Raw genomic sequence first — 57,424 nt, forward strand, 5'->3', positions numbered from 1 at the left:
CGGACCAGGTCGTGCACCTCGAGCGGCGTCCAGACCGAGCGCGTCACCCAGACCCGCGCCGCCGGAGCGGCCTGGGTGCGCAGTGTCGCCGAGACCAGCAGCGCGAGCGCGCCCTGCGAACCGCACAGCACCTGGTTGAGGCCCGGGCCGTCGGCGGCGCGCATCGACCAGCCGTCGGCATGATGCAGCCGGCCCTCGGCGTCGACGTAGCTCACGCCGATCACCTGCTCGCACGGCGTGCCGTAGCGATGGCGCAGCGGGCCGGCCTCGTCGGCCGCCAGGATGCCGCCGATGGTGGCGCCGGCCGAGCGTGGGTCGCAGGCCAGGCGGTGACCGCGCTGGCCAAGCGTGGCCTGGACCGCGCGGAGTGGGGTGCCGGCGCCGACCTCGACGGTGAGCTCGCCGGCGTCGCGGTGCCAGATGCCGGCCAGCCGGCCGGTGTCGACGAGCAGGTCGAGCCGGGCCGGCGGGGCGCCCCAGTCGAGCTTGGTCGCGGCGCCGCGCGGGATCACCGCGAGGTTGCCGGCCGCCGCCAGCGACAGGACGGCCGCGGCCGCCTCGACCGTGCCGGGCGCGGCGACCCAGCGGGCGGGCACGCCGGCGACCTCGTCGGCGGGGCCGGCTTCACGCGCGAACTCTGTGCCACAGATCGCCGCCAGGCGCCGCCCGACGTCGGAGCCGCCTGGCGTGGTCATGGCGTAATCGTACACATGTTCGAATGGCCTGCAACGACCGTCCACAGCCGGCCGGGTAGCGTGACTTCCGTGACCGACGAGTCAAAGCCCCCTGTCGCGAAGCGGGTCCAGCGCGAACGCACCCACCACGGCGACACCATCGTCGACGAGTACGCATGGCTCGCGGAAAAGGACGATCCCGACACCCTCGACTACCTCAAGGCCGAGAACAGCTACACCGAGGCCGTGACGGCACACCTCGCGCCGCTGCGGGAGAAGCTGTTCGGCGAGATCCGGGCACGCACCCAGGAGACCGACCTGTCGGTGCCCACCCGGATGGGGCAGTTCTGGTACTACACCCGCACCGTCGAAGGCCAGCAGTATCCGATCCACTGCCGGGTTCCGGCCGGCGACCCGGCCGAGACGACGCCGCCCACCACCGGCGACGGCGCACCGCTGCCGGGTGAGCAGATCCTGCTCGACGGCAACGCGCTCGCCGAGGGGCACGAGTTCTTCTCGCTGGGCGCGTTCGACGTCAGCCCCGACGGCAACCGCCTGGCCTACTCGACCGACTTCACCGGTGACGAGCGCTTCACCCTCAGGATCAAAGACCTGCGCAGTGGCGAGGTGCTGGCCGACGAGGTACCCGACACCTTCTACGGCACCGCCTGGTCGTACGACGGTGGCACGCTCTTCTATCTGACCGTCGACGACGCGTGGCGCCCGCACCGCGTCTGGCGGCACACCGTCGGCGCACCGACCGGCGACGACGTGATCGTCTACGAGGAGTTGGACGAGCGGTTCTGGGTCGGCGTCGACCTGACCCGCTCGCAGCGCTACATCCTGATCGAGGCCGGCAGCAAGATCACCAGCGAGGTCCGGGTGATCCCGGCCGACGACCCGACCGCCGAGCCGGCGTTGATCGCGCCGCGGCGGCAGGGCGTCGAATACTCCGTCGAGCACCACGGGCACCGCTTCCTGATCCTGCACAACGACGGCGCCGAAGACTTCGAGTTGGCCTACACCTCGGTCGATGATCCGTCCGGCTGGGTGACGATGGTGCCGCACGCGCCCGGCACCCGGCTCGAATCGGTCGACGCGTTCGCCGAGCACCTGGTCATCTCGCTGCGCCGCGACGGCCTCAGCGGCCTGCGGATCCTGCCGCTCGGTGAGACCGACGGCTATGACATGCGGTTCCCGGAGCCGATCTACAGCGTCAACATCGATTCAAACCCGGAATACCAGACCGCCAGCGTACGGCTGCGTTACACGTCACTGACCACGCCGGAGTCGGTGTACGACTACGACCTGGCCACCGGTGAGCTGATCCTGCGCAAGCGCAAGCCGGTGCTCCGCGGGCCCGACGGGCGCGAGTTCGACCCGGCCGACTACGAGCAGCACCGCGAGTGGGCGCTGGCCGACGACGGCACCCGGGTGCCGATCTCGCTGATCCGCCACAAGGGCACGCCACGCGACGGCTCGGCCCCTTGTGTCCTCTATGGATACGGATCGTACGAGGCGTCGATGGACCCGTGGTTCTCGGTGCCCCGCCTCTCGTTGCTCGACCGCGGCATGGTCTTCGCGGTGGCGCACGTGCGCGGCGGCGGCGAGATGGGCCGGCGGTGGTATGAGGACGGCAAGCTGCTGGCCAAGAAGAACACGTTCACCGACTTCGTCGCCTGCGCGCAGCACCTCGCCAAGGCCGGCTGGACCTCGCCCGACCGGCTCGTCGCCCGCGGCGGCTCGGCCGGTGGTCTGCTGATGGGTGCGGTGGCCAACCTGGCACCGCAGGCGTTCACCGCGATCGTGGCCGAGGTGCCCTTTGTGGACCCGCTGACGTCTATCTTGGACCCGTCGCTGCCGCTGACCGTGATGGAGTGGGAAGAGTGGGGCAACCCGCTCGCCGATCCCGAGGTCTACGCCTACATGAAGTCCTACTCGCCCTACGAGAACGTCTCCGATATGGACTATCCGGCGATCCTGGCCGCCAGCAGCCTCAACGACACCCGGGTGCTCTACCACGAGCCGACAAAGTGGATCGCCCGGCTGCGCGCCACCGCGGAGCGCGGGCACTACCTGCTCAAAACCGAGATGGGCGCCGGCCACGGCGGCCCGAGCGGCCGCTACGACGCCTGGAAGGACGAGGCCTTCATCGCGGCCTGGATCCTTGATCGCGTCGGCCTAGCCGACTAAACAACGGAGCGGCCTCGCCGACTAGACAACTCAGCGGCCAGCTCAGGCGGTGGCCGCCTCATTGACCAAGGGGCCTATCCGGTAACCGGATAGGCCCCCGCGTCATGTACGTCAGCTCGTCAACGCGGCGCCGATGATGATGCCGAGCACCGCGCCGACCACGCTGGCGCCGGCGGCGTACCAGCCGAGTGGCTTGTCGCCGAGCACGGCGGCGACGATGCCCAGGATCAGGCCGAGCAGGCCGAAGATCAGCGGCGAGATGAGCACCGCGAGCACGGCGAAGACGAAGGCGATGATGGTGCAGATGCGGGCGGCCGAGCTACGCGGCCGTGCGGGGCTGGTCGGGTAGGACATGCCGTCACTCCTCGGTTTGTCGGGACGGCGAAGTCATTACCCAATCGACCCTCGAGATATTCAGGCGGTTGCCGCCACCGACAGGACGGCGGGATCGACGTTGCCGCCCGAGATGACCGCGACCGTGCGGCCCTGCGGCATCTGGTCGCGGCGGAAGAGGAACGCGGCCGACGCCACCGCGCCGCTCGGCTCGACGACGAGCCGGGACCGCTGCACCAGGCGGGCGGTCGCGGCGGCGATCTGGGCCTCGGTGACGGTGATGATGCCGTCGAGCCGGGCCTTGAGGTGCGCGAAGGTCAACTCGCTCAACGGCACCCGCAGCCCGTCGGCGCTGGTGCGCACCAGGTCGGCCACGTCCCAGTTGACCAGCGTGCCGCGCTCCAGCGACTCGTGCGCGTCGCCGGCGAGTTCGGGCTCCACACCGAACACCTTGACCTCGGGCCGGCGGGCCTTGACCGCGGTCGCCACGCCGGAGGCGAGCCCGCCGCCGCCGACCGGGACCAGCACCACCTCGACGTCGGGGCAGTCGGCGAGGATCTCCAGGCCGACCGTGCCCTGCCCGGCGATGATGTCGCGGTGGTCGTAGGGCGGGATCAGCGTCAGCCCGCGCTCGTCGGCCAACCGCTGCGCCTCGGCCGCGCGCCGGCTCGGCGGGACCATCAGGATTTCGGCACCGATGTCGCGTACGGCGGCAATCTTGATCTTTGGTGCCGTGTCCGGAATGACCACCACGCACGGTGCGCCGTAGACCCGGGCCGCGTAGGCGAGAGCCTGGCCGTGGTTGCCGGACGAGTGCGTGACCACGCCGCGGGCGCGCTGCTCCGGAGTCAGCCGGGAAACCGCGTTGGTGGCGCCGCGGAGCTTGAACGAGCCGACGGGTTGCAGGCTTTCGGGCTTGAGGTGCAGGCCGGGGGCCCAGACGGCCGGCAGCACGGTGGTGCGCACCACGGAGCCGGCAATCGCCTGGGCCGCCGCTTCGACGTCGTCGACCGAGATGAGGTCGACGGTCACCCCTCGCTCTCCGGACGGGCAACGTAGACACCCTTGCCCTGGCGGCCGTCGAGCAGGCCCTCGGTCTTGAGGACCAACATGGCGGACTCGATCGTCTGGCTGCTCACGCCGTATTGCGCGCACATCTCGCGCTTGGTCGGCAGCTTGGCACCCGGCGCCAGTCGACCGTCCTTGATCTGCTCACGGAGGTCGTCGGCGACACGTCGGTAGTCCGGCTTGTAAGGGGACATCGGCTCACTTCCGAGTTGGCCTGTCCAGTAGATCACCCCGTTTGCAATCTTGCAACTACAAGACGACTAACCAAAGTTGCGAGGCAATGTAGACGTGCCAGAGTTGCCCTGACAGCATGTGTATCTGAAGGTGCTCGCTTTCCGAGTTGGCGCTTGAGAACGGGCTCCTTCACCCCCGGTTCGGGCACCGTGCCCGTTCCGAGCCGGGGCGGGCCCGGCGACCTGTCACCGACCCGCCCCGGCGACTCCAGAAGGCCATGCCCGATCCCGCGCACGCCCCAGCGTGATCCCCCGCGGGAACCCGGGCACCGGCCGGCGGCGGCAGCGGTCCGTGACCCGAGCTCCGGGCCGCTGTCTGCCACGGACCGCTCAAGGAGCCCGGCGATGTTCTTCAAGCGTCCCGATCCGGCCCAGGTGGAGGCGTGGAACCGCACCTACCTGGAGCACACCCGAGATCCTGACGACCCGACGCGGTGCGCTCTTCCCGAGTGCGCCGGCCGGTTCCCGTGCGCTCCGCGCGTCGAGGCCGCGGAACTACTGATCGTGGCCGGGATCGGCATACCGTACGACCCGCGCCAGTATCCGACCTAGTTGCACAGCGTCACGGACGGTGTGCGTGTCAGACCGCGTCGTTTTCCGTTGGCCGCGGGGCGGGTGTTCGGGTCAGCTGGGCCAGGCGGGTCACCGCGGCCATCACGATGGCCTCGGTTTCCGCGCTCAGCAGCGGTGGCGCCTTCTTGCGGCGGCGCACCGCCCAGGTGTGGTTGAGGTCGTCGACGAAGCGTTGGCGGTCGGTCAGGAACGCCAGTTCCGGGTCGGCGCGGGCCTGGTCCCACACCAGCTCTTCGGTCGTGGCGAGCAGCGCGCGCCCGAGGTTTGCCCAGGCGAGGGGCAGGTAGGCGGCGGACTCGACCCGCTCGGCCGCGCAGGAATAGAGGCAGGCGATCGCATAGAGGGTGCTCGAGTCGGAGGCGGCCTTGGGTGGCTGGTCGCGCAGCTCCTCGGCCGCCACCGCGGTTGCCGCGGGGTCGCCGGAGAGCAGGGCGCACTTGAGCCGGCGGACGCGTTGACGCTCGCGCTCGTCGGCCAGTTCCGTCGCCGTCGCCGAACCGGCGTTGTCACCGGGGTTGGTGACCAGCCGCTGCTCGGCCTCGCCCCAGCTCTCGCTGGCGTCGAGGAACGCGCGACGGGCCTTGGCCTCGACGTTTTCGACGCGGTAGGCGAAGCCCAGACGCTCCTGCACCGCGCCGCGAATCGACGCCGGGCGGTGGTAGGCCCGCAGCGCCGTGCCGACCTGTGAGAGGTCGTCCAGCGCCTCCGCGCCGAAGGCCAGCGAGTGGTCGGCGTATTCCTTCATCGCGTCGAGCGTCAGCGCCGCCGCCAGCATCCGCTGCAGCTCGAGCCGGGTGGCCAGGGTCTTTCGGCGGCTCAGCCACGGCACCCGCAGCGAACGCGCCGGGGTTGCCCGCAGCCGGCGGGCGACCAGCCGCAGCGCCACCCAGTGCGCGGCCGGCTCGATGAGCGTGACCAGCCGTTCCTGCCAGGACTGCCCGGCCGGGTCGATCCCGGGCGGCTCCCACAGCGTCGTCGCCGCGATCGGCGAGCCGTCGAGCTCGTGCAACTCGATCGCGAGGCCCAACCGCTGGTTGCCGCTCTCACCGCGCAGCAGCGGCGCGGTCTGGACGAGACAGCCACGCGGGTTGGGCAGCGCCGAGCTGAGCGCGCCGAGGATGCCGTCGGCCTGGCCGGGCGCGACCGCCCGCAGGCCGTTGGCCACTGTCGCCATCGTGTCTTTGGCCGCCGAGGTGATCGCCTCGGTGTCGTCGGTGATCGCGATCTCGGTCGGCAGCCGCTGCAACCGCACGTCGCGCTGGAAGACGTCGTCGACGATCCCGCGGGCCGCGGCGGCCTCGTCGGCCAGGGCCGCCTGCACCCGTTGCCGCAACCACGGCGACAGGGTCAACGCCTCGCCCTCGCTGCCCGCGATCGCCGCGGGCAGGGGCGCGGTGTCGCTGATGACCAGCTGTTGCCGCAACCGGTCGCGGATCGCCCGGGACAACCCGACCAGGATCACCACGACGGCGACGACCGCGGCGGCGGCCAGCGTCGCCTTGCTGATCGTGTCGGCGAGCGCGCCGACATCGTCGATGCTGAAAGCGAGCAGCGGCTGCGCCATTGCATCTCCAATCGTCCCGGCTCAATCTAGAGAAAGCGCCGCCGCCGGGCGACCCCTGTGGACAACCAGCCGAGGGAGGGAAGGTGCCGGATAGCTTCCTGCCGTCGCGACACGGGTTCACCTTCGACAACGTGTGGCCCGCCCAACCCGCCGTCGTCGTGCCGACCCCGTTCGGCGATGTGCCGTTCGGCAAGGCCAACGGTGGCCTGTGCGGTGGCATGGTGTTCGCCGCCCTCGACTACTGGAATGCCGGCAAGCCGCCGCCCGCCAACCGGCCGGCTTTGGGCACGCCGCTCTACGCGTTCATCGTGCGTCGCCTGCTGGAGTCGTGGCGACTACCCGGCGGCGTCGCGAAATACTACGAGTGGATGGGCATGCCCGACGCCGACGCACCCGGCTTTCAACTCTTCGGCCGCCCACTGCTGACCCGGCGCGGCATCGCCTACCGCACCGTCAGCGACGAGTGGCCGGCCATCCGGGGTGAACTCGACCGCGGCGCGCCGGTGCCACTCGGCGTGATCACCGTGGCGTCGCGGCAGCCCCGCGACCTGGCGCTCAACCATCAGGTGCTGGCCTACGGCTACGCCAACGCCGGCGACCAGATCACGGTCAAGGTCTACGACCCCAACCGCGGCCGCCGGGACGATATCGCGATCACCTTCACGACCGGTGCCGCCCCGACGACGTTCACCCACAACCTCGGCATCGGCGGGCGATCGGTCCGCGGCTTCTTCCGCACCGGCTACCGCGCGCAGCGGCTACCGTCCGGCGGCTGACATCGCCTTGGCCAACTCCGGCGCGGTCTCCTCGGGCCGGCTGGGGTTGACCAACAGGCCGGTGGCAAGTTCGAGACCGGCGAACGTCGTCGTACGCGGGAAGATCTCGACGTGCCATTGACACCAGCGTGAGCTGTCTACATCAGAAGGTCCAGCGTGGACGACCAAGTTGTAGGCCGGGTCGCCCAGCACCTCGGCCAGCCCGCGAAGCAGCGCCGGCAGGGCCTTGGCGACGGCCGCGAGCCCGTCGTCGGTGGCGTCCGCGAGCGAGCCACGGCCGTCATCGGGCACGAGCACGGTCTGCTGGGGCACGGAGGCCGCGTACGGCTGATAGACCAGCACTCCGTTGTCGGCGACGAGCCGCTCGCCCGCGGCCCGCTCGGCGGCCGCGAGGTCGTCGACCAACCGGCGCCCGGTGTCGGCGTAGTGTCCGCGGGCCAGTCGCCAGCGCGCGGCCAGACCGGGCGGCGCCTGGTCGAGCGCGACGAGTTGGCTGTGCGGGTGGCGCAGCGAGGCACCCGCGGCGGCGCCGTAGTTGCGGAACACCACGACCGCGGCCGGTCGCCGCACGGCCAGCGCCCGGGCCCGCTCGCGCAGCCCGAGCAGCACCTCGAGCGCCTTGTCGGTGCTGGCGAACCGCAGGTCCCAGTCGTGCTCCGGCGACTCGACGAGCACCTCGTGGTCGCCGGTCGCCGGGAATCGAGAGAACAGGCCGGTCGCCGTACTCCCCTCTGGTCCTCCTGGGCCCACGATCGGGAACTTGTTGGCGAACGCCCGCACCCGCCACGGACCGTCGCCGGCCGGCATGCGCATCCGCTCGGGCGGCGTCTGGTCCTCGTGACCCGCACAGAACGGACAGCCAGCCGGGGCCGGCCGCGCGTCGTCCGGCCGCTGCGCCCGCCGCGGCGCACTCAGCCGCCACTCACCGGTCTCCGGGTCGACCCTCGTCTCCGTGATCACGTTCACCAACCTAAGGGATCAAGGAAGGCGTTAGCACTCTTGTACGAAGGGGCGCTACGCTGCGGTTATGCACGGGATCGCACATCAGCCCTCGATGTTTGACCTGGTCGACGAGCCGACCCTCGGTCAACTGGAAGATCGCGTCCAGCGCACGACGCTCACCCGCGGGGCCTGGGTCGACCACCTCCCCGCCTGGGTCGACGGCTCCGAGTCGATCCTGGAAACGCTCCTCGGCGACATCGGCTGGCGGGCGGAGCGACGCGAGATGTACGAGCGCGAGGTCGACGTCCCGCGTCTGCTCCGCTGGTATGACGTCGGCGAGGAGTTGCCGCACCCGCTGCTGACCGAAGCCCGGGAGCGACTGACCGCCTACTACGCCGAGGAGTTGCGCGAGCCGTTCGTCACGACCGGCATGTGCCTCTACCGCGACGGCCGCGACAGCGTCGCCTGGCACGGCGACACCACGGGTCGCTCGTCGAGCCAGGACACGCTGGTCGCGATCGTCTCGTTCGGCTCACCCCGGCCGTTGATGCTGCGCCCACGCGGCGGTGGCGGCGACACCCTCAGGTTCCCGCTCGGCCACGGTGACCTGGTCGTCATGGGCGGCTCCTGCCAGCGCACCTGGGAGCACGCCATCCCGAAGACCGCCAAGAAGGTCGGCCCTCGGGTCAGCGTCCAGTTCCGCCCGGTTGGGGTCAGCTAGCGAAATAGTGGCCGACGGCCAGGTCCTCGATCAGGCCAGGATGTGTCGGCTCCCAGCCGAGCAGCCGGCGGGTCGCCTCGCTCGAGGCCGGGCCGTCGGTAGCGAAGAAGCGCCCGATCCAGCCGAAGTGCTCTGCGGCGTCGGCCGCCGGGATGGAGACCACCGGCACGTCGAGGCCGCGGCCGATGGCCTCGGCGATCGCCCGGCTGGGCACGCCCTCGTCGGCGACGGCGTGCAGGGCCGAGCCGGCCGGTGCGTCCGTGACGGCCAGGCGCACCAGCTTGGCGGCATCCAGCCGGTGCACCGCCGACCAGCGGTTGGTGCCCTCGTCGATGTAGGCGGAAACGCCCTTGTCGCGGGCGATCTCGATCAGCACGGCCAGGAAGCCGTAGTCCCCGGGCCCGTGCACCGTGGGCGCGAAGCGCACGGCCGACGACCGGACGCCCCGTGCGGCCAATGCCAGCGCCGCCCGGGCGCCAGCGATCCGCGGGTGGGCGCGTGGGTCCGGCTCGTCCGACTCGGTGGCGACCCGGCCGGACGCCAGCCCGAGTACGCCGGCGGCGACGACGAACGGCCGGTCGGTGCCCGCGAGTTCGGCGCCGATCGTGTCGATCACGGCCCGGTCGGTGCGCGCCGCGTCCGCCATCCGGGAGAAGTCGTGGTTGTAGCCCAGGTGGACCACCCCGTCGGAAGCGGCCGCGGCGGCCCGCAGGCCGTCGAGATCGTCGAGGTTACCGCGCTGGACGTCGGCGCCCAGGGCGGCGACCGACGCGGCAGCGGTGTCGGAGCGGGCGAGGCCGACGACCTTGTGCCCGGCGTCGAGCAGTTCGGGGATGACCGCGGAGCCGATCCACCCGCTCGCGCCGGTGACGAAGATGCGCATGAGATTCCTCCAGTGATGTCACTTGATGACATCACCACCGTACCAGGTGATGTCACCAAGTGACATGACTAGACTCATCGGCCATGGCGCGATGGGAGGCAGACGCGAGCGGCCGGCTCCGCGAGGCGGCGCTGGAGCTCTATGTCTCGCGCGGCTTCGAGCAGACCACGGTCGCCGAGATCGCCGCCCGGGCCGGGCTCACCGCCCGCACCTTCTTCCGGCATTTCGCCGACAAGCGCGAGGTCCTGTTCGCCGGCTCGGCCGAGTTGCAGGCCCGGCTCGTGGACGCGTTGGTCGCGGCGCCCGAAGCGGCCTCCCCCATGCAGGCCGTCGGCGCCGCCCTCGACGCGGCCGCCGCGCTGCTCGGACAGAACCACCAGCGCTCCCGGCAGCGCCAGTCCGTCATCAACAGCAACCCGGAACTGCGAGAACGCGAATTGATCAAGATGGCGTCGCTGTCCACCGCCCTGGCCGACGGCCTCCGCCGGCGCGGCGTCGCCGAGCCCGATGCGAGCCTGGCCGCCGAGGCGGGGATCGTCGTGTTCCGTGTCGCCTTCGAACGCTGGATCAGCGAGCCGGACGGCCCAGACCTGGCGCGGACAATGCGCGACGCCCTCGACCGCTTGAAAGCCGTCACCGGTTGACCCGCGACCGCCGTGGTGTCAGAGGTCGGCCAACGCCCGCGCCTCGGTCATGATCGCGGCGCCGCCCGGCACGTTGCCGTGGTGGGCCGCCCATAGGGCCGTCTCGACCCGGCGGGCCACCGACCACAGCACGATTCGTTCGGGAGACAAGGACAGCTCGTCTGCCAGCAACCGGACCCGGGCCCGCAGCACCGCCGCCGGGTCGGGGTGGGCGAACGGGTCGTCGATCTGTTCGAGCAGCGGCCACGGATCGTAGGCCGGGTCGCCGACCATCGGTTTGGGATCGATCGCGAGCCAGCCACCGTCGGGCCCGGACAGGATGTTGCCCGGGTTGAAATCGCCGTGCAGCAGGACCGTGCGCGGGGCCGACCCGGGAAGTTGCCGCAACAAGCGGACGCCTTCGGCCACCAGCCCCGGGTCGTAGCCCGGCCGGATCCGGGCCATCCGTTCCTCCGCCAGGTCGGCCCAGTCGGCGGTCACCGCAGCCAACCGCTCGATCGACTCGACGGCCCGCCCTTCCCACAGCAGCCGCAGCACCGCGCACCCGGCGCGCAACCGTTGCCTAGCCTCCGTCGGCGAATCGGCCAGTGGCAACCCGGGATCGCAACGCTCCAGCAGCAGCGCGTGCCGGACCGGATCATGAGCCAGCAGGCGTACGGCACCACGGCCGTCCCACGCACGCAGGGCGGCCGGCTCGCCGTACATCTCCCGGTGTGGCCAGCCGATTTTGACTATCGCCCCGGTGCCGTCGGGCAGTGCCGCCGGCGCCACCCAGCTGCAACTGCCCGCCGGCAACGGCGGTGACAACCGCAGGCCGAACGCCGTGCGGACCTGCTCGACGAGCGACGGCAGCTCGGCCAGCCACCGCCGCCCGTCATCGAGTTGACCGAGTTGCCGCACCACCGGCAGGGTCGGCGGCACCAGGTCGACGTCGCGCACACTGCCAGGCTAGGGCTGATAGTGGTTGACCACGACCCGGCCGTCGACCACGCGGGAGTCGACCAGCCGCAGGTCGCGACGCTGCCCAGGATCCGTGAAGAGCTGCCGGCCGCCGCCGAGCACGACCGGGTGCACCGCCACGTGATACTCGTCGATCAGGCCCAGCCCGGTCAGTGCCGCGGCCGCCGATGCACCGCCGGTCAGCAGGATGTCGCCGCCGGGCCGGTCCTTGAGCGCGGCGACCTGCTCGGCACCGATGACCTGGCTCGTCCAGTCGTCGCCCGGATAGCTGCGGGAGATGACGACCTTCGGCGTCGCCCGCCAGAAGGGCGCGAACGACGCGACGTGCGGATCGTCCGACATGGACTCGGCGGCGGGCCAGAAGCCGACCATCATCTGCCAGACCGCGCGGCCGAACAGCAGGGTGTCGACCCGCTTGTCCAGGCTCTCGGAATAGGCCGACAGCTCCGGACCCATCGCCGGCCAGTCGAACTCGCCGTTGGGGCCATCGATGAAACCGTCGACCGACGCGTGCACCCAGTAAATGATCTTCCGCATGACTGGCTCCTCGTGGTTGGCTACCGTGCTTTCACCCTGAGGTCGGAGCCGCCGCCCGCTCTTCGACATGCCGGAGGAATCGTTCGCCAACTTCTGCGACATCGGCGGCGGTCCAGTCGAGCGCCGGCGCGCTAACGGTGATCTCGGTCAGCGCCACACCCGGCACACCGGCCTCCTGCCAACCGGCGGCGAACCACACCTTCTCCTGCTCGGCGAGCGCCAGCGCGGCGTCGTTGAGCGCCTCCGCCGCATACGGCAGCCAGAGGCGGAAGCGCTGGGTGTGCGGCGGTTCCGGAAAGACGCGGGCACCGGGGAGCGCCGCCAGCGCCGCCGCGATGCCCGGCGCGTGCCGCACGTAGTCGGGAATCCGCGGCAACTCCCGGTCGAGCCCGGCGAGCGCACTCAGGGCCGCCGGCCACTGCTGATAGAGCATGCCGCCGTAACGATGCCGCCAGATCCGGGCATAGGCCACGAAATCCGCACTGCCCGCGAGCGCCGCACCGCTGAGACCGCCCACCGTCTTGTAGAACGAGACGTAGACGCTGTCGGCCAGACCAGCGATCTCGCGCAGGCCGTGCCCCAGGTACGGGACGGACTCCCAGATCCGGGCCCCGTCGAAATGCACCCGGGCGCCGAGGCCGCGGGCGGCGGCGGAGGCGGCGACGAGTTCGTCCCAGGTCGGCAGGACAAACCCGGCATCCCGCAACGGCAGTTCGAGGACGACGGCGCTGACCGGCTCCGCGATGGCGGCGATCTCGTCGGCGGTGGGATTGCGCGGCGAGGTCGTCGGCCAGGTGCTACGCAAGCCACTGAGCTGGGCGTACGCGTGCCGCTCATGCACCTCGAGGTGGCCGAGCGGATGCGTGGCGACGGTGTTGCGCCCGCTGCGGTCGGCCCCGTAACGCAGCGCCACCTGCTGCGCCATCGTGCCGGTCGGGAAGAAGACGGCGGCGTCGGTGCCCAGCAGCCCGGCCACCCGCTCTTCGAGGGTGGTCACCGGCCCGTCGCCGTAGAAGTCGGGCTGACCGTCGAGGTCGCCGCCGGCCTCGAAGTCGGCCAGCCGGTCCCGCATGCTCCGCGGCCGGTCGCCCGACAGGATCCGCTCGCACGCCCGCATCGCGGCAACGCGACGTTGCCTCATGTTGTCAGCCACCGCCTGATCCTCGCAGGCCTTGGTCAGCGGTGAGATGGGGCGTGATCGTGGGCGTGCCGCAGGTGCCGCGTCTCATCGACCAAGTCCCTCGTGCCGGTGGGCTGCCCCCGCCGATGATGGTGGGAGCAGCCCGGTCCTGTCGAAAACGTCAGTGGATGTCGCCGGCCGACGGCAGGCCGTCGTCTGTGAAACCGGCCGACAGCACCGCCGTGTAGCTGCTCCGGACCCCGTCGGTCCACCGCTCCTGCGCGAGCGCGGCCCCGCTGGCCGGGTCGATGATCAGTCGCACCTGCCCTCGCGCGCCCCCGTCGCCGCGGTGCTCGATAGCGACGGCGATGCCGCTGCGCCCGGCCGCGTCGGTGACCGGGCCGAGCACCGTGACTCCCGGCACGCCGGCCAGCATCCGGTAGGCGGCCGCGCGTACCTCCGGACGGGCCGGCAGGTTGAGCACCAGCGCGCTGGCGGCGTAGAACAGGAAATCCGACCGGTCGCCGGCGGCGTACCAGCTGAGCAGTTTCGCCTTGAGCTGGTCGGGCCCGGCCGGGAGCGCGGCGATCTCGCGCGCCGACCGGCCCTGCCCGCCGAGCAGGAAGTTGTTCGCGGCGCTGTGGCCTCGCAGATCGCGCCGGCTCCACCTCCCGGTCGCTGGGTCGCGCAGGTATGCCGCGCTGGGCTTGCGGTCCACTGTGGTCAGCCATTGCTCGATGACCATCCTGGGTCGGTCTTTCTCGGCTTCCTCGCTGCGGTAGACCCAGTAGGCGCCGGTGCGGTCGGGCGCCGTCGCGCTGGCGGTGGCCGCCACCAACAGCCAGTCGCCGGTGGTCGGCGGAGCCGCGGCGTCGGTGCGCACGGGTGGGCGCGCGCTGTCCGGCAGCACGACGGCCGTGACGCCGACGGCCGCGGCGGCGACGGCCGCGGCGGCGACGGCCGCGGCGGCGACCAGGGCGCCACCGGCGAGCACCAGGCGGCGGGTGGGCAGGCCGCGGGTCGCCTGCGGGTGGGCGGTGAAGGCGACCGGGTCGGCCGGCGGTGCGTCCGGGTCGAGCCGGGCCGGGCGGGCCTCGGCCAGTTCGCGCAGGGCGTCGCGGTGGGTGGTCATCGGCTGAACTCCTTGCTGGTGAAGGTGACGGGGCTGCGACGGCCGGCCGGTGCCGGTGCGGACAGGGCCTGCTGCAGGCGTTTGCGTGCGCGGTGCAGCCGGACGGAGTAGGTGGCGGTCGAGCAGCCGATCACCCGGGCCGCCTCGCGCGGGCTCAGCCCGTGCCAGGCCACCAGGGTGAGCAGTTCGCGGTCGTCGTCGCCGAGCGAGGCAAGCGCGGCGAGCATCGCCGCCTTCTCGGTCACGCCGTCGGCCACGTCATGCTCGGCGTCGTCGACCCAGGCCCGCATCTCCTTGGCGAGCGCGGTCTGCCGGGCCTCCGCGTGGTAGCGCCGGCGCACCACGTTGCGGGCAACGCCGAGCAACCACGGCAACGGCGCGGCCGGTGGAACCGAGGCCAGCTTGCGCCACGCGATGAGGAACGTTTCGCCGACGACATCGTCAGCGAAATCACGACCGGCCCGGTTCACCGCGTACGCGTACACCTGCGCATGATGTTCGTAGTAGATCGCGGTGAACCGGCGCCCGGCGTCGGCATGCGTCACTGGCTCTCCTTCGCTCGGTGGAAGTCGTCACCGAGTAGTCCGCGCCCGCCGCCGTTTCTTACCCGCCGTCTCGGCCGAAGCTCGCCGCGCGACGTGCGACACCTTTTGATTCCTGGTGCGGCTGGTCGCGCGGACCCGGCATCGGGGGGCGTTTCCGATCAGGCGTCGATTCGAGCCCGACGGGAGCCGACGCCGTTCAGGGCTTGCAGCGCGTGCGCAGCGTCGACGCGCCGGCGCCGGTCAGCTCGTCGCAGTAGACGCCCCGCCCGGCCAGCGCCATCGTGAGCGCGAGCGTCGTGCCGCTCACCAGCGGCCCGTCGCCGGTGGCGAACGGCCCGTCGGTCGCCTCCAATCGCAAGCCCTTCGCGTTGGTACGCCCGGCGACGGTGAAATCGCGGCTCGCGAAGAAGCGGGCAACCTCGGTGACGGCCTCGATCGCGGGCGTGCGCGGCAGGCCGAGCGGCCGCCGGATGTCCTGCCCGTGCACGACCACCTCGCCGAGCCAGGCCGCGGTGTGCCCGGTCGGCGCCGTGGTGCTGGGGATGATCTGCCGGAACCGGTCGAGGGTCTCGGCCGGCGTCGCGCCGCGTTGCTCGGCCAGCCGGCGCTGGTTGTGCAGGTCGGCGTCGAAGCGCGCGCCCGCCATGCTCTTCAGCCAACCGAACCTCGTCGTGCTCGCCGCCGCGGTGAGGTGGGCGACCACGTCTTCGACCACCCATTCGCCGCACAGCGAGCGCTGGGCCCACTGCTCGTCGGAAAGCCCGGCCAGGTCGTCGGCGAGGGCCGCCCGCTCCGCGTGGACGGCGCCCCAGAGAGCGTCGCGCGGCATGGCGTCTCCCTTGCTGGAAGGGTGGTGTGAGAGCAGCGCTCAGCCTAAACCAAGGAGTGCTGATGTCCAGGGCGCATTTGTACGACACCATCGGAACGACCTACACCCGTACGCGGCACACCGAGCCGAGGATCGCCGCGCAGATCTGGGCCGCGCTCGGCGACGCCCGCACCGTGCTGAACGTCGGCGCGGGCACCGGCTCCTACGAGCCCGCCGACCGTGCCGTCACCGCCGTGGAACCGTCGGCGGCCATGCGCGCACAGCGCACCGCGACCGCGGCGCCGTGCGTGGCCGCCACCGCGGCGAGCCTTCCGTTCGCGGACCAGTCGTTCGACGCCGCGATGGCTCTTGCCACCATCGACCACTGGCCGGACCCGATCGCGGGTCTGCACGAGATGCGGCGTGTGGCGCGCCGCGTGGTGGTCTTCACCCACGACGCGAGCGACCCCGACCGCTTCTGGCTGACGCGCGACTACCTACCGGAGCACCCGAGCCTCTGGGCCGGTCGGCCATCGTTGGCCGAGTTGGCCACCGCGATCGCCGCCCGCATCGAACCGGTCCGCATCCCGTGGGACTGCGCGGACGGCTTCTACGAGGCCTACTGGCGCCGCCCCGAGGCATACCTCGACGAAGACGTCCGCCGCGGAATGTCGGTCTGGGCCAGAGTCGGCCCGCAGGCCGAGCACCGAGCCGTGCGCGACCTGCGCGCGGATCTCGCGTCCGGCCGCTGGGCCGAACGCAACCGGGACATTCTCGATCTCGACGCCGCGGAACTCGACAGCCGCCTGCTCATCGCCTAGGCATGCCGGTGGCCGGAGGGGCCCGCCGCCGAAGCGGCGGGCCCGTCCCTTCAGGTCAGCCGGTCGTGGCCTGGCCGAAGATGTCCTGGTCGAGCCCGCCCGCGTTGGGACAGGTGTCCGGCCCCCAGGCCCCGGACGCGTCCTGGACGCGGCACTGCTTGACGTCGAAGCCCTCCCCGCCGGCGTAGCGCGGGTCGTCGCCGCCGACGACCTGACGGTTGTCGGTCCAGACGTTGAAGGCGAAGTGCCCGACCGACGACACGTAGTTGTAGTCGCCGTGGAACGGCACGCGGCGGTCGCCGAACATCTCGTAGTTCGGCATTTGACTGACCGTCGAGAGCCGGCTGATCGCCCAGGAGGAGCCTCCGTTGGTCGATGACGCGCCGAACGTGTCCAGGCCCGCGGTGGCCGAGGCGAAACCGGCGGCGTCGCGGTGGGCGCCGTCGTTGCCCGGCGGGTACTGGACGCTGTAGGCGGGGTCGAGACGGCTGTCGTGCCACACAGTGTGGAGTACGCCGCCGTCGGCGTTGATGTCCGGGAAGAACTGGTGGCCGCGCGGCGTGGGCGCGACCAGCCTCGGTGTCGCCCATCCGGCGGAGCCCAGTGAGGTGAAGTAGACGCCGCCCTGGCCCACGCGCAAGGTGTCGCCCACCGGGTCGGCGGTGTTGTAGGTCGTCTGCGAAGCCACCTCGGTGCCCGGGATCGTGGCGTCGTAGACGAGGTATACCCGCTGGTCGGCCGCTTTCGGGTCGGCGGTGATCCGGGGCTGGCTGTCATGGCGGAAGAAGACGAATCCGCTCTGGCAAGCGAACGGGCCCGATCCGCAGTCGCGGCTGTCGCCGACTGATTCCTCGCTGGCCTCGGACTCCGGGCCGTCGGCGTTCTCGTACGCCTGCTCGTGCGCCTCTTCGGCCGCCTCCGGGTCGCCGGCCGAGTCCGCCGCGTCGAACGGTTCGAAGCTGGCAGCCACGGCCGGCTCGGTGAAGGTGCGACCGCCGTCGTGCGAGACGACGTACGCGATCTCGCTTTCCTGGTGGCCGCGGTTGGACTCGAACTGCCGGTAAGCGATGTAGACGGTGCCGTTGCTGGTCACCGCGATGTCCGCGAACTGTACGTTCTTCGAACCCGTGGAAATCTTCGCCATCTGGCTGAAGATGTTCCCATGGTCGGTGGACCGGGTGAAGTAGATCGAGTTGTTGCCGCCGACACCCTGGAAGACGCTCCACGCCGCGTACACGTTGCCCTGATAGGGGCTGTTCACGCCGCGGTCGACCTCGATCGCGGTCTTGTCGTTGAAGCGCCCGTTGAGGGCGGGCGTACCACGGCCGACGATCCGCGTACGCACGTAGCGGGCGCCGTCGTTGTCGTAGGTCGCCACCCAGACCGAGGCGTTCTGCGGCGCGACCCGGTTGAACGCGTTACCCATGTAGAACAGCCGGCCCTGGTTGTCCCAGGCCTGCACCGGGTCGCCGGCGTTGGTGATGCCGCGCTGGTGCAGCGGGCTGGCCAGACCCTCCGGCGAGGTGTCGGTCGGGTATCCCGGCAGCAGGCTGTCGACCCAGCTCGCACCGCTGTTGCTGCTGCGGTAGTAGCCGGCCCATGTGCCGCCCGCGACCTCGACCGTGCAGTAGTCGTTGGACCCGGCCACGATGATCGTCGCGTTGCGCGGGTCGACGGCGGCGGACGGCTCGTTCTGCTGCCGCCGGTTCGTGCCACAGGTCGCGATGGCGTCCCCCTGTGCCACAGGACTGTTGTTCGCCTTGACGTAGGCCGCGTCAACCGTGACGGCGACGTTCCCGCCGACCGGTGTGGCAGCCGCCGCCGGCTGCATGGACACCGCGGTGAGCCCGGCCACCGCAGCGGCGATCCACGCGCTTCGGATGCTGATATGGCGCATCCCGTACTCCTTCCGGTGCGACTGATCGCACGAGGCACCGGCCTCCATGGCCGGGCGCGACGGGCCTGGCCAAACGCCGGCCCGCAACGTCGAGCCCTATCAACGTTCCCGAATCGCTGCAACGGCGGCCGTGGCATCCCCCGTGGCACGTGAAAAGGAGCAAAAACCTGTGACACTTTTGGACTGACCACAATGCGCGGATTCGCGTACGTAATTCCGAAGAGGGATGGGTTGCCATGTTTCATGCCCGAGCGGTCGACGCCCGGGTGCCGTCCGCCGTCCGGTGGATGTCCCCTGGTTGTGGACGCGTGCGAATATGCCCGGACTGTTGATCAGCGGGGAGTGTCGATGTCCAGTTCGCGAGGCGCCGGCCGGCGCGCGTTCCTCAAGCGTGGCGGAGCCGTGGCCGCTGGTGCCGTGGCGGGTGCGGTTGTCGCCGGTCCGGCCCAGGCAGCGCCGGGTGATGCGATGATCCTCGGGGCGGCCACGTCGGCTGGCGATGCGACCACGTCGCTGGAGGCGGCCGACAGTGTCGAGCTGGCGCTGCTGCTGGAGAACGCGAACGGGCCGGCGCTGCGGCTCACGCCTACCGCTGAGGCCGCGTTCCCGCAGATGTACTCGAGTGAGCCCGGAACTGTCCTGGTCGATGAGGCTGGCCAGGTGTGGAATCGCTCCGAAAACGGCGTCAAGTTCGGTTACGTGTGGTCGACGGATTGGGCCCAGACGTCGGTTTCGATCGATCCGGTGCGGGTCCTGGACACCCGCAACGCCGCGGGACGCGCGGCGATCGTGTCGAACCGGTCGGCGCTGGACTCGGCTGGCAGGTTGCGGGGCGGTCAGTCGATCGTGGTCAGCCTCGACTCCTTCGTGACCGAGGGCCAAGCGGTCAAGGCCAACCTAGCGGCCGTCGACACGACCGCTGGCGGCTACCTGACCATCTGGGGCAGCGGATCCCGGCCGACGGCGTCCTCGCTGAACTGGTGGGCCAAAGGCCAGGTCCTCTCCGCGTTCGTGTTCGTCAGACTTGGCGCCAGCGGCTCGTTCCGCAGCGTGGTCACGATCTTCGCCAACACCGCCACCCATGTGCTGCTCGACGTCACGAGCTTTGTCGTTGCACACCCGAGCCAGGTCAAGGTCGGCGACCAACCGGCCCCACTGCCCGGCCTGGCCCCGCGTCGGCCGGACGCCGCGCCCGAGATCAGCTGAGGCACGAAGATGAGCAACGGTGATCCGCTCCTGGCTGGACAGGTCAACACCAGCCCCACCACCACGATCCGCAGCGCCAGCACCGAGCCGACACTGACGCTAGCCAACGAAAATGGGCCGGCATTGCGCCTGGTCACCGGCAACGATTACACCATCGTTGCCGAGCCCGGCACCGTGGCCCCTAACCACATCGGCCTGCGCGTCAGCTTCGCCGAATGGGAGGTCCCGTGGGAGACGACGACCAACATCCTCAATAACGGCAACGCTCTGATGCCGGTGGCGGTGCCGCCCACCCGTGTGCTGGACACCCGCAACGCCGCCGGCCGCGATCGTCTGATCGACGGCCGCAGTGACATCGACGCGCAGGGGCGGGCTGTGGGGGGTGCTTTCCTTGTCGTCGACGTCGGCGGGCTCGTCTCTGAGGCGCAGGGTCTGTTCGCGACGGTGACTGTCACGAAGACCGCCAGCAGCGGGTACGCCACGGTGTGGGGCACCGGGCAGTGGCCCCGTACCTCGACGATCAACTGGTGGGACAAGGGCCAGGTGCTCTCCAACGGCGTGCTCAGCCAGTGCGGTTGGTACGACGTGAACGGCAAGCAGTACAACACCGTTGTCGCGGTGTACGTGTCCGCGGCTGCCGCGATCGTCCTGGACGTGACCGGCTTCCTCGTCGGTGACCCGCAGTTGGTCGCTAGCGAGCAGGTTCCGTCCACGTCGAGGGCGTCTGCCGGCGCGCGGACGACCATCGGCCGCCGGCCGGAGCGCGGGCTCGTGCGCCGATGAGCGGGATCAACGAGGGGAGAGCGGTAGAGGTGTCCACGGAGACGAACCGACGCCGGCTGCTGCGAGCCGGAGCGGCAGCCAGCGTCGGCGCGGCCGCCGCAGCTGTTTTTGCGGGCGACCCCGCGCACGCGGCACCAGGCGAGCCGGTGCTGCTCGGCCGTGACAACGACGCCGGCACCGCCGGCACCGTTCTCAACGGCGGCGACGCTCTCAACGCGACGCTCACCGTGACGAGCGAGGTGCGGATCGTGCCCACCCCGGTCGACCGGATCCCGCTCGACGCGCCAGTCGGCACGGTCGCAACCACCGACGCTGGAGATGTCATGGTCGCCGGGCCCGACGGCCCGACGTGGTTGCACAACGATCGCTGGTCCAACATGACAGAAGCGATACGACCGGTTCGGGTCCTGGACACCCGCCAGAAGTTCGGTCGGATCCTGTCCGGTGCCGAGTTCATCGACGCCAACGGCCGGGTCGCGGGCGGCAAGACCATCGTCGTCATGCTCGACGCCTACCTTCCGGACCTCTACCGTCGCCGGACGGTCTCGGTCTACGTCAATGTCACGGTGACCCGCACCGTGCAACGCGGCTACCTCACGACCCACAACCCGGTCCGGCCCCGCCCGGCCACCTCCTCGCTGAACTACTCAGGCCCGAACCAGACCATCGCCAACCTCGTCGAGGTAAGCACGTTGATTCCGGGCGAGACCCACAGCGCGTTCGCCATCTTCGTGAGCAGCCCAGCCGCCGTCATCGCAGACGTCTGCGGCATCACCAACCGCTGGCCGATCGGCTTCTAAGCCCCACCGCTCGCAAATCGTTCTGAGATCCGGTAGTGCGCCAGGAGCGGCATGACCGTGACCACACACTGCGGACAGCCGCTACCTCCCCGACGAATATGGCATCGGCTTCGCCGCCGACGCCCGAGGCCACGGCTTGCAGGCCCAACTCCAAGCCGTAGAGGTATGGGTGTGGGACGACGCATGGCTGCCTGACTTCATCGCTCGACTGGCCGCCGACTGCGAAGGCTGGACCCACGAGCGGACCTGCCAGACCAACCACCTATCGGTGCGCGCCAGCATCCATGGCGGCGGCCACGTCGCACTCACCTCGAACGCCCACTCCTGGCTGACAGTCGCTCGATTAGCGCCGCACCGGGCGGGCGAGGACGAGGCCCGGCTAGACCTGGTCGACTTCTCCAACACCGCCTTGTCAAGGACCAAGGCGATGAGCAGATGGCGGATCTTGGCAACGGTCAACGCGATCGATTCGCCGCGGCGTGGGGTGAGGCGCTCGGCGCTCCCCTGAGCTCAGGTGGTCGTCGCGACGACGGCGTACCCGCTCCCGCGGTAGCCGGCGACCACCGCCGCGCCGATGCCAACCCGTGGCGTGGTGACGACAGCAACCTTCTGCAAGGAGTCCCTTCGCCACATGCGGTGCCCCTGCCGCGCACACGTCGTGGTGTGTGTCGCCGGACGCGTGTGGAAGGATCGGCGGCCATGATCGTTGGTGGCACATCGGAGACGGCAGACGGCGGCAAGGGCTGGTTCGTCGGGCCGTGGAAGTCGGTCGTTCCCGTCGCGGTCGGCTGGGCCGACCGGGGCATCGACGAACCGCACCGACACGACCAGATGTTCGAGATCTACCTGGTGGCCCGCGGCGAGAGCGTCGCGCTCATCGCCGGTGAGCGGGTCCACCTCGACGCCGGCGACATGCTGGTGGTCGAGCCTGGCGAGTCACACACCTTCGTCTACAGCTCCGCCGACTATCTGCACTTCGTCGTGCAAGCCCCGTTCGTCGCCGGCGACAAGGTCGACCTCGACGCCTGACAGGCCGCGATCCAGGACGGCTTCGGCCCGTGAGAGCCATGCCCGCCGGCGCGCAGGCGAGGAACCACGTCGCCATGATGCTTTCGCCATTGTCCGATCCTGCTGCTCCAATGGCGGGACGGTCTACACCTGTGCCAGGTCGTCGACCATGGCCCCTGGGATTGGCCCAGCCCCACCTGCGGCAGCAGACGCGGCCGAAACCATCGGCTCGGCCCGTAGTCGGCGCAGGAAGTCGGTGAGGATCTGCGGGATCCAGTCAGGCACTGCCGGGGCAACGGTCGGTGTCAGCGGCTCCCACGGTTCACGCGTCGAACACAGACACGCAGGCCACTGGCCCGCCATGCTCGCAGCATGCATCGATGATCAGCTGTCGCGTGGGGCGCAGGTCGTCGTCAATCTCAAGGAAGTCATCGTCTGCGATTCCGAGAGGGCGCCACACAGGCGTCTTGGAAATCCCCGACTCAGGTGCGCCCTCAGACTTCGGATTCGTCGCACCTCGTACAGCGAGCTGACGACGCGGCTTGCGCGGGCGCGTCCGCCGGCAATTGCAACGGTAGCGTGCATACGACCGGGGCAGTCAACGCCTCGGTCGCGGGAAGGTGCTTGATTGGCGCGACGACCGCGCCAACCGAATGCGGTTCAACATCGATAGCGCTAAGAACCATGCAAACGAGGCGTTTAGCCAACGAAGCGACTCGGGACAGGAAATCGCGCTCTCGCGGTTTCGCCCCCAATTGTCGCGGGCCGCGACCTGAGAAAAAGTTGCTACAAGAGCGAGCAGGACTGCCCCGCTTGGTGGGATTGTGGGCCGCCAGGGACTCGAACCCTGAACCTATGGATTAAAAGTCCACTGCTCTGCCGGTTGAGCTAGCAGCCCGCGCCGCTTAGGGTACCTGACCTGCGGCGAAAGGTGGAGCCGGTTCCCGTGTTGGGGCCGGATGTCCGCATCGGCGTGACTCTTGAGCATCCGAGCGAGCCGTGATGCCGCAGCTCAGGGCCCTGCTTGCGCAGGAGTTGCGGAGCCCCGGCGGACGCGTTCGGCGGGGTGTGTGCCAGGCCACGTCATCGAGGTGGACGGGCTGGGTGGGTCAGCGGCCGGCTTTGGCGTGGTACTGATCGACGATGTCTTGGGGGATGCGGCCGCGGTCGGAGATGTCCTTTCTTTCGTTCTTGGCCCAGGCCCGGATGGCCTTGTTCTGCTCGCGGTCGATGCCGGGCGCGCCCTGGCTTCGGGTGGAGCGGCCGGAGCTGGTGGGGATGACGCCGCCTCGTCCGATCTTTGCGCCGGCCACGAGGCAAGGCGCAATTGCGTTCCGCATTTTGTCAGCGTTTTTCTTGGAGAGGTCGCGGCCCAGTGTTCCGCGCTCTTAGGTCTCGAGGGAGTCCCGCAGGTAGACGTCGAACCGCGGCGCAGCCGCAGTCGGCCCGCCCTCAACCGCCCCGACCCGGCGCCAGCCCCACCCTTCGTAGATCGCCTTGGTATCCACAGCAGTTGGTTGCACTGTCGACGTCGCACGCTCTTCACGCCTGCTGCCGAGCAGGCTGTCATGCAAGGAATGCCCGAGTCCGCGACCACGCGAGGCCAGGTCGACTGCGAAGTCAAAGAGTAGAAACGTGCGGCCTGGCCACTCCTGTGCATCTTCCGGCTCCAGCTGTGGCATGAAGGCCTTCCACCGCGTCGTGTCGGCAGCGACCGTGTACCCATGCGCGAAGTCTTCTCCCTGCCATGTAAGCCTCACGCCGAAGCTGTCGTCGTCCAGCAGTCACGTCGCCAGAGCCCTCGGCTGCGCACACCGGTGATGATTGGCCACTCCGTGGCGCCCGGATCTAGCGATGTGCGTGCACCCGATCAGGGCAGAGATTCTCGTTATTGATCTGCCAGCTTGATACGTGATCGGTAAATCTCGTAGGCGGGCTTGGGGAGGTAGTCACCGGTGCAGAGGCCGAAGGTGCCGAGCGGGGAATCCGCGGCGGAGTCGGCGTCGGAAAGGGCGAAGAGCTCGAACTGCGTTGCGCCGGCGGCGGTGGACGCGTCGATCAGCGCGGTCAGGGAGGACATCTGACCGGCGGGTGTGCGGTGCGCGCCGCTGGGGCTGCCGGCCTCGGCGATGTGGATCGGGATGCCGGGCGGGAAGTGCGCTTCGGCGAGGCGGCCGCGGAGGTGGTTCACGGCGTGCAGAGTGGCACCGTGGACGTCGTCGTGGGGGGAGAAGCCGTCCGGATAGAGGCCGAGTCCCACGTAGTTCACGTGGGCGGCGAACGCCGGGTACGGAACTGACGCGAGCTCTTTCCAGAACTGGTCGTCCCCGCCGAGCCATTCGGCGGGTTCGGCGAGGGAGAAGCCGACCTGGACGCCGTCGCGGACCTTTGTGCGCGCGTGCGGCAGGCCTTGAGTGAGTGCGGTGATGACGCCGGGCGAGCTGCCGTCGATGCGCGGGATCGGAAAGTTCGCCTCGAGGGTGACCTGTAGGTATCTGACGAGGTGCCCGTATCGGTCGAGGGCACGGTCGATGAAGTCGAGCCAGCCGTCGAGGTCGGCGACCGGTGGTAGGTAACTCAGCACGAGGTCCAGCTCGCGCCCGCCGGTGACGTACCAATCGTCGGGCATGGTCAGGTGGTCGAGGTCGCCGGAGGCGTCGATCTCCTCGTCCAGGGCGGTGTTGCCGCCGCACCAGCGGACGTATTCGCGGATCACGAAGGGCCGGCCGCCGGATAGTTCGTCGACCAGTGGGCCGATGCGACGTGGATCGGCAGGCCCGGCGCACATGGCACCGGCACGGCTGCCGACGTAGATTCCGAATTTCATACGACTACCTCCAGGTCGCCGCCGGCGAGCCGGTCAGCGGTCTCGGTCAACCAGGTGATCTCGGTGGCCAGCACGCGCAGCCAGTAGTGGACCTCGATCATCTGGATTTCGGGCAGGCCGGGCGGGATCACCGGTGTTTCGCGCCGCAGACGCTCGGCGCGAGCGCGCAGCACGGCGATCGCCTCAACGGCGGGCAGGATTCCCAGGTACGCCACGGCGGTAAGGAAGTCGGCCGAGGCGGGCGCGGTCTCGGTCAGCGCTTCGCGGACGCGTGAACGGAACAACCCGATCCCGGCATCGGTGGGCTGGTAGGTGGTTCTCGCAGGGCGGTTGGCGACGCTTTCCGGGGCGCTGGGAAGGAGAAGACCGCCATCGGCCAGCGACTTCAGGAGCGTGACCACGCTGCTGCGCCGAATTTTGAGATGGGGGTAGCGGCTTTCAAGGCGTGCGGTGACCTCGTAGGCATGGGCGGGTTGCTCGACGAGTAAGCCAAGGATCGGGAGCACGAGGCTGTTGCGGGTGGCGTCCAGCGGCATGCCAACCACCATATAGGCGTATACGACTATTGGCTAGCTCTGCTGCGAGCCCGCCGGTGACCGACACCCGCGGCGCCGGCGCCGGTCCACGGTCCGGCCGCCTACGTCCCACTGGGCCGTGGCGGTTGTTCGGCATGCCGCCCGGCCAGGATGCGGCCCGTCTCGCCCAGGTCGATCCCGCGCGCCTCGCCGACGTGTGAGTCCACCAGCCGCGTCACTCACATGGCGCCGGCGGGTCGAGCACATCGGCGATGCACTCGGCCTGACGATCCGCTTCGAGGTGTCTCTGCGGACGAAGCGCGAGCCGAACTGAGCAAGACGATCCCGGCGATCGGCGTGGAGACCTTCCTACGTCAGTGGGCGGCCCACAACGGCACCCCCGCCCAGGTCTCCACGACCGTCGAGGACGTCACCGGCCGCCCGGCGCGGACCTTCGCACAGTGGGCCGTGGACCACGCCGACGATTTCCGCTGACGGACTGCACAGTGCACACCCATCGGCATTAAGTGCCCCCGGGGAGAGTCCGATTGCCGCGCTGCTTTGCCCGCTTGGCGCCACCCCAGAGTGAGCCAGGGTTGGCGCGCCGCGGGTACCGTTCGAGCATTGCGCCGTACAACTCCTCGGCGGCGCCGGTGGTGGCGTCGAGGGCGTTGAAGTCTCGCAGGTACGCCGCGGTCTCGGCGAGGATGGCCGGGTCGTCCGGCCGGTCCGGGTTCGTGTGGCCGGCGACCACCGCGGCGGGGTTCAGTCCGCGCAGCCCTTCGGCGGTCGCCGCCCACTCGGCCCGGGTCGCCGTGGTGGTCTCCGCCATGTATTGGTGGGTGTCGTTGTAGGCGACGTCGCCGGCGACCAGTAACCGCAGGTCGGGCACCCAGAGGACGGCGGACCCGGCGGTGTCGGTGAATCCGGTCTCGATCGCCCGCAGTTCGTGTCCCTCCAGTTCGATGGTGGTGCCATCCAGCGGTTCGGGAGTCGGCAGCGGCTGCGGGATCTGGCCGGGGAACAACCGCTCCCAGAACGATTCAACCGACTCCGGTCCGGCCTGGGCCACCGATCCGGCGGCGGTTTCCTTGGTGGCCACCGCCCGTACGCCGGGGAAGGCCTCGAGGACCCGCCCAACGCCGAACTGGTGGTCGCCGTGCGGGTGGGTGATGAAGACGTGCGTGAGCCGGCGCTCAAACGACCGCACCCAGTCGACCAATGCCCGGTTCTGGTCCACTGTGGCGTAGGTGTCGACGAGCACGGCGTCGTGTTCGCCGTAGATTATGGTGGCCGTGTTGACGACCCAGAACAGATCCTCGGGGCCGAAAGGCAGGTCCCGGGTCAGGCCTGGCCTGCGCATGTGGTGCACGGCGTACTGCATGGTCTTCTCCCTTATCGGGTGTCAGTAGCGAACGTTGCCGGCGCCGCGAGGCAGCGGCACGGTGGTACGCCGACCGTCGACTGTCGCGCCGGCGAAGGCGAGGGCCGGCGCGAGGTCGCGGTTGTTGACGGCCGGGAAGTTCAGGGCCGGCTCGGAGACCTCACCGAGCCGTTCCGTCAGCCCGGCCGGCAGCTCTACGTCGACCGCGTCCAGATTGGCCTTGAGCTGGTCCAGGCGCCGCGCCCCGATCAGCACGGAGGTCACGCCGGGGCGGGCCGCGACCCAGGCGAGCGCCGCGGCGGCGGGAGTCACCGCCGCCTCTGCGGCGACCTCGTGCAGTACGTCGATGACCCGCCAGTCCTGCTCCCCGGGACCACCGATCAGGCCGCCGCGCAGCGTGTCGACGGTGTCGGTGCCGCGGGCGAACTTCCCGGAGAGCCAGCCGCTCTTGAGCGGACTCCACGGCAGCACTCCCAACCCGTGCTCGGCCGCCATTGGGATCAGTTCGCCCTCGCTGGTGCGTTCCAGCAGCGAGTACTCGAGCTGCATCCCGATCGCCGGCGTCCACCCACGAAAGTGCGCGACGACCTGCGCCTCTGCCGCCTTCCAAGCGGGCAGGTCGGACAACCCCACGTATCGGATCTTGCCGGCCGTGACCAGGTCGTCCAGAGCGCGCAGCGTCTCGTCGATCGGGACCCCACGATCCCAGTTGTGCAACCAGTAGATGTCCAGGTAGTCGGTGCCCAGCCGGCGCAGCGACTCCTCGGCCTGGGCGACCACGGCCTTGCGCCCGGCGCCGCCGCCGTTCGGGTCGCCGGGGAACAGGTTGCCGAAGAACTTCGAGCCGAGAACGATCCGCTCCCGCAGCCCGGGCCGAGCGGCCAGGAAGTCACCGATGATCTTCTCGGAGTGTCCGTTGGTATAGATGTTGGCGGTGGCGATCGAATTGCCGCCACGTTCCAGGTACTCGGAGATCATCGCCTCGGACTCGGCGACCGGGGCTCCCCAGCCGTGGTCCTCGCCGAAGGTCATTGCACCCAGCGTGTAGGGGCTGATTCGCAGGCCGGAGCGGCCCAGCGTGACGAAACTGTCGAGTGGCATGTGCCGAGTCCACCCCTCCCGCCCCGGCACCGGGTAGGTCGATGCTGCCAGCGCGTTGCCCGATCCTGCCAAAGTCGGCAGGGTGGCGGCATGTACGCGCTGGCCCAGATCCGGGACCTGGTGCTGCGCCACGCCGGACGCCTGACACCGGCCGGCCTCGTGCTACACCGCAGCGACCACCCCACCGAGTCGATGCCGACCCAGTCCACACCGGTCTTCGCCCTCGTCGCGCAGGGCGCGAAACACGCCGCAGTCGGCGCGGCGAACTCGTCGGCGCGCCCGCCGAGCGCCACTGGCAGGTGATCGACGTGCTGCAGGAGGTCGCGGCCGAGGCCGGGGTGACACCGGAAGCCACGGCGCTGGCGTGGGTCGGCGCCCGCCCGGCGTGTCGTCGGTGCTGATCGGAGGCCATGCAGGGCGTTCGGGTCGAGGTGGGACTTGTCATGTTCGAGGCTCATCCGCAGTCGACCGAAAACCCATGGTCGGCCATGACGGTGGCCACGCCGTCGCCTGGTGGTCAACCCGGGTGAAGCCGGGCCCGCGTGCCACGGGACCGGGGCTGGGGTGGTCCCGAAGTCATCCAGGGGCTACTTCGCCGCCGACGCGGCGACCATTCCCCCGTCCAGCGGGGCGTCCCGCAGCTCCCGGCGCGACCCGATGGCGAGCTTCGCGAAGATCTTGCGCAGGTGCCACTCGACCGTTCGGGGACTGATGAACAGCTCGGCGCCGATCTCCTGGTTGGTGCGCCCGTCGCGGGCCAGCGACGCGATCAGCGACTCCTGTGGCGTGAGATCCAGCATGGTGTCGGAGGTGCGCCGGCGCACGTTCTCGCCGGTCGCCTGCAGCTCGTTGCGGGCCCGTTCGTCGAAAGCCTCGGCGCCCATGTGGGACAGCATGTCGTGCGCGCGGCGCAGCTGGCCCCTGGCCTCGGCGCGCCGGTTGCAGCGGCGCAGCCACTCGCCGTAGACCAGATGGGCCCGGGCGAGGTGGGCGTTCATGTGGCATTCCTCGAGCCGGTCGATCGCCGTGCGGTAGAGGTCCTCGGCGTCCGGGCCGTGACTCAGCAACGCCCGCGCGTAGGCCTCGGTGCCCAGCGCCCACGGCGTCCCGCTGGCCCGGGTCCGCTCGGTCAGCTCCCGCAGCGCCGCCTCGCCGACGTCCCATCGATCGAGCCGCGCGGCCGCCTCCACCAGCTCGGGCAACGCCCATGACTTGGCCACCAGCTGGTCGCCGGTGGTCGCCCGCTGGGCCGCCGCCAGCGCCGTCGCGTACCGGCCGAGACCGTTGTTGAGCACCGCGGCCGCGTACTCCGTCAGCACGAGGGCGCTGCCCTGCCCGCGAGGGAACGCGTCCTGGATGCTGGCCTCGATGACCCTCCCCGCGCCGGACTGGTCGCCGCGCCAGGCCGCCAACATGATCGGGGTGTACGGCGGCGGCATGACGTGCAGGGCTGAATTGAGCGCGGCCGCCTCCTCGGTCGTGGCCGTCGCGGCGACGAAGTCACCGGCATGGATATGGAAGCTGCCGAGGTAGTCGAGGGCCAGCGGCAGCAGGTTGAGCGTGCCGGTCTCACGGGCGCCGCGCACGTTGCGGCCCAGCAGGTCGAGCCAGGCCGGCCCATCCCACAGCTCCGCCGCGACGAGTGTGGCCGTCAGGCAGACCAGCGTGAGACCGTCGCTGGACCGGATAGCCTCGACCGCCCGCCGCAACGTCGGCGCCCCGGCCGCGTACCCCTGGATGAACTGGGCCGACAGCCCGTCGAGCAGGAGGTCCACCGGATGGCGCGAGCCGGGGATGGCCGGCGCGGCGCGAGCCGCCTCGGCGACGGAACGGATGCCCCGGTCGGGCTCGAGCCGCCCCGCGCCGGCGAAGACCGCCGCGAGCAGCGCCTCGAGATAGGTCTCCCGGGCCAGCGGCACGTCCAGCGGGGTCAACCGGCGGGCCGCGTCGAGCAGGAGGACGGGCGCCTCCGCCTCCCGGCTGCGGGCGAACACGACCTTGGCGCGCAGTCGTTCGAGGCGGGCCGTCTGCAGGCTGTCGAGGCCGGCCAGCTCGGCCGCGGCGAACAGCTCGTCGGCGGCGTCGACAGCGCCGGCCGCCAACGCCGCCTGGGCCGCGTCCAGCGCGCGCCGGCCACGCAGGCCGGGATCCGGCGTCAGCTCGGTGGCCCGCCGCAGGAAAGCGGCCGCGGCTGCGGCCCCGCCCCGGGCCCGCGCCCGGTTGGCGGACTGCTCGAGCTCGCCCGCCAACGCCTCGTCCGGCGCGGTCGCCGCGGCCGCGAGGTGCCACGCCCGCCGGTCCGGATCGGTCCGCGGGTCGGTCGCGTCGGCCAGCGCTCGGTGGGCCCGCTGGATGTCCGGACGGTCGGCAGACCGGTGCACGGCGGACCGCACCAGCGGGTGGGCGAACCGGACCCGGGTCGCCAGGGTGATCAGCCCAGCGGCCTCGGCGGGCGCCGCGACCTCTTCGCCGAGACCCAGCGCCTCGGCGGCCCGCCACAACACGGTCGGGTCGCCGACGGGTTCGACGGCGGCCAGCAGCAGGAACTGCTGGGTCGGTGCGGGCAGCGCCCGCACGCGCCGCACGTACGCCCGCTCGATCCGGATGGTCCGGCTCTCGGTCTGCCAGGTCTTCGACGAGCCGTACCAGCCACCGAGCTCCGTGGCGGACAGCTCGGCGGGCAGTTCGAGCAGGGCCAGCGGGTTGCCCCGGGCCTCGGCGAGGATGCGGTTGCGCAGTCGCTCGTCGCGCAACGCCGGCGCCACGGAGGCGAGCAGGTCGCGGGCGTACTGGTCGTCGAGACCGGTCACGACCAGTTCCGGCAGCCCCTCCAGCTCATGGTCGTCGCTGGGCTCGAGCTGCGCGAACACGAGAGCGATCGGGTCGGCGCCCAGCCGCCGCGCTACGAACGCCAGAGCCTGCACCGAGGCGCGGTCGAGCCACTGGACGTCGTCGATCAGGCAGATCAGCGGGCGGCTGCCGGCGGTCTCGGAAAGCAGGGTGAGCACCGCGAGCCCGACCAGGAACCGGTCGGGCGCGGGCCCGTCGACGAGCCCGAACGCGACCCGCAGCGCGTCGCGCTGCGGCGCCGGTAGCGCGTCGACCTGGTCGAGCATGGTGACGCAGACCTGTTGCAGACCGGCGTAGGCAAGCTCCATTTCGGACTGTACGCCGGTGACCCGGATGATCCGCGCGTCCGCCCCCTTGTCGCCCAGATAGTCGAGAAGCGCGGTTTTGCCCTCACCGGACTCGCCGCGCAACACCAGCACCATGTGCTGGCCGGCGCGTACTTCGCCGAGGAGCTGGTCGAGCACCCCACACTCGGCGCGCCGACCGTGAAGCCCATGTCCTGGATTCATCCGGACATCTCCCGTGGAGCGGGTTCGCAGGTGGTTCGAGCCTAATCCGCCGGACTGCCAGCGGGGGCGGTAAGCCCTCGGGTCACGACGTCGACGGCCGTGCGGGTGGCGACGACCAGGAGTTCGGCGGTGACGTCCGTCGGGGAGTTCGCCTTGGGTGAGCGGAGCGCCAGCGCTTCGATGCTGATCGGCACGTCGCGGTCGAGGCGGCTCAGACGTATCGTCCGATCACGTCACGGATCACACCGTCGCGGATCAGGTAGGCGTAGGTGAAGTTCTCCGTGCCGCCCGACCCGGTGTCGTACCGGTAGGTCACCACCAGTCGGTCGCCCTCCCACCGCTGCTCACCCGGCTCGTAGCGACCGCCGGCGTCGAGCACCTCCGGGATCAGGAACCGTTCCATGATCGCGTCCCGGTCCGGGTAGATCCGCCCCACGCTGTCGAACCGCGCGTCGGGCGCGAACAACGCGGCAACGGCGGCCTGGTCGCCGGCATTGGCGGCGACGGCGAACCGTCGTGCCACGTCCGTCGCGGCGTTCCGCTCCGTCTCGGACAGATCAAGATCCGGCGAAGGCACAGGGGCCGCCACGCCGGCGTTCGGATTCTCGGCCCGCGGTTCCGGGTCGGCACCGCATGCCACGGAGCCGAAAAAGATGACCACGAGAGCGGCGGCGTGGAGTGTCGTTGTGCGCGGAGTCATTCGCATGTGGACGATCCTGGGGCCGGGGCGGCGGCCCGGTCCAAGACCCGTGGCAATAACCGTTGGCTATGACGGGATGCTGTGCTCGACCCAGCCGGCCACGGCGGCTCGGAGCGCCGTCACCAGTGGACGGTCGTCGTCGCGCCGCCAGGCCAGCACCAGCCGGGCCGGTGGCAGGCCCATGACCGGCACCAGGGCGGTCTCGGCACGGGCCAGCAGTGGGGCATTGCCGGCGGCCACCAGCACGACGCCCACCCCAGAGGCGACCGCCTCCGCGGTCTCCTCCGCCGTGGAGACCTCGCCGCCGACGATCGGCGCTCGGCCGCCCCGGCCGTCGACGGCCAGCCAGAAGTCGCGCAGTTCGCCGCTCTCCGGCGGAAGGGCGAGGAACGGCTCGTCGAGGAGGGCGTCGAACGGGATCGTGTCGAGCCCGGCGAGCCGGTGTGCGGCGGGGAGCGCGACCACCCGCTCCTCGGTGGCGACCTCGATCCACTCGAAGCGGTCTGGGCCAGGGAGCGGCAACCAGACGAATGCGGCGTCGGCCTCGCGCGTCCCCGACTGACGCGGACTCGCCGCGGGTCGACCGGCGGGCGCGGCGAGCCCGCCGGTAGGGTCGTCCCAGGCCACCTGCCGCATGATCAAGTCGGCTCCGGGCGCCAGCCGGGCGAACCGAGCCCGCAGCGCGGGTAGCAGGGACCGGCCGAGCCCGGTGCTCATGCCGACCACGATCTCCCGCCGGGACGCGACTGAGGCGAGCCCCGCCTCGGCGTCCGCCCAGGCGGCGAGCACGGCCTTCGCGGCGGGCAGCAGCGCGGCGCCGGCCGGGGTGAGCCGCACGACCCGGCGGTCCCGGTCAAAGAGGGGCGCGCGAAGTTGGCTCTCCAGTGCGTGGATTTGCTTGGACAGCGCCGGCTGGCTCACGTAGAGGTCCTCGGCGGCCCGGGTGAAGTGGAGCCGTTCGGCCACCGCCACGAAGTAGCGCAGATCGCGCAGGTGAACGTCCATTCCTCTTGGCTATCACAGCGGGTCTTGGACGGCGGCGGGGCCGCGCGGGACTGTTGGCTCTATGACCGATACGGACAGAGTGTGGTTGGTGACCGGCGCCACGAGCGGGCTCGGCCGAGCGATCGCAGCGGCGGCGGCCGCGGCCGGGGACGTGGTGGTGGCGACCGGCCGGCGTCCAGAGCGCATGAAGGAACTCGTGGCTGCGAACCCGGACCGGGTGGAGGCGCTCGCGCTTGACGTCACCGACCCGGCGGCGATCGCGGCGCGCGTCGCCGACGTGGAGCGCCGCTACGGGCGGATCGACGTGCTGGTAAACAACGCGGGTCGCGGGCACGTCGGGGCCGCGGAGGAGGACTCCGACGAGAGCCTGCGTGCCCTGTTCGAGGTGCACGTGTTCGGGCCGGCCGCGCTGGCCCGCAGCGTGCTGCCCGGCATGCGCGCGCGTGGCGAGGGCGCGATCGTGCAGCTGTCGTCCTACGGCGGAATGGTCGGCAACGCCGGCTTCTCGGCCTACTGCGCGACCAAGTTCGCCCTCGAGGGCTATTCGGAGTCCCTCGCGGCCGAGGTCGAGCCGCTCGGCATCCGCGTGCTGGTCGTCGAGCCCGGCAACTTCCGCACCGGGCTGCTCGGGCCGACGATGACACGCAGCACGCCACTGCCGGCGTACGCGGCGACGGTCGGCGCTACCCAGTCCTTCCTCGACCGTTCGCACGGCGCCCAGGAAGGCGACCCGGCGAAAGCGGCCGCTGCGATCCTGACCGCGCTGGCCGCCCGATCGACCCCCCGTCGGCTGCCCCTGGGCGCCGACGCGGTCGACGGGATCCTGGCCCACCTGGAGACGGTCTCGGCCGGCATCCGCGAGTGGGCGCCCATCTCTCGCGCGACCGCCTTCGACGGCGCGCACGACCCCTCCGGTGCCCTGCCCCGCCCGTGACTATGTACACCGGACACCCAACGCCGTTCGCACAAACCGATGTGCGGACCGGACATGATCGCCAAATGCCATGGCGGGCTCATAGACGCCGAACGGCGCCCCCCGACCAGCGAAGCTGACCCCACACCCGATGCGTCCGGCGGAGAGGGTCAAGCTCACACCCGCATAATGTCCACTATGGTGCGAGGCGGGTAGCGACTTGCACTGACAGCGATGTGCGCCTATCGAACGGAGACAAGCCGTTCACCGCGGTGGGCCGCAGCAGCCGGTCGAGTCCACGCTTGAGAAGGCTTGTGCGACTGGTCTCAACTCGAGCAGGAAGATGATCGCCGACTGTCCCTGACAGGAGATGAGGCCTTGGGTCGCATGGTGGCAGCGGGATTTACGACAGACCGTTGCGGCATTCGATGTCCAAGTTCGCGTCTCGCAGCCTCAGGTAATCCCGCGACGTGGGAGGGCGGTACGTCCCTGGCTGGTCCACAGCTTGCGCAGACCCGAGACCGCGACCGCCACTACCGCAGTTCCGGCACCCAGCCCGACGAGCAACAGCAACGCTCCGACGGCGTATAAACCGGTGTCGTCGTCGCGAGCCGCCTGCACGGTCCAACTCGCCGTGAACGCGACAGTCAACGTGACTGAGGCCGGCACCGGCCGCACGCCGGCCACCAGCGCGGTCCCCAACACCATCAGTAGCGACAATGCGCAGCCAGCCACTTGCCACGTCTCGAACGGCCCACTCTGCAGACCAGTGACCGGATCGACCTGGTACTCGTGATCCCACCCCATCCAGGCGAACCATGACAGGGCAGACAGGACCGCAACCACCGTCAGACCAATCGCCTGCAGCACATGGCTGTTCCAGGATCGGATCCGGTTCGAAGGCATGACTGAACCGTACGGTGGTCAGTGCAGCCGGCCTTGAGTACAGCTACTCAACAGACTGGCCGAGAACCGGCGACATGAGTTCGGCGCTGGTCGAGGTCTACTCCGGAGGCTTCCAACGCCGCGACGACGGCCACGGCCTGCTCGCTCAGCCGCACCGCATTGTCGTAACGTCCTGCATGTAAGAGCCTCACGGCCTCATCGACCGAGTCGCCAACCCGCTGCAACGACCCGTCGTCTGCACGCCGCCGTCCCAACCAAGACGTGAACGCCACGCCGCGAGAATAGAGCCAAATATCAATCCGCGGAGTGCCCACGAGGCCGACCACGCGACTCGTGCCCCCGGCCCATCACCTAGCCGCTGTCAGAGCCGTCCCGTCTGCTCTCCCTCCAGCAATGCGCCGTGGCGCAGCAATGCCGTCCAGCTGTGCGACTTGTAACGCCAGACCGGGTCCGCGTCCTCGGCAGCCGCCAGCCACCCGCACACGCGATGAAGCCCGCCTCCGGTGGTGAGGGCTTCCGCTCGGCGCGCGCAACGGCGTAGAGCGTTAAGACGCCGGGAACGTTCGGGTGTTCCTTGTCGCAGGTCAGTCCAGCGACCTGATGGCCGCGTTCCGACGACTCGGTGCCGCGTCCCGGTGACGTGGCGGTTCAGGCGCCGTCGCGGGTGAACGTCACATGGGTGACTCCGCTGGACGAGGAGGTGGCCTCGACCCGGTAGTCCTTCTCGATGCCCTCCAGCCCGTCCCAGAGGCGCACGCCCCGGCCGAGCAGGATCGGGACCACCACGACGTGCATATGGTCGACCAGCCCGGCAACGACGAACTCGCGAATCATCGTGGCGCCTCCGCCGAGGCGGATGTCCCGGTCGCCGGCGGCCTCGCGGGCCCTCTTGAGCGCCTCGGCCGGCGACGCGTCGACGAAGTGGAACGTCGTGCCGCCTTCCATCTCGATCGGTGGGCGGGTGTGGTGGGTCAGGACGAAGACCGGCGTGTGGAACGGCGGGTTGGGACCCCACGCCCCCTTCCAATCCGGGTCCTCGTGCCATCCGGGGTGGCCGAACTTCCCAGCACCCATGATCTCGGCACCGATCCCGGACTCGAACTGTTGCACGAAGAGGTCGTCGACGCCTCCGCTACCGCCCTGCTCCCAGGACCGGGTGGCGAACATCCACTCGTGCAGCCTGTCTCCGGCGTGACCGAAATGTGCGTCGCGGCTCTGACCCTCGCCGGTGCCGAAGCCGTCGAGTGAGATGGAGAAGTTCTGCACGCGAACGAGTGACATGGCTGGTGCTCCTTCGGTCGCCGGCGGTCATTTCGCGGTCATCAGCGATGTTTCCAGCCTCATTGTCATGACGTCTAATGCCAAGTTCGCCGATATCTCATAGATAAACTTGATGCATGTTGAACCTGACTCAGCTCACGGTGCTCGAGTCGGTCTCCCGCCACGGCTCGGTGACCGCGGCCGCGAAGGAACTGCGTTACTCGCAGCCATCGGTCAGCCATCACCTGGCGCGTCTGGAAGCCGCCACCGGAGCCAAGCTGATCCAACGCGTGGGCCGCGGTATCCGGCTGACCCCCGAAGGAGAGCTGCTGGCGCGACGAGCGGCGGAGATCCTGGGGCGACTCGACGCTGCGTCGGTCGAGCTCGCCGCCCGCGTAGGGCTTCGTGCCGGACGGGTACGGCTTGCCGGTTTCCAAACGGTCCTCAGCACCCTCGTGCCGAAGGCAGCCGCCGCGCTCTCCCGGTCGTACCCGGGCATCGAGTTGAACCTGATCGACGCCCATCCGGTCGACAGCCTGCGGATGCTGCGATCGGGAACCGTCGACAGCGCCTTGATCTTCCGCAACGCCGACACTCCCCCGGACGAGGCGGAGGGATTCCGGCTCACCCACCTGCTGGACGACCCCCTCTACCTGGTTAGCGACCACCCCGATCAGCGCCTCGAGGACCACCGCGAGTCCGCCTGGGTCGGCGGCTGCGAACGCTGTCGGGCCGCCACCATCACCGCATGCGAACGCGCCGGCTTCGCTCCACGCTTCGCTTACTTCTGCGACGACACCGTCATCACCCAGGCCCTGGTGGCCGCCGGAATGGGTCTCGCGATCGTCAACGGACTCGCGCTGCGGGCGCACCAGGCGCCGGGCGTCCATGCCACACCGTTCACCGACACCCCTCGCCGGATCTACGCCGCGACATACGGAGACCCGCCGGACCCGCCAGCCACCACCGCGCTGCTCGAGATCCTGACCTCACTGCCGTGACGCACCCCGGCGCCAGAGCAGCGCTGCGGTCTCGGCCCCGGCGTCCAGACCACGTCCTTCGCCGAGGGCGATGCCGTTGAGATCGAGGTCGGCCAGCACGCCGTAGGGGTCGGAGGGTGCGGCGTCCGCGGTCGCGGTGAGGACGACCCGGCAGGGGCATACGACCACCCGCGACGGCCAGCGCACCGGCGCCGCCACGAAGACGTAGTCGATGCGGCGGTGGTGCCGGCTGGACCAGCACCGCGGCCGCGAACAGTGCGACGGGTGACGGCGGAGCCAGACCTCCGTGGTCCGGACGAGCCACGGACGGCACCGTCCTGACCGCCGCCACCGTCCTGACCGCCGCCACCGCCATCAGTGGCCCGCTGCGGGTGCTCCCCGACGGCCCCGCCGACCCCGTGCCATTCGGCCCGTGGAACCACCGCGTCGACGCGGGACGCACGCTGCTCGGCGGAGCGATCAACGAAAGGCACCATCCCATCGCGGGTTAGGTGGACCTGGCACCTGATTCCGGATCACCGCCCGGGTTGCCGCTCCTTGATCTCCTGCAGGAGCCACCCGTTGCCTCCGGGTCCGTGAACGAGGCGAACGAGGCATAGCTGCGACCGTCAGGCGCGGGTCCGACCACCCGTTTCTGCTCGCCGCTGTCGTACACGTTGTGGTAGATCCCGCTGACCTCCGCGCCCCGGCTGATCAGGTCGGCGCGGGCCTGTTCGAGGTCGGAGACCACGAGGTAGGTCCCCTGAGCACTGCCTGGTGCCGCCGGGGTGACTCCGCGGCCGAGCTGGATCGAGCAGGCCGACCCCGGTGGGGTCATCTGCACGATCCGGAATCTCGGGCCGGGCTCGTAGTCCGCGTCGAGTCGCCATCCCAGTCCCTCGTAGAAGCCCAGGGCACGGTCGACGTCCGCCACCGGGATGGCGATGACCTCGAGGGTGGTCGGCTCCTGGACGGCGCTCGCTGCGCCGCCGTGCTCTTGCTGCCGGGTGCTCATCTTGACCTCCTGCGCCGCCCCGGGTTGCCTGACCACGCCGACCCGGGGCTCCTGCCTCTCTATCGCAGCGATCGGAACGTGTCGCGGAGGTCTTCCGAGAGCAGCTGCGGCTGCTCCCACGCGGCAAAGTGGCCGCCCCTGTCGTGCTGCACGTAGTGGACGAGGTTGGAGTACGCCCGCTCCGCCCAGCTGCGCGGAACCCGGTAGATCTCATCGGCGAAGACGCTCACGCCGACCGGTACCCGCACGCCCTTGGCGGCGAAGAACGGCAGCTTGCTCTCCCAGTACAGCCGCGCCGAGGAAACCCCGGTGTTGGTCAGCCAGAAGAGCGTGATGTTATCGAGGATGTCGTCGCGCGTCAGGTCGCTCGGCCTCTCCAGGCGGTCCTCGAGGACCTGCTGAACCAGGCCCGGCTGGCCGGTCCCGTCCCCGTGGTCGAGCATGAAAGCGGCCAGGTCGATCGGCGAGTCCGCCAGACCGTAGAGCGTCTGCGGACGCGTCCCCATGATGAGCCCGTACGCGACGTGCGGACCGAAGAAGCCGAGTAGCTGGTCGTACGTGGTCCGTTCCTCGGCGGAGAGGCCGTCCGGCGCGGGAGTGCCCGCGAACGACGCGGCGAACAGGTCCGGCGGAACCGCGCCGGGCATGTTGGTGTGGATGCCCATCAGCTCCGGCGGCGGCGGCTCGGCGGCCAACGGGTCGGCGCGGCCGCCAGCCATCGCATCGACGACGATCGCGCCCCAGTCACCGCCCTGCGCCGCGAACTGCGTGTAGCCGAGCCGCTTCATCAGCTCGACGTAGGCCGCTCCGATGTGGACGGGGTCCCAGCCGGTCCCGCTCGGCTTGCCGGAGAACCCGTACCCGGGCATGGAAGGGATCACGACGTGGAAGGCATCTGAGGCGGTTCCGCCGTATGCCGTCGGATCCGTGAGTGGGCCGATGAGCTTCAACTGCTCGATGACCGATCCGGGCCAGCCGTGGCAGACGACCAGCGGGACCGCGTCCTCGTGCTTCGATCGGACGTGGACGAAATGGATGTCCAGCCCGTCGATCTCCGTGGTGAAGTTCGGCAAGGCATTCAGTCGCGCTTCGCACTTGCGCCAGTCATGGTCGTTCGCCCAGTAACGTGCGAGGTTCTGCATGAGCGAGAGCGGCACGCCCTGCGAGTCGTCGTCGACGGTCTCCTTCTCGGGCCAACGCGTGGCGTTGATGCGGGCGCGCAGATCCTCGAGGTCCGCGTCGGCGAACTCGATCTCGAATGGCCGGATTTCAGCTGTGCGCGGTTGCGTTTTGGTCTTGACAGCCACAAGGTTCTCCTAATCTGCCTATGCACTCCTTCGAGATCGAGCGGATGGGCTCTGACCTCGTACCGCGGACGCTCGGCGCTCCCGGGCTCGTACCTCGCGAGGAGCATCTTCGGTGAAGGCGCGGCGCGAATCTTGTGGCAGATCGGCAGGGCGCCAAGTCCACGTGGTCCGAGGGTAAAACGGCTTTCTCCGGGTCGAGGCCATACGGGCAATCCCGCGGCGACGCGACCGCAGGGGCAATACGAAAGGCAACCAGACGGTGATGCTCGTTGATATCGTGCCGTGCTGGCGTGACGCCGGCGGGCAGCGGGCAATCCCTCGCTGCCGTCGGTGGTCGTGACGTAGCAGACGGTCTCCCGGGCGTGTGGAGAGTGAACCGCGACCCGTGGGTGAGTCGTTCGGCACGCACGCGGCGCCCGTTTCGCGACAGCCAGGCGGGGACGGTGGTAGCGGCGCGGGCGGCGAGGTGCCGCAGCGTGGTCGGGCGCCTGCCGCCATCGGCCGCGCGGGCGATCAGCCAGAGCAACGCGGTTTCGATCGGGTCGGGCAGCTCGAACGAGAACCCCGTCGCCGGGTCGGTGGCGGGGCTGGGTGGCGGTGTCGGCGGCCATGAGTCGGCGCGTGGCCCTTCAGCACCGCTAACTTGCGACGACCCAACCTGCCTGCCTGGCGCCCTAGCCCGCATAACAGTCCTAATGGTGTTGCCCAGACGTGATCGGATTCGCGGGAAGGCCCAAGGCGGGCATGATCTTGCCGGCGGCATCGAACCTCAGCCGTGGCTGACGTAAATCTCCCGCACGCGAGTACCAACGTCTCGGAGCACCCGGTCCAAACCCTCGGTGTACATATCCCACCGCGACGAAGCCTGGTCCCAGCCGTCGGCGGTGAGGACTGCGTGATTCAGCAGCAACATCGGCTCGACGCCCTCCCGAAGCCGATCGTCAAGGACAAGCTCGACGAGTCCTTTCACGTCCGCCTCCGCGGTGCGGGCCTCGGCCGCGACCGCAGGCTTTCATCGCTCTGAATTCGTAGATCTCGCCGAGTTCTGCTGCATCTTGATCGTCCCACCATCTGCGTTGCTGCGCATGCCCGAACCGTCGCAGGGCGGCGAGGAGACGCGTCAGGACGTCGAGTTCGAAAGCCTCCTGACGGTCGTCGCGGGCCTGCCGCCGAGTGGCGTTCAGGGCGTCGAGCGCCCCCTTCCGCTGCCGATTGTCGCGGCTAGCATCCGCGAAGTAGCCAATTCCGCCGCCGATAAGGAGGGAGGCGACAGGCAGGATGGTATCGAGCACCGCTACACGCTACGACGCCCGCACAACGTTCCCGTGTCTTCAGTCTTTCGCTCAGCTCGGCAACCGTGTTGCTGACTGGAGGCGGTCACCGCCTCCGTCTGTGCCCGTTTCGGGCGGCCGACTCTGCCAGCCCGCGCGCGATCTTTGGACAAGTCGTGTTGCCACCGAGCAAGTGGGTCACGGCGCTCCCCACATGGCTCGTTCGCTAGCTCGCGCAGGGGCGAAGCGGGGGCAAAGGCTCGGCCATTGCGTGGTGTCCATTATGGTGTCCTGGTGCCGCGTGGAGGTCGGTCGCCGCGGCCGGTCCACCAGTTGATTTTGACCCGCGCCGACGAGGACGGTCTGCGGCAGAAGAGGCGCTTCCCAGTTGCCGTCGGCGCACCTCCGCTGCGTGCGGGACCGGCCGCGTAGCGCACGTGCTGTGCTGCCGCGTGTCGCTTGCTCACCGCGGTGGCGGAGCGGGTCCGGTCGAGGAACTGGACCTCGAGCGGGCGTGGAGGCCGACGGGCGATTGTGCGAATCGCGCCAGCCAGTCAGGCGTGAGGGAGAGGCGGGCGGCGGCAGGAGTCGTGCCTAATTTTTGACGAAGGCCTTTCCCGCGGGGGCACCATCGATACACCGTCTGCCACGGTGGATTCGCCGCGCGAACGTCGCGCCGCCGTGACCTGATCCCCTCACCGGCTACCGGACCCCCGGGGCGATACGGAGTCTCATCGTGTCCATCTGCGCGGCTACGACCCGTTTCCGCAGGTAGCAACGGCTGCATCGCCGCCCACCGCACGTCGGTCACGTCGTGGGCTCTTCGCTGCCGCCACCCTCGGCACGAGGTCTCCGGTGTTCAGGTTTGTGGCGGCTGCACCACACCCCGAAGCCTCTTCAGCTTCGAGATCACCGCCACGGCGACATCGACGCCCTCCGAAAGGGTCTAACCGCGGGCGATCCGGCGGCCGATCAGTTTGCCGGCGGTCGACGTCGAGCGGTCGTAGCGGTAGGACTCGTGCACGACCTTGGTCAAGTTGACCAGCGAGTCGCGGCCGGGCCGGTACCACCAGACGTCAGCGAACCGGCGAACCACGTCGCTGGTGTCGCACACCGGGTCGTCACTGCTACAGACGCTCACCGCGCTGTCCCGAAACGGCGGGGCCACGTCGGCCAGCGAGTCCGTGCCGGCGCAATGCACCACCAGGCTGAGCACATCGCACACACCGTACGAGCTGTACGGAGCATCCGACATCTCCAGCACCGCAGAGCGTTTCATCCGCTCGGGATCGGCGAGCAGGACAGCGCCGATCACGGCCTTCTTGCCGGCGGTGTCCCGGGTCGCGGCCAACTGGTTCAGGAACTCGTGGACAACCATTGCGCCCTGGGAATAGCCGACCACCACGATCTTTGTCGGCGCCGGGCAGCCGAACCGCACGGCCGTGTATTGACCCCACAGCGCGGCCACGCCCTGCTTCTCGCCGGCCAGGTAACTGTCGATGTTCGCGGCAAGCCGGTTGCGGGCCTGGATCAGGTAGTCGGCACGGTTACGGGCCTTTATCGTGTTCAGGCCGGCGAACAGCGCATCGACCGAAGTGGCCGGATAGTTGAGCACCCGCGGCACGAGTGTCTTGCCGCCTGCGGTCGACTTCATAGCGGTGACCAACGTGGCGAGCTGCGGCGAGACGGACAGGTCGTGATCAGACTTGTAGTGCTGCCCGGAACCGGTCGCCGCGATCACGACCACGTTGGCGCACGGCCCGGACGAGGGTGGCATGCTGCCGCCGCCAACGGTCGTGCCTGGCTTGACACAAGATGGGTCGTTTGTGCCGGTCCAGCTGAGCTTGACGACCACCTGCCCGACCGGCGCATTCGGGTTGGTAAGGGTGATGAGGAACTGGGGCAGGCCAGTGGCGGTAGAGAGGTTCCGGCCGACCAGGCTGACCATGCCCGTGGCGTCCAGGGATCCGTCGCCGAGCCCGGGGATCGGGGCGGCGTCGCCGTCCTGGAACTCGACCGTGCCGGTGTCGTAGGTCGTCCGCGCGGGCTGGGTCACCTGCAGCGACGTGTACGTCGCCGGGCGGCAAAGCGCCGTCGGCACCACCATGCTGGAAGCCAGCACCCGGACCGGTCCGGCTCCGCAGGCGCCGCCGGTGTAGGCGTCGAAGTTCTGGATCTGGCTGGCACCGCCGTCCGCGTTCACCCAAATGCAGGTCGGCCGCTGCGGGTCGGCGTTAACCGTGTACAAGAGATTCAGGTCGGCCATCGCCTTGGGGAATCCGGGACAGCCCGCACCGGTCGCGTAGTCGAAGCAATCGACGGCGTTGCGGATGCCGTCCGGCACGAACACTCGCGGTCCGACTGTGACCGCTCCACCGTTCCACCCGGAGGTTTCCCCGACGGCCGCCGGCAGACCGGCGGGGGTGACGACGGACGCTCCGGACAGGTCGTAGCACGGGTCGGTCCCGGTCGGCAGACAGAATCCGGTGCTGCCGCCTGTCGCGTCAAGCAGCGGGAACGCGGCACCGTTCTGGGACACGTAGGAGCCGCCGAGCGTGATCGGCCAAGCGCCGGAACACGTGGCCGACCGGGTGGCGTCGAAGCATGCCAGTTGGTCGGTGCCATCGATCGCGGCCGGCACGAGCACCCGGGTACCGATCGCGGTCACCGCCGGCGGCGGGTAGCTCGTGGTGGTGACGGCGCCGCCGCCGAATCCGACGGCGTACGGCTGCGAGGGGCACGCCGTACCGGCGGTGAGGTCGAAGCAGAGCAACTTGTTCCGGGCTCCGCCCGAGGCGTCGGCAACGTAGTTGAACGCCCACCACTTCCCGCCGGCTGCAGCCGGGTCCGAAATGGCGCTGATTCCGTTGCTCAGCGGGGAGTCCACGGGCGCTGTCAGCGCCGTGAAACCGCAGAAGGACAGCGTGGCCGTGTCGACGCAGACCACCCCGCCGGTCTCGTCGGTGGTCCGGGTCGCGTAGACGTACAGCTTTCCGGACGCCTGGTCCAGCCAAAGACCGGGCTGCCCCGATGTGGCGAATCCGGCGCCGGCCGTATCCGTGACGGTTGCCGGGGACCCGCACTCCGAGGCGTCCGACTGCAGGTGGCAGGCCACGGTGAGGGTGGACGCATGGTGAAAGACGTTGTACACCTTGCCGGATCCGACGGCTACCGCCCAGCCGTCCCCCCCGCCGCTTCCTGCGTAAGCGGACGAGGGCGGCACAGGGATCGTCTGCGTGGCCGTGTAGCTCACCACGTCGGCGGCGGAGGCCAGCGGAATGACCGCCAGGGCGGCTCCCGCGGTGACCACGGCGACGATGCCAGCGAGCGCCGTTCTCCGTCGAAGCACAAAACGCTTTCTCGCTGCACCCACGGACTTCTCCTCATGCTGGCTAGCAACGCAAGGACTGTCCGACGGCGACACTCGCCAGTCAACGCCATCGGCCCGAATATGGAAGCTGGGGGTTCAACCGCATCCGACCGAACGACCCCGAACGGGTCGAGCCGCCCGACGGCGTTCTAACGACGCCGGCCAAAGTGATCGCTGAACGGATTGGCTGGGATCGGTCGTTACAGTGCACAAGGACCCGGTTCGGCAAGCGCTCGCCGGAACAGCAGAGGCGGCATAAGGCTTCTTAATCGTGGCTCCCATTTTGCAGGGTCCTGCTCGGCCGGTTGTACCCACTCCTCCGCTCACAACCGCAGTGGTGTGGCTGTTTCGGGGGAAGGCTCCGGCCTTGGCGGCGTAGGGGCCGTGTATAGCCCACGTCCCGAAGATCAGCTTCGTGCTCGGATCGTGCACAGACCACCGGATCATTAGGCCCTTACCGCTGCGGCATAACGATCCTTATGGTGCAACCAAGACGCTAGACGCCCCTCCCGCTGCCGGCCATCCCTAGATGGCGGGCCGGCCGCACTGCCTCGAAGGCTTCGGGCCGACAGTCGATGTCGTCGAATGGCAGCGGTTGCCTTCGCGTTGACCGAATAACGGCTGCAGAAGCGATGAGCGGGTGGAGTCGCGTTGTCAGCAAAGTATCTTGCCGGCGGCCGCAGCCGCTTCCGTTGTTCGGAGATAGCGCGTAGCGTCGTGCGCCCAGAACGCGTGGGATTCGAGGCGTTTGCTGCGGACCCGCACTCCGCTGCCGTTGACACCGAAATCGCTTTCAAGGATACCTCTAGCCGAGATTACATCGTCGCCGTCCCAGAAGTTTCGCCACTTCTGGACGCACTCCGGAGTTGCTAGAGGAGGGGAAGTAGGCGGGGCGCGCCGGGTCAACGCAGTGCATACTTCGACAGAACACGAACACATGAGACGCTTCGGAGCAACTCAGGTCCACATTGGATACCCCCGACCGACGAATCGGCAGGTCACCGCGCTCGGCTTCTGAATAGCCGGTGGATTAAAAGTCCACTGCTCTGCCGATTGAGCTAGCAGCCCGCGGGGCGCAGGTAACCTGACCTGCGGCCAAACGTGGAGTGGGTTCCTGGATTGGGCCGCGATGTCGGCTTCTGGCGAACACTTGAGCTGCTCTCGAGCATCCAGCCGGGGTAGGAGCGGCGCTGGTCGCGGGGGTGCTGCACTGTCCGGGTTCGAGTGCATGGCGAGGTTCTGGCCTCGGGGTGTGCCCCGGGCCACATCCTCGGACTGGTAACCGTGGTCGAGGTTGTCAGCGGCCGGCTTTGGCGTGGTAATCGTCAACGATCTCCTGGGGGATCCGGCCTCGGTCGGAGATGTCCTTGCCTTCCTTCTTGGCCCAGGCGCGGATGGCTTTGTTCTTTTCGCGGTCCACGCTTGAAAGCCCGCGGCCGCGAGCAGTGCGACCGCCGACGACCTCCCCGCCCCTTCCGACTCTGGACCCGGCGCCGACGTCGGGCGCAATTGCGTTCCGCATTTTATCTGCGTTTTTCTTGGATAGGTCGATCTCGTATTGCATACCGTCGAGGGCGAACGTCACCGTCTCGTCGGGGTAGCCTCCGTCGATGTCGTGGTCCCTTGCCAAACATGAATAGCCTAACCCGATGTGTGAGGGCCGCCGTGGTCGAATATCTAGGAAAATGCTGACAACGGCTTGCGGAGTCGGCTCATGAAACGGGCGTTGTCGATGACGACATTTGACAAGCCGAGGACATTGTCGCGAAACGAGCACCTCGTTGGCGCAGCCCGAGCCTTAGCGGCTCGCAACCCGCCAACACACTCCGACCCCGCCGACAGGTCACGTGCGCGGGCGGCTCGGCGACCGACCGGCGCGTACCTCAGCTGTTCAAGTACGCCAAGACGGCGTGCACCCGGCGGTGCACGTCGTCCGACGGCGGCAGTTGCAGCTTGGCGAAGATGTTGCCGATGTGCTTCTCCACCGACACCGCGGCGAGCACCAGCTGTGCGCAGATCGCCGAGTTGGACAGTCCCTGCGCCATCAGGCCGAGCACCTCCCGCTCGCGTGGGGTGAGTCCGTCCACGCCCTGGCGGCCGCCGTTGCGGTTGAACAGTTGCCGCACCACTTCTGGGTCCATCGCGGTGCCGCCGGCCGCAACCCGCTCCGCCGCGTCGAGGAAGTCGTCGAGCGCGGTCACCCTGTCCTTGAGCAGATAGCCGACACCGCCACGCCCGTCGGCCAGCAGATCCGCCGCGTACGCCCGCTCCACGTACTGCGACACGATCAGCACCTTCGCCTCCGGGTCGCCGGCCCGGATCCGCAGCGCCGCCCGCAGACCCTCGTCGCGGAAGCCGGGCGGAAGCCGCACGTCGATCACGGACAGGTCGGGTCGGTGCTCCTCGACCGCGGCGATCAGCGCCTCGGCGTCGTCGACGGCCGCGACCACAGTGTGCCCGGTCTCGGTGAGCAGCCGCACCATCCCTTCCCGGAGCAGGACCAGGTCTTCGGCGATCACGATGCGCATGGGAGCTCCGCTTTCAGGACGGTCGGCCCGCCGGGCGGGCTGGTCAGGATCAGGGTGCCGTCGAGGGCCTCGACCCGGCGGCGCAGGCCGTCAAGCCCGGCGCCGGCCGGGTCGGCGCCACCGCGGCCGTTGTCCCTGACCTCGACCCGGACCGCGTTCCCCACCCGAGCGACGTCGATCGCGCCAACGGTCGCGGCGGCGTGCTTCGCTGCGTTGGTGAGACCTTCGGCGACGACGAAGTAGGCGGCCGACTCGACCGCGGCCGGATATCGCGCCTCCGGGTCGCCGTGCAGCGCCACCGGAAAAGGGCAGTCCCCGGCCAGAGCGGCCAACGCGGCATGCAGGCCGCGATCGGTGAGGATCGGCGGGTGGATGCCGCGGACGAGGCGGCGCAGCTCGCCGAGTGCGTCGTCGAGCTGCCGCCGGGCCAGGTCGACGTCGGGCGCGGCGTTGCCGTCAGCGCGCAACTTGCGGGCGGCCAGCCCCAGGGTCATGCCGGCCGCCACGATCCGGGCCTGTGCGCCGTCGTGCAGGTCGCGCTCGATCCGGCGCAGCTCGGCGGCCTGCGCGTCGACCACCCGGCGACGGGTCTCGGCGAGCCGGGCGGCCTCGTCGACCAACCGCCGGTGTTCACCGGGAGCGAGCAGCGCGGCCGCCAGCCGGGCCGGTCCACGGGCGATGACGCGTACCACCCACAGCATCACCGGCAGCAGCGCCAGCCCGATCACGGTCAGCGCGAACCGACCAGGCGTGGTGGTCAGCAGCGGCTTCATCGGCCACGGCGCGTGCGGGTTGGGCACGGCCCACGCCCAGGCCGGCGCCGCCACCGCGGCGAGCCCGACGACCGCGACGACGATCCCGGCGACCCCGGTGACCAGGCCGATCGGCAAGCACAGCACCAGCCACACCAGGTCGCGCCAGGACGCCGGCTGCCGCGCGACCGAGCCGACCCGCGCTCGCAGCCGGTCACCGGTGACCGGCAGGTAGGGCGTAGCGATGGGAGCGCCGAGCACCCAGCCGGCCCGGCGCCGCTCGATCCCGGCAAGTCGCCGGGTGCCCCACGCCCCGCCGAGGAACGCGTACCCGCCGAGATGGGTGAACGACGTCGCCGTGGTGACGAGGGCGGCGGCCAGGCTCCACGCGAACCCGATCGGCCCGGCGATCATGCCGGTTGCCAGATAGGCCAGCGCCCGCCCGGTCCTCATGATCACTTGGCGCACGGGGGTGGAGCCTAGCTGCCGGATCATGCCGTCGCCGCCAGTGCCCGCCGGCGGATCAGCAGGCGGGCTGGCAGCACGCCGGCGAGCACACCCAGCGCCGCGACCGCGCCGGCCATCGTCGCGTACGTCGCCGGGTCGACGATCCAGCGCAGCGTGCCGTCCTGGGCCGTGCTGAACGCGCCGACCACCACCCCGGTGACCGCCGCACCGAGCACCAGCCCGGCCAACACGGTCACCAGCGCCTCGGCTGCGGCAAGCCGGTGCAGTTGCCTGGCCGTCGCCCCGGCGAGCCGCAGGTCCGCGTACTCCCGGCGCCGGCCCGCCGTGGCGATCGCGGAGGTGTTGAGCACGGCGATCGCGGTGAAGCTCAGCGAGATCACCACCATGAGCTCCCACGCGCCCTGTTGCTCGGACGCGTCGCCGGCGGCCGCAGCGGCGGCACTCGGCACGACCCGCAGGCCGGGCAACTCAGGGGTGTCTCCGGTGTAGCGCAGCCCGATCGTGCTGACGAGTCCTTTCGGGTCGTGCCTGGCTACCAGATCGGCCGGGAGCACCATGTCGCCGAAGCCACGGTCCCGGGCGTACACCATCGTCAGGCGCAGCTCCACGCGCTCACCGTCGGGCAGCCAGAGCGGCATCAGGTCCCCGACCTTCCAGCCCTGCTGCCGGGCCATCGCCTCGCTCGCGCCGGCACCGTCCGCCTGGTAGGCCCCGGAACGAATGGCGAGGTCGATCGAGGTCTCGCCGGCGGACAGCAGGCCTTGTGCGGGGTAGTCCTCCGGTTTGCCACCCTTGACCGTGATCACCCGGGTCGGCAGCAGCGCCGCCGCACCGGTCACGCCGGGTGTCGCGGCGATCCGCCGCACGGCCTCGAGCGGCAGGCCGCCGGGCGCGGAAACCTGCACGGCAGCCGGGGCGTTGCGGGCGGCCTGCTGCTCGTCGGCCAGTCGGGCGAGCAGGGTGCTGTTGAGCAGCATCGTCGCGTTGATCCCGAACATCAGCACGAGCGGCACGGCCACCGCGGCCACCCGGCGGTACTCGGTCCGGGCCAGCAGCCCGGCCAGCCCGAGCGGCCGGGCCAACAGCGTGAGCGGGCGCACCAGCCACGGCCCGACGGCCGCGACGGCGCACAGCAGCAGCGCCGACGACACGAAACTCATTCCCATCCCGAGCGGGCCGCCGAGCGGCACGAACGTCAGCACAGCGACTGCGCCGCCGCCGGTGACCAGCGCGACCAGCAGGCGGGGAAGCAGAGCGGCGGCTGGAGCGGCGGCGGCTTCGGTGAGCGCCTGGGTCGGCGCGATTCGCACCGCCCGCCGGGCCGCGATCCGCGCCGCCACGAAGGTGACCAGCATGCCGGCGGCCGCGGCCAGCAGCAGGACCGGCACGTTCGTCCGCACCTCGAACTGGGCGGGCACCGCGCCCAGTGTCTGGAAGCGGGCCGCGACCAGCCGGGCGAACACGAGCCCGAGCGGGATCGCAGGCACCGCGGCGACCGCCGCCAGCAGAACGCTCTCCAGCCCGAGCAGCCGTCGCAACTGGCCAGGGGTGGCGCCGGCGGTGCGCAGCAGGGCGAGCTCGCGCAACCTTTGCCGCACGCCGAGGGTGACCGTGCCGGTGAGTACGAAGACCGCGGCGAACGCCGTGATGCCGATGACGAAACCGAAGATGGAGATCGGCCCGATGTAGTCGGGCAGTGCCCCCGGCAGGTCGGCCCGCACGCGCTCGTCCCCCCGGTAGATAGCAGCGTCGCCGGCCACCTCCCCCAGCTCGGTCCCCGGCTTCGCGAACACTCCGACGGCGGTCGGCCCGGCCAGCCCGGAGACCGCGGCGACCTCGTCGTCGGGAACGAACAGCGCGCCCTGCGCCGGCAGCCCGTCGCGTCCGGCTGGCGCCGCGATGCCACTCACCCGCACCGGCCGTTCGCCGGTCCGGCTGGTCATCAGCAGCCTGTCGCCCACCTCGACCCGGCCGCGGGCAGCCAGATCGGCGTCGATCACGGCCTCACCCCGCACGGGCGCCTTTCCGGTTCGCAACGCGTACGGCGTGAGCGCCGCGGACTGCCAGCCGTGACCGATCACCGGAGCGTCATCGGCGGCTAGCAACGGCAAGCCATCCGTTCCGGACAGCTGGATCGGGAACGCCGAGTCCGCGACAACCCGGGTCACGCCTGGCACCCTCGCGATCTGCCCGGCCAGACCGGCCGGCAACGTACCCGCGCCGGTCAGCCGCTCGGCCTTCGTCTTCCGCTTGACCTTGGTCTTGCCCTCCTTCTTGTGCTTGGTTGTCTCGGACGTGACGCTGACCTCACGATCGCCCGAGACGACCAGCGTGGTCGCCGCGAACCGGTCGGCCGGCGGCTTCGCGGTCAGTACCGAGAAGAGCAGCAGCCCACCGCCGGCGAGCAGGGCGACGGCGAGCATCGCAGCCATCAACGTGCCGGCGTACGCCCCGCGATGGCGCCGCAGTGTGCCCAGAGCCAGCCGCATCATCGGGCGCTCACCGCGGTCATCCGCTCCGCGACCTTCTCGGCCGAGGGGCAGTGCAGCTCGTCCACCACGCGGCCGTCGGCCAGGAACACCACCCGGTCGGCCCAGCCGGCGGCCGCCGGGTCGTGGGTCACCATCACGATCGTCGTGTCAAGGTCGTCGACCGCCTCGCGAAGCAGACCGAGCACCTCACGGCCGGTGGCCAGGTCGAGCGCGCCGGTCGGCTCGTCCGCGAAGATCACTTGAGGCCGGGCCGCGAGCGCCCGGGCCAACGCGACCCGCTGCCGCTGGCCGCCGGAGAGCTGGGCCGGCCGGTCGTTCTCGCGTCCGGCCAGGCCGACCCGGCGCATCACCTCACGCGTCCACGCCTTGTCGGGCCGCGTCCCCGCGAGCCGCTGGGGCAACAGCACGTTGTGCCAGAGCGACAACGAATCGAGCAGGTTGTACGACTGGAAGACGAACCCGACCAGGCCGCGGCGAATCTCGGTGAGCTTCGGCTCGCGCAGCCGCCCGATCTCGTGCCCGGCCAGCAACACCCGTCCGTCGCAAGGCCGGTCGAGGCCGGCCGCGCAATGCAGCAATGTTGACTTGCCGGATCCGGACGGGCCCATCACCGCGGTGAACGTGCCTGCCTCGAAGCCCACTGAAACCGCGTCGAGCGCGCGCACTCCCGCGCCGCCCGCATAACTCTTCGTCACGCCGACCAGGTCGACCACCGTGTTTCCCATGACCATCAGCCTTCGGCAAGCGGCCGTCCGGAAACACACGGCGGACTGCCATCTCCGAGGTATGGCTGGCCCTCCTTGACAAGTGCCGGTCCCCCGCCGGGGGGAGGCGGTTCCCTTCGCCAGGGGAGGGAACCAGGGTCCTGGCTTGCGATGGTGGCGCTGCTACCCGCCTGGCCATCTCTGAACGAGGAGAACCGCGGTGCCCGCTGCCATAAGACGTTCTCAAGCCGGACCACACGTCCTGGCCGCCCGGCGCCGGTGGCCGGATTGGATGCCAACGGCCGCTGCCATCTGGGCTGTGCTGTATGCCGGAGTACAGGCAGCCTGGGCGGGGTTGCGGGTCGATGTGCCGTGGTCTCCACACATCTCCTACCACCCGGTGGTCCAGCTTCTGCTGGCCGGTGTCGCGCTGCTGGGCGGAGCGGCGAGCGTGGCCACGAGGCGGCGTTTCGGCCGACCCGGCCGGCTGGTCGTGCTGGGTTCGCTGGCGCTGGCGATCTCCGTGTTCACGGCCAACATGGCGACTCTTCCGGGCCATTTGGTGATGCTGGCGGCCCTTTCCATCGACAGCGTCACCGGTTTGGCGCACGTTTTGTTGAGTGCGGTCGGCACCGTGCTGCTGGCCTCGGTGGCGATCGCCTACGGCCGGCGGCTGCGCGGGCGGTGCCCCAGGTGCGGGGGAAGCCACGCCGGCGGTTACCGGGGCCGGCTCACGCACCCAGCGGCAAGCGTCGCGGCCGGACGGACCCGCATCAGGGTCTACCTACTCATGTCCGGGCTGTTGCCATGGGCGGCGGTCAAGACCATCTGGACTCTCGGGGGCGATGCGCTCGGCGTCACGGCCGAGGGATGGCGGTCGGCCGGCGCGGGAGCGTCCGCGCCGGTGCGAGCGCTGGCCGCGGCGGGCGTGGATGTCACCGTGTTGGCCGGGCTGGGCGGGGTCTTTCTGCTCCTTGGACTGATGTACCCGTGGGGCCAGGTGTTTCCGCGGTGGTCTACGCCGATCCTGTCCGGCCGGCGGGTGCCGCGGCTGCTGCCGCTGCTCCCGGCCTGGATGTGCGCGGTCGGCCTGGCCGGGTACGGCGTTCTGCTCCTGCTCTACGCCTCGCTCGTCAGCGTGACGGTGCTGCCCGCACCACCGCCCGAAGCCCCGTTCACCACCAGTTCCGGAAACATCTGGATGATCGCTTTCGGCGGCCTGGGCTTCGGTGGCCTCGGGTTCGCGCTCATCCTGGCAGCCCGCTCCTATGCCGAACGGACCCGACCGATCTGCAGCGAGGAGTCGGCCGGATTTCGAACTGTTAAGTAACTTGCCTTATCACCTCCGCGGGGTTACCGTGAGCCTCTGCGACTGACGAGGGTCGATGCATGGCGAGCCCCCGTCGCCGCTACACGCGCCTTCCCCCCGGAGGATGGCCATGACGAGTCGCGCTGGCCGAAGAACCACGATGCTCACCCTCGCGCTCGTGGCTTCTGCCACGTTGAGTGTGCCGGGAACAGCGCTCGCCGCGCCCCTTGCCGCGACGCCATTGACGTCGGTGGTGCCGGCGCCGGTCAGCGTGACGTCGACCGCGGGCGTCGTGAACACGCTCACGAGCACCACGTCGATATACGTCGAGCCCGGATCGGCACCTGCCGCACAGGTCGGCGGCTATCTCGCGTCGTTACTGCGCCGGTCGACCGGATACCCGCTGCCGGTGGCGGACGCGCCGAGCCCGTTGCCCGGCAACGGCATCGGCCTGCTCCTGTCGGGTGCGCCCACGAACGTGGGCGCGGAGGGCTACCAGCTTGACGTTACGAGCTCCTCGATCCTCATCCGGGCCAATCAACCCGCTGGCCTTTTCGCCGGCGTGCAGACGCTGCGCCAACTGCTGCCACCGGCGATCGAGAGCAGCACTGTGCAGTCCGGGCCGTGGACGGTCGCGGGTGGTCGGATCGTCGATTACCCCCGTTTCCCGTACCGGGGAGCGATGCTCGACGTGGCACGGCACTTCTTCCCGGTCGCTGTCGTGCAGCGCTATATCGACGAGCTCGCGCTCTACAAGGTCAACCGGCTGCACCTGCACCTCTCCGACGATCAGGGCTGGCGCATCGCCATCAACAGCTGGCCGAACCTCGCGATCTACGGGGGCAGCACCAACGTCGGCGGCGGGCCGGGCGGCTACTACACGCAGAGCGACTACCAGGCGATCGTGGCGTACGCCGCCTCGCGCTACATCACGGTGGTTCCGGAGATCGACATGCCCGGGCACACGAACGCCGCGCTGGCCTCGTACGCCGAACTCAACTGCGATGGTGTGGCGCCGAAGCTCTACACCGGAACCAAGGTCGGATTCAGCTCGCTGTGTGTGAACAAGGAAATCACCTACACGTTCCTCGACCAGGTGCTCGGCGAGATCGCGGCGTTGACGCCCGGGCCATATCTGCACATCGGCGGTGACGAAGCCAGCTCGACCACGGCCGCCGACTACAACGCGTTCGTCGTACGCGTACACCAGATCGTGGCCGCGCACGGCAAAACGATCGCCGGGTGGCACGACATCGTCCACGCGCAGGTCCCGCCGGCCGAGATCATCGCGCAGTTCTGGGGCACCACCACTACGGATCCGGCGGTGTCGGACGCGGCCCGAGCCGGCGCGAAGGTGGTCATGTCACCGGCCAATCACACCTATCTGGACATGAAGTACGACGCCCGCACGAAACTCGGCCAGCGGTGGGCGGGGTTCATCGAGGTCCAGACGGCGTACGGCTGGGATCCGGGTGCCTACCTGGCCGGCGTCGGCGAGGCGAGTGTGCTCGGCGTCGAGGCGCCCTTGTGGACGGAAACCATCCAGACACTGGCCGACATCGAATACATGGCGTTCCCGCGGCTGCCCGCCATCGCCGAGCTCGGCTGGTCACCCGCGAGCACACACGACTGGACCGCGTTCTCGCAACGGCTCGGCGCGCAGGGTCCGCGCTGGCGCGTCATGGGAGTGAACTACTACCCCTCGAAGCAGGTGGTCTGGCCGACCGGGTCGTGAGGAGAACCTGCCCATGTCTATCCGCACTAGTCGCCACTGGTTGCGCTCCCTGACGGTCACGGCGCTGCTGCTGGGGTTGGTCCTCAGCATCGGCGGTGTCGGTGCCGACCGAGCCGCTGCTGCCACGGTCGGTTCCACCGAGTTGACGTCGGGCTGGAGGCTCAGGTCCGCGACCTCGGTCACCGACACCGGTTCCACGATCTCGCAGGTTGGGTACGCCACGACCGGCTGGAGCCCGGTCACGCTACCGTCGACCGTTCTCGCCGGGCTGGTGGCCAACAACGTCTACCAGAACATCTACTTCGGCACGAACCTGCAATCCGTGCCCGACCTGACCAAGCAGAACTGGTGGTTCCGTGGCGAGTTCAGCGCGGCGGCCGCGACACCGGGCCAGGCATACTGGCTGCGATTCAAGGGGATCAGTTACCGCGCCCAGATCTGGGTCAACGGCACGCTGCTGGACAACAACGCGGTCGGCACGATGGCGGCGCACGAATACAACGTCGGCGCGATCATCCGGCCGGGCGCCCTGAACGCCGTCGCTGTCCTCGTGACCCCGCCCGCCCACGACTGCGCCGACCTGTCGTTCTGCACGGTCGACTGGAACCCCGAGGCGCCGGACATGAACGCCGGCCTGTGGGGCAAGACCCTGCTGGAGACGACCGGGCCGGTCGCCCTGCGCGACCCGTACGTGCGCACGACCCTGCCCTTGCCGGCGACCAACGCCGCGGACCTGACCGTCTATGTCGACGCGGTCAACGCCACCAACGCACCGGTCACCGCGACCGTCGCCGGAACCATCACGAAGGCGGGGTACCCGACCGTCTCGGTCAGCCAGTCCGTGACGCTGGCCGCCAACGAGCGTCGCGAGGTCGTCTTCGACACCGCGGCCTACCCCCAGCTCCACCTGACCGCACCGGCCCTCTGGTGGCCCTACCAGTTCGGTAGGCCGGAGCTGTACAACCTGAGCGTGTCCGCCGCCGTCGCCGGGGCGACCTCCGACACCCGATCCGTGAACTTCGGGGTCCGCCAGTTCACCGACTACCGGACAACTGTCAACGGCACGTCGTTCGCCGGGTACAAGGTCAACGGCCAGCCCATCTTCTTCCGCGGCGGCGGCTACATGTGGGACCTGCTGCAGCGTTGGGACACCCGGACCAACGCCGCCCACGTGCAGTACGTGAAGGACATGGGGCTCAACACGATCCGCCTGGAGGGCACGCTCGGCAACGAGGAGCTGTACGACCTCGCGGACCAGGCCGGCGTCATGATCATGTCGGGATTCGTCTGCTGCAGCGCGTGGGAGAACGACAGCGGTTGGTCGGCCGAGCAGGCCCAGGTCGCCAACGCCTCCCTCGACACCCAGATGCGCGCCTTGCGCGCGCACGCCAGCGCCTATCTTTGGACATACGGCAGCGACCAGCCGCCCACAGCGGCGCACCTCACCGCGTACAAGAACATCGCGAGCGGGCTCCATTGGCAGAATCCCGCGCTGGACAACGTGGCCACCTGGTCCAACGCGAACGCCGGCACGAAGATGGACGGCCCCTACGTGTGGGAGCCGCCGGTGCTGTGGTGGGACACCACGCAGGCGGGCAGCGCCTTCGGCACCACCGCGGAGGAGGGCACGGAGGCGCCGCCACCGCTGGAAAGCCTCCAGCGCTTCCTCGCTCCAGCGGACCTGTCCCCGACCAGCACCGCCTGGAACTTCCATTCCGGCAAGGCGCGCAGCGTCTTCGACAACACCAAGGCCTTCAACGACGGCCTCACCGGCAGGTACGGCGCCGCCGCCACGATCGCGGACTACTCGCGCAAGTCGGAGCTGCAGAACTACGAGAACACCCGCTCGTTCTTCGAGGCCTGGAACTCGCACGAGTTCTCGCAGTCGTTCGGAGTCATCTTCTGGATGCAGAACAACGCCTGGCCTTCCGTTCACTGGAACCTCTACGACTATTACCTCAAGCCCGGCGGCGGATACTTCGGCAGCAAGAAGGCCAACGAGCCGGTACACATCGCGTACGACTACGCCACCCGCGCCGTGTACGTGGTCAACTCGACGCTCATCGCGCAGGCCGGGCTGACCGCGAAGGCGACTGTCTACAATGTTCCCAACCTGACCCAGGCCTACACGACACAGGTGGCGGCAACCGCGCCGGCCAACGCCTCGACCCGACTGTTGACGCTTCCGGCTCTGACCGGCCTGTCCACGACGTACCTGATCCGCCTGCAGCTACGGGACTCCTCCGGCGCGTTGGTCAGCAACAACCTGTACTGGTACTCCACCAGTCCGGACCAGCTCGGCAACAAGAGCACCTGGTACAAGACGGCGGTGCGCAGCTACGCCAACTTGACGGGCCTCAATGCCTTGGCCGCGAACCCGAACCTGGCCGCGACCGCCACGCGAACGACCGCCGGCACGCAGCAAACCGTCCAGATCACGTTGACCAACAACGACCCGACGAACATCGCGTTCTTCGTACGTCCGGAGGTGACCGCGGGGAACGGCGGCACCGAGGTGGTGCCGGTGAGCTACTCCGACAACTACGTGTCCCTCTGGCCAGGCGAGTCCACGACGATCACCGCGACCTACCAGACCGGCGATCTGGCCGGTCAGGCGCCCCACCTACGCGTACGCGGCTACAACGTGCCGACCACATCGACACCGATACCGTGATGCCCAGGTCGGATCCGCGCGGCCGGGACGGCCGGCGGCCCGGATGGTAGGGGCCACCCCACCGCGCCGGTCATCGCGCCGTGGGGCGGCACCTCATGCCCGCTCGGGTGACAGCGATGGGGCGGTGACGACAAGGAAGGCGAAGTCCTCGCGGGCCTTGGCGTCGATGGACACGGGCAGGCGGATGCGCCCGGAGTCGACCATGCCTCGCACGGCGGGACGGCTCAGGCCGAACCCGGTGGTGAGCAGCTTCTCGACCCGGATGGGAGCTGGGAGTTCGAACCTGACGATGACCTCGAGTGGCGCGGCATCCTCGCGCTGGAGGTCGTAGAACGGTATGTCGGTGTCCAGCTGCCAGGTGCCGGTCCAGTCGAGCTGGTAGGCGCCCTTACGGGCGAGCGTCGGGTCCATGGTCAGCTGTCGCACCATTGCCGGATCGTTGTTCTCGAACCGCAGTAGCCGCTCGTTGCCGAGCGCCCGCACGTTGACGCGCTCGTGGACGGGGATCTTCGACGTGCGGTCGCACCGGTCGCAGCAGATCAGCAGCCACACGTCGAGCAGCTTGTGGTTCGCGTTGACCCGGATCTTGCCGGTGGGACTGTGCCGTGTGGACCCGCATGAGACGCAG

The 57,424-nt window shown here is 69.9% G+C and carries 51 protein-coding genes, 1 tRNA gene and 2 pseudogenes (2 of these 54 only partly in view); 18 read left to right on the forward strand and 36 right to left on the reverse strand.

What is annotated here, in order from left to right:
* Positions 1-695: the 5' portion of an FAD-binding oxidoreductase gene (locus tag AB0J74_RS20300; protein WP_363450003.1), read on the reverse strand. The gene continues 595 nt to the left of window position 1, outside the view; 695 of the gene's 1,290 nt are visible here — the first part of the coding sequence; it begins with the start codon at positions 693-695; the stop codon falls past the left edge of the window.
* A gap of 69 nt (positions 696-764) precedes the next feature.
* Between AB0J74_RS20300 and AB0J74_RS20305 the strand changes: the two genes are divergently transcribed.
* Complete coding sequence (locus tag AB0J74_RS20305; protein WP_363450005.1) at positions 765-2,867, forward strand: S9 family peptidase; 2,103 nt, start codon at positions 765-767, stop codon at positions 2,865-2,867.
* Between the two features lie 111 nt (positions 2,868-2,978).
* Here AB0J74_RS20305 and AB0J74_RS20310 read toward each other — a convergent pair whose 3' ends face one another.
* The 3 genes from AB0J74_RS20310 to AB0J74_RS20320 are packed head-to-tail and all read right to left on the reverse strand — an operon-like array spanning position 2,979 to position 4,462.
* Positions 2,979-3,221, reverse strand: a complete 243-nt coding sequence (locus AB0J74_RS20310) for a hypothetical protein (RefSeq protein WP_363450007.1) — start codon at positions 3,219-3,221, stop codon at positions 2,979-2,981.
* Between the two features lie 60 nt (positions 3,222-3,281).
* Entirely contained in the window at positions 3,282-4,232 is a 951-nt protein-coding gene (locus tag AB0J74_RS20315) for a threonine/serine dehydratase (protein ID WP_363450009.1), read from the reverse strand.
* Positions 4,229-4,462: a winged helix-turn-helix domain-containing protein gene (locus tag AB0J74_RS20320; protein ID WP_089252336.1), complete on the reverse strand. Its 234-nt coding sequence runs from the start codon at positions 4,460-4,462 to the stop codon at positions 4,229-4,231. Before AB0J74_RS20320 ends, AB0J74_RS20315 begins: the two co-directional genes overlap by 4 nt.
* Before the next feature lie 384 nt (positions 4,463-4,846).
* On the opposite strand from AB0J74_RS20320, the gene AB0J74_RS20325 reads away from it, so the two are divergent.
* Positions 4,847-5,053, forward strand: a complete 207-nt coding sequence (locus AB0J74_RS20325) for a hypothetical protein (protein WP_363450012.1) — start codon at positions 4,847-4,849, stop codon at positions 5,051-5,053.
* A gap of 28 nt (positions 5,054-5,081) precedes the next feature.
* On the opposite strand, the gene AB0J74_RS20330 is transcribed toward AB0J74_RS20325, so the two are convergent.
* Positions 5,082-6,638 carry a hypothetical protein gene (locus tag AB0J74_RS20330; protein ID WP_363450014.1) on the reverse strand — a complete coding sequence of 519 codons (1,557 nt, stop codon included), beginning with the start codon at positions 6,636-6,638 and terminating at the stop codon, positions 5,082-5,084.
* 83 nt (positions 6,639-6,721) lie between these two features.
* Between AB0J74_RS20330 and AB0J74_RS20335 the strand changes: the two genes are divergently transcribed.
* A complete protein-coding gene (locus AB0J74_RS20335; RefSeq protein WP_363450017.1) occupies positions 6,722-7,414 on the forward strand; it encodes a hypothetical protein in 693 nt (230 codons plus the stop codon).
* Here the strand turns inward: AB0J74_RS20335 and AB0J74_RS20340 are convergent.
* Positions 7,397-8,374 carry a hypothetical protein gene (locus AB0J74_RS20340; protein ID WP_363450019.1) on the reverse strand — a complete coding sequence of 326 codons (978 nt, stop codon included), beginning with the start codon at positions 8,372-8,374 and terminating at the stop codon, positions 7,397-7,399. The genes AB0J74_RS20335 and AB0J74_RS20340 overlap by 18 nt on opposite strands.
* Before the next feature lie 67 nt (positions 8,375-8,441).
* Here AB0J74_RS20340 and AB0J74_RS20345 point away from each other — a divergent pair, with 67 nt between their 5' ends.
* Complete coding sequence (locus tag AB0J74_RS20345) at positions 8,442-9,077, forward strand: alpha-ketoglutarate-dependent dioxygenase AlkB (RefSeq protein WP_363450021.1); 636 nt, start codon at positions 8,442-8,444, stop codon at positions 9,075-9,077.
* On the opposite strand, the gene AB0J74_RS20350 is transcribed toward AB0J74_RS20345, so the two are convergent.
* On the reverse strand, positions 9,070-9,960 hold the full coding sequence (locus tag AB0J74_RS20350; protein ID WP_363450023.1) for an SDR family oxidoreductase: 891 nt from the start codon (positions 9,958-9,960) through the stop codon (positions 9,070-9,072). The two genes, AB0J74_RS20345 and AB0J74_RS20350, sit on opposite strands and share 8 nt — an antisense overlap.
* 83 nt (positions 9,961-10,043) lie before the next feature.
* Between AB0J74_RS20350 and AB0J74_RS20355 the strand changes: the two genes are divergently transcribed.
* Positions 10,044-10,604: a TetR family transcriptional regulator gene (locus tag AB0J74_RS20355; protein WP_363450025.1), complete on the forward strand. Its 561-nt coding sequence runs from the start codon at positions 10,044-10,046 to the stop codon at positions 10,602-10,604.
* A gap of 18 nt (positions 10,605-10,622) precedes the next feature.
* On the opposite strand, the gene AB0J74_RS20360 is transcribed toward AB0J74_RS20355, so the two are convergent.
* From AB0J74_RS20360 to AB0J74_RS20385, 6 genes are all read right to left on the reverse strand, one after another.
* On the reverse strand, positions 10,623-11,543 hold the full coding sequence (locus AB0J74_RS20360) for an aminoglycoside phosphotransferase family protein (RefSeq protein WP_363450028.1): 921 nt from the start codon (positions 11,541-11,543) through the stop codon (positions 10,623-10,625).
* A gap of 9 nt (positions 11,544-11,552) precedes the next feature.
* Positions 11,553-12,101 carry a dihydrofolate reductase family protein gene (locus AB0J74_RS20365; RefSeq protein ID WP_363450030.1) on the reverse strand — a complete coding sequence of 183 codons (549 nt, stop codon included), beginning with the start codon at positions 12,099-12,101 and terminating at the stop codon, positions 11,553-11,555.
* 31 nt (positions 12,102-12,132) lie between these two features.
* Positions 12,133-13,254, reverse strand: coding sequence for a beta-eliminating lyase-related protein (locus tag AB0J74_RS20370; protein WP_363450032.1), 1,122 nt, complete (start codon positions 13,252-13,254; stop codon positions 12,133-12,135).
* Between the two features lie 148 nt (positions 13,255-13,402).
* The gene (locus AB0J74_RS20375; protein ID WP_363450034.1) at positions 13,403-14,353 is read right to left on the reverse strand and encodes a CU044_5270 family protein; all 951 of its coding nucleotides are present in this window, start codon (positions 14,351-14,353) and stop codon (positions 13,403-13,405) included.
* A complete protein-coding gene (locus tag AB0J74_RS20380; protein ID WP_363450036.1) occupies positions 14,350-14,898 on the reverse strand; it encodes an RNA polymerase sigma factor in 549 nt (182 codons plus the stop codon). The genes AB0J74_RS20375 and AB0J74_RS20380 overlap by 4 nt, the downstream gene beginning before the upstream one ends.
* Positions 14,899-15,094: 196 nt before the next feature.
* Positions 15,095-15,727 (reverse strand): maleylpyruvate isomerase family mycothiol-dependent enzyme, encoded by a 633-nt coding sequence (locus AB0J74_RS20385; protein ID WP_363450038.1) that lies wholly within the window; start codon positions 15,725-15,727, stop codon positions 15,095-15,097.
* A 71-nt stretch (positions 15,728-15,798) separates the two neighbouring features.
* Between AB0J74_RS20385 and AB0J74_RS20390 the strand changes: the two are divergent.
* Positions 15,799-16,527 (forward strand): annotated as a pseudogene (locus AB0J74_RS20390) (methyltransferase domain-containing protein); the annotation flags it as partial.
* Positions 16,528-16,582: 55 nt separating this feature from the next.
* Here AB0J74_RS20390 and AB0J74_RS20395 read toward each other — a convergent pair.
* Entirely contained in the window at positions 16,583-18,424 is a 1,842-nt protein-coding gene (locus tag AB0J74_RS20395; RefSeq protein ID WP_363450040.1) for a sialidase family protein, read from the reverse strand.
* Between the two features lie 300 nt (positions 18,425-18,724).
* On the opposite strand from AB0J74_RS20395, the gene AB0J74_RS20400 reads away from it, so the two are divergent.
* The 5 genes and pseudogenes from AB0J74_RS20400 (at position 18,725) to AB0J74_RS20420 (ending at position 22,242) form a co-directional block, all read left to right on the forward strand.
* On the forward strand, positions 18,725-19,630 hold the full coding sequence (locus AB0J74_RS20400) for a hypothetical protein (RefSeq protein WP_363450042.1): 906 nt from the start codon (positions 18,725-18,727) through the stop codon (positions 19,628-19,630).
* A gap of 9 nt (positions 19,631-19,639) precedes the next feature.
* Entirely contained in the window at positions 19,640-20,413 is a 774-nt protein-coding gene (locus AB0J74_RS20405) for a hypothetical protein (RefSeq protein ID WP_363450044.1), read from the forward strand.
* A gap of 29 nt (positions 20,414-20,442) precedes the next feature.
* Positions 20,443-21,213, forward strand: a complete 771-nt coding sequence (locus tag AB0J74_RS20410; protein WP_363450046.1) for a hypothetical protein — start codon at positions 20,443-20,445, stop codon at positions 21,211-21,213.
* Between the two features lie 88 nt (positions 21,214-21,301).
* Positions 21,302-21,721 (forward strand): annotated as a pseudogene (locus tag AB0J74_RS20415) (DUF6228 family protein); the annotation flags it as partial.
* A 191-nt stretch (positions 21,722-21,912) separates the two neighbouring features.
* On the forward strand, positions 21,913-22,242 hold the full coding sequence (locus AB0J74_RS20420) for an AraC family ligand binding domain-containing protein (protein WP_363450048.1): 330 nt from the start codon (positions 21,913-21,915) through the stop codon (positions 22,240-22,242).
* Between the two features lie 804 nt (positions 22,243-23,046).
* Here the strand turns inward: AB0J74_RS20420 and AB0J74_RS20425 are convergent.
* The 4 genes from AB0J74_RS20425 to AB0J74_RS20440 all read right to left on the reverse strand — a co-directional run bounded on the left by AB0J74_RS20425 (position 23,047) and on the right by AB0J74_RS20440 (position 25,584).
* A tRNA-Lys gene (locus tag AB0J74_RS20425) sits at positions 23,047-23,119 on the reverse strand.
* Positions 23,120-23,330: 211 nt separating this feature from the next.
* Positions 23,331-23,597: an Lsr2 family protein gene (locus AB0J74_RS20430; protein ID WP_363450259.1), complete on the reverse strand. Its 267-nt coding sequence runs from the start codon at positions 23,595-23,597 to the stop codon at positions 23,331-23,333.
* A 512-nt stretch (positions 23,598-24,109) separates the two neighbouring features.
* Entirely contained in the window at positions 24,110-25,048 is a 939-nt protein-coding gene (locus AB0J74_RS20435) for a hypothetical protein (protein ID WP_363450050.1), read from the reverse strand.
* Complete coding sequence (locus AB0J74_RS20440; protein WP_363450052.1) at positions 25,045-25,584, reverse strand: helix-turn-helix transcriptional regulator; 540 nt, start codon at positions 25,582-25,584, stop codon at positions 25,045-25,047. Before AB0J74_RS20440 ends, AB0J74_RS20435 begins: the two co-directional genes overlap by 4 nt.
* Positions 25,585-25,920: 336 nt before the next feature.
* Here AB0J74_RS20440 and AB0J74_RS20445 point away from each other — a divergent pair, with 336 nt between their 5' ends.
* Positions 25,921-26,058, forward strand: a complete 138-nt coding sequence (locus AB0J74_RS20445) for a hypothetical protein (protein ID WP_363450054.1) — start codon at positions 25,921-25,923, stop codon at positions 26,056-26,058.
* A gap of 28 nt (positions 26,059-26,086) precedes the next feature.
* On the opposite strand, the gene AB0J74_RS20450 is transcribed toward AB0J74_RS20445, so the two are convergent.
* On the reverse strand, positions 26,087-26,947 hold the full coding sequence (locus AB0J74_RS20450) for an MBL fold metallo-hydrolase (RefSeq protein ID WP_363450056.1): 861 nt from the start codon (positions 26,945-26,947) through the stop codon (positions 26,087-26,089).
* Positions 26,948-26,968: 21 nt separating this feature from the next.
* Positions 26,969-28,048 (reverse strand): aldo/keto reductase, encoded by a 1,080-nt coding sequence (locus tag AB0J74_RS20455; protein ID WP_363450058.1) that lies wholly within the window; start codon positions 28,046-28,048, stop codon positions 26,969-26,971.
* 90 nt (positions 28,049-28,138) lie between these two features.
* On the opposite strand from AB0J74_RS20455, the gene AB0J74_RS20460 reads away from it, so the two are divergent.
* The gene (locus AB0J74_RS20460; RefSeq protein ID WP_363450060.1) at positions 28,139-28,351 is read left to right on the forward strand and encodes an AraC family transcriptional regulator N-terminal domain-containing protein; all 213 of its coding nucleotides are present in this window, start codon (positions 28,139-28,141) and stop codon (positions 28,349-28,351) included.
* A 284-nt stretch (positions 28,352-28,635) separates the two neighbouring features.
* Here the strand turns inward: AB0J74_RS20460 and AB0J74_RS20465 are convergent, their stop codons facing one another.
* The 3 genes from AB0J74_RS20465 to AB0J74_RS20475 all read right to left on the reverse strand — a co-directional run bounded on the left by AB0J74_RS20465 (position 28,636) and on the right by AB0J74_RS20475 (position 33,112).
* A complete protein-coding gene (locus AB0J74_RS20465; protein ID WP_363450062.1) occupies positions 28,636-31,407 on the reverse strand; it encodes an AAA family ATPase in 2,772 nt (923 codons plus the stop codon).
* A 211-nt stretch (positions 31,408-31,618) separates the two neighbouring features.
* The gene (locus AB0J74_RS20470; RefSeq protein WP_363450064.1) at positions 31,619-31,930 is read right to left on the reverse strand and encodes a nuclear transport factor 2 family protein; all 312 of its coding nucleotides are present in this window, start codon (positions 31,928-31,930) and stop codon (positions 31,619-31,621) included.
* 243 nt (positions 31,931-32,173) lie between these two features.
* Entirely contained in the window at positions 32,174-33,112 is a 939-nt protein-coding gene (locus tag AB0J74_RS20475) for a LysR substrate-binding domain-containing protein (protein ID WP_363450066.1), read from the reverse strand.
* Between the two features lie 61 nt (positions 33,113-33,173).
* On the opposite strand from AB0J74_RS20475, the gene AB0J74_RS20480 reads away from it, so the two are divergent.
* The gene (locus tag AB0J74_RS20480; RefSeq protein WP_363450068.1) at positions 33,174-34,046 is read left to right on the forward strand and encodes an oxidoreductase; all 873 of its coding nucleotides are present in this window, start codon (positions 33,174-33,176) and stop codon (positions 34,044-34,046) included.
* A gap of 432 nt (positions 34,047-34,478) precedes the next feature.
* On the opposite strand, the gene AB0J74_RS20485 is transcribed toward AB0J74_RS20480, so the two are convergent.
* Both AB0J74_RS20485 and AB0J74_RS20490 read right to left on the reverse strand, forming a co-directional pair.
* Positions 34,479-34,931, reverse strand: a complete 453-nt coding sequence (locus tag AB0J74_RS20485) for a hypothetical protein (RefSeq protein WP_363450070.1) — start codon at positions 34,929-34,931, stop codon at positions 34,479-34,481.
* 648 nt (positions 34,932-35,579) lie between these two features.
* Positions 35,580-36,212, reverse strand: a complete 633-nt coding sequence (locus AB0J74_RS20490; protein WP_363450072.1) for a dihydrofolate reductase family protein — start codon at positions 36,210-36,212, stop codon at positions 35,580-35,582.
* A 116-nt stretch (positions 36,213-36,328) separates the two neighbouring features.
* On the opposite strand from AB0J74_RS20490, the gene AB0J74_RS20495 reads away from it, so the two are divergent.
* Positions 36,329-37,192: a LysR family transcriptional regulator gene (locus tag AB0J74_RS20495; protein WP_363450074.1), complete on the forward strand. Its 864-nt coding sequence runs from the start codon at positions 36,329-36,331 to the stop codon at positions 37,190-37,192.
* Here AB0J74_RS20495 and AB0J74_RS20500 read toward each other — a convergent pair.
* The 10 genes from AB0J74_RS20500 to AB0J74_RS20545 all read right to left on the reverse strand — a co-directional run bounded on the left by AB0J74_RS20500 (position 37,181) and on the right by AB0J74_RS20545 (position 51,099).
* Entirely contained in the window at positions 37,181-37,390 is a 210-nt protein-coding gene (locus tag AB0J74_RS20500) for a hypothetical protein (RefSeq protein ID WP_363450076.1), read from the reverse strand. The two genes, AB0J74_RS20495 and AB0J74_RS20500, sit on opposite strands and share 12 nt — an antisense overlap.
* Before the next feature lie 289 nt (positions 37,391-37,679).
* The gene (locus AB0J74_RS20505; protein WP_363450078.1) at positions 37,680-38,186 is read right to left on the reverse strand and encodes a VOC family protein; all 507 of its coding nucleotides are present in this window, start codon (positions 38,184-38,186) and stop codon (positions 37,680-37,682) included.
* A 59-nt stretch (positions 38,187-38,245) separates the two neighbouring features.
* Entirely contained in the window at positions 38,246-39,493 is a 1,248-nt protein-coding gene (locus tag AB0J74_RS20510) for an epoxide hydrolase (protein ID WP_363450080.1), read from the reverse strand.
* Positions 39,494-40,434: 941 nt separating this feature from the next.
* Entirely contained in the window at positions 40,435-40,785 is a 351-nt protein-coding gene (locus AB0J74_RS20515) for a hypothetical protein (RefSeq protein ID WP_363450082.1), read from the reverse strand.
* A 925-nt stretch (positions 40,786-41,710) separates the two neighbouring features.
* Entirely contained in the window at positions 41,711-44,188 is a 2,478-nt protein-coding gene (locus AB0J74_RS20520; RefSeq protein ID WP_363450084.1) for a cutinase family protein, read from the reverse strand.
* A gap of 1,243 nt (positions 44,189-45,431) precedes the next feature.
* Positions 45,432-45,764, reverse strand: coding sequence for an Lsr2 family protein (locus tag AB0J74_RS20525; RefSeq protein ID WP_363450087.1), 333 nt, complete (start codon positions 45,762-45,764; stop codon positions 45,432-45,434).
* Between the two features lie 253 nt (positions 45,765-46,017).
* Entirely contained in the window at positions 46,018-46,662 is a 645-nt protein-coding gene (locus AB0J74_RS20530; RefSeq protein ID WP_363450089.1) for a response regulator transcription factor, read from the reverse strand.
* Positions 46,650-47,882, reverse strand: a complete 1,233-nt coding sequence (locus AB0J74_RS20535; RefSeq protein WP_363450091.1) for a sensor domain-containing protein — start codon at positions 47,880-47,882, stop codon at positions 46,650-46,652. The genes AB0J74_RS20530 and AB0J74_RS20535 overlap by 13 nt, the downstream gene beginning before the upstream one ends.
* 23 nt (positions 47,883-47,905) lie before the next feature.
* Entirely contained in the window at positions 47,906-50,374 is a 2,469-nt protein-coding gene (locus AB0J74_RS20540) for an ABC transporter permease (protein WP_363450094.1), read from the reverse strand.
* Positions 50,371-51,099, reverse strand: coding sequence for an ABC transporter ATP-binding protein (locus tag AB0J74_RS20545; RefSeq protein WP_363450096.1), 729 nt, complete (start codon positions 51,097-51,099; stop codon positions 50,371-50,373). Before AB0J74_RS20545 ends, AB0J74_RS20540 begins: the two co-directional genes overlap by 4 nt.
* Before the next feature lie 334 nt (positions 51,100-51,433).
* Between AB0J74_RS20545 and AB0J74_RS20550 the strand changes: the two genes are divergently transcribed.
* The 3 genes from AB0J74_RS20550 (at position 51,434) to AB0J74_RS20560 (ending at position 56,796) form a co-directional block, all read left to right on the forward strand.
* Positions 51,434-52,408 carry a hypothetical protein gene (locus tag AB0J74_RS20550; RefSeq protein ID WP_363450098.1) on the forward strand — a complete coding sequence of 325 codons (975 nt, stop codon included), beginning with the start codon at positions 51,434-51,436 and terminating at the stop codon, positions 52,406-52,408.
* Positions 52,409-52,565: 157 nt separating this feature from the next.
* Positions 52,566-54,122: a beta-N-acetylhexosaminidase gene (locus AB0J74_RS20555; protein ID WP_363450100.1), complete on the forward strand. Its 1,557-nt coding sequence runs from the start codon at positions 52,566-52,568 to the stop codon at positions 54,120-54,122.
* Positions 54,123-54,135: 13 nt separating this feature from the next.
* Complete coding sequence (locus AB0J74_RS20560) at positions 54,136-56,796, forward strand: glycoside hydrolase family 2 protein (protein WP_363450102.1); 2,661 nt, start codon at positions 54,136-54,138, stop codon at positions 56,794-56,796.
* 93 nt (positions 56,797-56,889) lie between these two features.
* Here the strand turns inward: AB0J74_RS20560 and AB0J74_RS20565 are convergent, their stop codons facing one another.
* Positions 56,890-57,424: the 3' portion of a DUF1062 domain-containing protein gene (locus tag AB0J74_RS20565; protein WP_363450104.1), read on the reverse strand. Its footprint extends 236 nt past the window's final position; only the last 535 of its 771 coding nucleotides appear in the window; its start codon lies off the right edge, out of view; it ends in the stop codon at positions 56,890-56,892.

It is taken from the genome of Asanoa sp. NPDC049573 (assembly GCF_040676615.1).
Taxonomy (GTDB): Bacteria; Actinomycetota; Actinomycetes; order Mycobacteriales; family Micromonosporaceae; genus Asanoa.

Bases quoted from the DNA above. Each gene is read 5' to 3' on its own strand.
- AB0J74_RS20310 (WP_363450007.1), bottom strand. From the start codon at position 3,221: ATGTCCTACCCGACCAGCCCCGCACGGCCGCGTAGCTCGGCCGCCCGC.
- AB0J74_RS20320 (WP_089252336.1), bottom strand. From the start codon at position 4,462: ATGTCCCCTTACAAGCCGGACTACCGACGTGTCGCCGACGACCTCCGT.
- AB0J74_RS20325 (WP_363450012.1), top strand. From the start codon at position 4,847: ATGTTCTTCAAGCGTCCCGATCCGGCCCAGGTGGAGGCGTGGAACCGC.
- AB0J74_RS20330 (WP_363450014.1), bottom strand. From the start codon at position 6,638: ATGGCGCAGCCGCTGCTCGCTTTCAGCATCGACGATGTCGGCGCGCTC.
- AB0J74_RS20345 (WP_363450021.1), top strand. From the start codon at position 8,442: ATGCACGGGATCGCACATCAGCCCTCGATGTTTGACCTGGTCGACGAG.
- AB0J74_RS20350 (WP_363450023.1), bottom strand. From the start codon at position 9,960: ATGCGCATCTTCGTCACCGGCGCGAGCGGGTGGATCGGCTCCGCGGTC.
- AB0J74_RS20355 (WP_363450025.1), top strand. From the start codon at position 10,044: ATGGCGCGATGGGAGGCAGACGCGAGCGGCCGGCTCCGCGAGGCGGCG.
- AB0J74_RS20365 (WP_363450030.1), bottom strand. From the start codon at position 12,101: ATGCGGAAGATCATTTACTGGGTGCACGCGTCGGTCGACGGTTTCATC.
- AB0J74_RS20375 (WP_363450034.1), bottom strand. From the start codon at position 14,353: ATGACCACCCACCGCGACGCCCTGCGCGAACTGGCCGAGGCCCGCCCG.
- AB0J74_RS20385 (WP_363450038.1), bottom strand. From the start codon at position 15,727: ATGCCGCGCGACGCTCTCTGGGGCGCCGTCCACGCGGAGCGGGCGGCC.
- AB0J74_RS20395 (WP_363450040.1), bottom strand. From the start codon at position 18,424: ATGCGCCATATCAGCATCCGAAGCGCGTGGATCGCCGCTGCGGTGGCC.
- AB0J74_RS20405 (WP_363450044.1), top strand. From the start codon at position 19,640: ATGAGCAACGGTGATCCGCTCCTGGCTGGACAGGTCAACACCAGCCCC.
- AB0J74_RS20420 (WP_363450048.1), top strand. From the start codon at position 21,913: ATGATCGTTGGTGGCACATCGGAGACGGCAGACGGCGGCAAGGGCTGG.
- AB0J74_RS20435 (WP_363450050.1), bottom strand. From the start codon at position 25,048: ATGAAATTCGGAATCTACGTCGGCAGCCGTGCCGGTGCCATGTGCGCC.
- AB0J74_RS20440 (WP_363450052.1), bottom strand. From the start codon at position 25,584: ATGCCGCTGGACGCCACCCGCAACAGCCTCGTGCTCCCGATCCTTGGC.
- AB0J74_RS20450 (WP_363450056.1), bottom strand. From the start codon at position 26,947: ATGCAGTACGCCGTGCACCACATGCGCAGGCCAGGCCTGACCCGGGAC.
- AB0J74_RS20455 (WP_363450058.1), bottom strand. From the start codon at position 28,048: ATGCCACTCGACAGTTTCGTCACGCTGGGCCGCTCCGGCCTGCGAATC.
- AB0J74_RS20460 (WP_363450060.1), top strand. From the start codon at position 28,139: ATGTACGCGCTGGCCCAGATCCGGGACCTGGTGCTGCGCCACGCCGGA.
- AB0J74_RS20465 (WP_363450062.1), bottom strand. From the start codon at position 31,407: ATGAATCCAGGACATGGGCTTCACGGTCGGCGCGCCGAGTGTGGGGTG.
- AB0J74_RS20475 (WP_363450066.1), bottom strand. From the start codon at position 33,112: ATGGACGTTCACCTGCGCGATCTGCGCTACTTCGTGGCGGTGGCCGAA.
- AB0J74_RS20480 (WP_363450068.1), top strand. From the start codon at position 33,174: ATGACCGATACGGACAGAGTGTGGTTGGTGACCGGCGCCACGAGCGGG.
- AB0J74_RS20485 (WP_363450070.1), bottom strand. From the start codon at position 34,931: ATGCCTTCGAACCGGATCCGATCCTGGAACAGCCATGTGCTGCAGGCG.
- AB0J74_RS20490 (WP_363450072.1), bottom strand. From the start codon at position 36,212: ATGTCACTCGTTCGCGTGCAGAACTTCTCCATCTCACTCGACGGCTTC.
- AB0J74_RS20495 (WP_363450074.1), top strand. From the start codon at position 36,329: ATGTTGAACCTGACTCAGCTCACGGTGCTCGAGTCGGTCTCCCGCCAC.
- AB0J74_RS20505 (WP_363450078.1), bottom strand. From the start codon at position 38,186: ATGAGCACCCGGCAGCAAGAGCACGGCGGCGCAGCGAGCGCCGTCCAG.
- AB0J74_RS20530 (WP_363450089.1), bottom strand. From the start codon at position 46,662: ATGCGCATCGTGATCGCCGAAGACCTGGTCCTGCTCCGGGAAGGGATG.
- AB0J74_RS20540 (WP_363450094.1), bottom strand. From the start codon at position 50,374: ATGATGCGGCTGGCTCTGGGCACACTGCGGCGCCATCGCGGGGCGTAC.
- AB0J74_RS20545 (WP_363450096.1), bottom strand. From the start codon at position 51,099: ATGGGAAACACGGTGGTCGACCTGGTCGGCGTGACGAAGAGTTATGCG.
- AB0J74_RS20560 (WP_363450102.1), top strand. From the start codon at position 54,136: ATGTCTATCCGCACTAGTCGCCACTGGTTGCGCTCCCTGACGGTCACG.